General features: G+C 62.9%; 55 protein-coding genes and 1 pseudogene (2 of these 56 cut by a window edge). 30 read left to right on the top strand and 26 right to left on the bottom strand.

What is annotated here, in order from left to right; genetic code table 11:
* The 7 genes from mreC to tldD all read left to right on the top strand — a co-directional run.
* A protein-coding gene (gene mreC, locus ACIQUF_RS09830; RefSeq protein ID WP_403131393.1) for a rod shape-determining protein MreC crosses the window boundary here: on the top strand, positions 1-514 show its end. It extends 533 nt beyond the left edge of the window; only the last 514 of its 1,047 coding nucleotides appear in the window; the start codon falls outside the window, past its left edge; its stop codon occupies positions 512-514.
* A complete protein-coding gene (gene mreD, locus ACIQUF_RS09825; RefSeq protein ID WP_403131011.1) occupies positions 514-1,002 on the top strand; it encodes a rod shape-determining protein MreD in 489 nt (162 codons plus the stop codon). The genes mreC and mreD overlap by 1 nt, the downstream gene beginning before the upstream one ends.
* Before the next feature lie 33 nt (positions 1,003-1,035).
* A complete protein-coding gene (locus ACIQUF_RS09820; protein ID WP_403131009.1) occupies positions 1,036-1,647 on the top strand; it encodes a Maf family protein in 612 nt (203 codons plus the stop codon).
* A gap of 54 nt (positions 1,648-1,701) precedes the next feature.
* Positions 1,702-3,159 (top strand): ribonuclease G, encoded by a 1,458-nt coding sequence (gene rng, locus ACIQUF_RS09815; RefSeq protein WP_403131007.1) that lies wholly within the window; start codon positions 1,702-1,704, stop codon positions 3,157-3,159.
* Between the two features lie 82 nt (positions 3,160-3,241).
* Positions 3,242-7,057, top strand: coding sequence for a YhdP family protein (locus tag ACIQUF_RS09810; protein WP_403131005.1), 3,816 nt, complete (start codon positions 3,242-3,244; stop codon positions 7,055-7,057).
* 12 nt (positions 7,058-7,069) lie between these two features.
* The gene (locus ACIQUF_RS09805) at positions 7,070-7,921 is read left to right on the top strand and encodes a carbon-nitrogen hydrolase family protein (RefSeq protein WP_403131004.1); all 852 of its coding nucleotides are present in this window, start codon (positions 7,070-7,072) and stop codon (positions 7,919-7,921) included.
* A 2-nt stretch (positions 7,922-7,923) separates the two neighbouring features.
* A complete protein-coding gene (tldD, locus tag ACIQUF_RS09800; protein ID WP_403131003.1) occupies positions 7,924-9,363 on the top strand; it encodes a metalloprotease TldD in 1,440 nt (479 codons plus the stop codon).
* 41 nt (positions 9,364-9,404) lie between these two features.
* Here the strand turns inward: tldD and yjgA are convergent, their stop codons facing one another.
* The gene (yjgA, locus tag ACIQUF_RS09795) at positions 9,405-9,926 is read right to left on the bottom strand and encodes a ribosome biogenesis factor YjgA (RefSeq protein ID WP_400797340.1); all 522 of its coding nucleotides are present in this window, start codon (positions 9,924-9,926) and stop codon (positions 9,405-9,407) included.
* Between the two features lie 109 nt (positions 9,927-10,035).
* Here yjgA and pmbA point away from each other — a divergent pair, with 109 nt between their 5' ends.
* The 6 genes from pmbA to ACIQUF_RS09765 all read left to right on the top strand — a co-directional run bounded on the left by pmbA (position 10,036) and on the right by ACIQUF_RS09765 (position 15,290).
* Positions 10,036-11,382 (top strand): metalloprotease PmbA, encoded by a 1,347-nt coding sequence (pmbA, locus tag ACIQUF_RS09790; RefSeq protein WP_403131002.1) that lies wholly within the window; start codon positions 10,036-10,038, stop codon positions 11,380-11,382.
* A 129-nt stretch (positions 11,383-11,511) separates the two neighbouring features.
* Positions 11,512-11,913, top strand: coding sequence for a FagA protein (locus ACIQUF_RS09785; protein ID WP_400797335.1), 402 nt, complete (start codon positions 11,512-11,514; stop codon positions 11,911-11,913).
* Positions 11,906-13,282 carry a class II fumarate hydratase gene (locus ACIQUF_RS09780; protein WP_403131000.1) on the top strand — a complete coding sequence of 459 codons (1,377 nt, stop codon included), beginning with the start codon at positions 11,906-11,908 and terminating at the stop codon, positions 13,280-13,282. The genes ACIQUF_RS09785 and ACIQUF_RS09780 overlap by 8 nt, the downstream gene beginning before the upstream one ends.
* Before the next feature lie 28 nt (positions 13,283-13,310).
* On the top strand, positions 13,311-13,772 hold the full coding sequence (locus ACIQUF_RS09775; RefSeq protein WP_403130999.1) for a hypothetical protein: 462 nt from the start codon (positions 13,311-13,313) through the stop codon (positions 13,770-13,772).
* Between the two features lies 1 nt (position 13,773).
* Complete coding sequence (locus ACIQUF_RS09770) at positions 13,774-14,385, top strand: superoxide dismutase (protein WP_403130997.1); 612 nt, start codon at positions 13,774-13,776, stop codon at positions 14,383-14,385.
* An 11-nt stretch (positions 14,386-14,396) separates the two neighbouring features.
* Positions 14,397-15,290 carry a ZIP family metal transporter gene (locus ACIQUF_RS09765; RefSeq protein WP_403131391.1) on the top strand — a complete coding sequence of 298 codons (894 nt, stop codon included), beginning with the start codon at positions 14,397-14,399 and terminating at the stop codon, positions 15,288-15,290.
* A 106-nt stretch (positions 15,291-15,396) separates the two neighbouring features.
* On the opposite strand, the gene ACIQUF_RS09760 is transcribed toward ACIQUF_RS09765, so the two are convergent.
* From ACIQUF_RS09760 to ACIQUF_RS09715, 10 genes are all read right to left on the bottom strand, one after another.
* A complete protein-coding gene (locus ACIQUF_RS09760; RefSeq protein WP_403130996.1) occupies positions 15,397-15,669 on the bottom strand; it encodes an HPr family phosphocarrier protein in 273 nt (90 codons plus the stop codon).
* A 20-nt stretch (positions 15,670-15,689) separates the two neighbouring features.
* Entirely contained in the window at positions 15,690-16,544 is an 855-nt protein-coding gene (gene rapZ, locus ACIQUF_RS09755) for an RNase adapter RapZ (RefSeq protein ID WP_403130994.1), read from the bottom strand.
* A gap of 2 nt (positions 16,545-16,546) precedes the next feature.
* Entirely contained in the window at positions 16,547-17,011 is a 465-nt protein-coding gene (gene ptsN / locus ACIQUF_RS09750) for a PTS IIA-like nitrogen regulatory protein PtsN (protein ID WP_403130993.1), read from the bottom strand.
* Positions 17,012-17,023: 12 nt separating this feature from the next.
* Entirely contained in the window at positions 17,024-17,332 is a 309-nt protein-coding gene (gene hpf, locus ACIQUF_RS09745; RefSeq protein WP_003255135.1) for a ribosome hibernation-promoting factor, HPF/YfiA family, read from the bottom strand.
* A 79-nt stretch (positions 17,333-17,411) separates the two neighbouring features.
* Positions 17,412-18,905: an RNA polymerase factor sigma-54 gene (locus ACIQUF_RS09740; RefSeq protein WP_403130992.1), complete on the bottom strand. Its 1,494-nt coding sequence runs from the start codon at positions 18,903-18,905 to the stop codon at positions 17,412-17,414.
* Between the two features lie 175 nt (positions 18,906-19,080).
* On the bottom strand, positions 19,081-19,806 hold the full coding sequence (gene lptB / locus ACIQUF_RS09735; protein WP_400797316.1) for an LPS export ABC transporter ATP-binding protein: 726 nt from the start codon (positions 19,804-19,806) through the stop codon (positions 19,081-19,083).
* Complete coding sequence (lptA, locus tag ACIQUF_RS09730; protein ID WP_400797314.1) at positions 19,807-20,331, bottom strand: lipopolysaccharide transport periplasmic protein LptA; 525 nt, start codon at positions 20,329-20,331, stop codon at positions 19,807-19,809.
* Positions 20,318-20,890, bottom strand: coding sequence for an LPS export ABC transporter periplasmic protein LptC (gene lptC, locus ACIQUF_RS09725; RefSeq protein WP_403130990.1), 573 nt, complete (start codon positions 20,888-20,890; stop codon positions 20,318-20,320). The genes lptA and lptC overlap by 14 nt, the downstream gene beginning before the upstream one ends.
* Positions 20,891-20,898: 8 nt before the next feature.
* Positions 20,899-21,423: a KdsC family phosphatase gene (locus ACIQUF_RS09720; protein WP_400797309.1), complete on the bottom strand. Its 525-nt coding sequence runs from the start codon at positions 21,421-21,423 to the stop codon at positions 20,899-20,901.
* A 14-nt stretch (positions 21,424-21,437) separates the two neighbouring features.
* On the bottom strand, positions 21,438-22,412 hold the full coding sequence (locus ACIQUF_RS09715; RefSeq protein WP_403130989.1) for an SIS domain-containing protein: 975 nt from the start codon (positions 22,410-22,412) through the stop codon (positions 21,438-21,440).
* A 247-nt stretch (positions 22,413-22,659) separates the two neighbouring features.
* Between ACIQUF_RS09715 and ACIQUF_RS09710 the strand changes: the two genes are divergently transcribed.
* From ACIQUF_RS09710 to hisC, 10 genes are all read left to right on the top strand, one after another.
* The gene (locus tag ACIQUF_RS09710; RefSeq protein WP_043213285.1) at positions 22,660-23,469 is read left to right on the top strand and encodes an ATP-binding cassette domain-containing protein; all 810 of its coding nucleotides are present in this window, start codon (positions 22,660-22,662) and stop codon (positions 23,467-23,469) included.
* Positions 23,469-24,266 (top strand): lipid asymmetry maintenance ABC transporter permease subunit MlaE, encoded by a 798-nt coding sequence (gene mlaE, locus ACIQUF_RS09705; RefSeq protein WP_403130988.1) that lies wholly within the window; start codon positions 23,469-23,471, stop codon positions 24,264-24,266. The genes ACIQUF_RS09710 and mlaE overlap by 1 nt, the downstream gene beginning before the upstream one ends.
* Positions 24,266-24,751: an outer membrane lipid asymmetry maintenance protein MlaD gene (mlaD, locus tag ACIQUF_RS09700; RefSeq protein ID WP_403130987.1), complete on the top strand. Its 486-nt coding sequence runs from the start codon at positions 24,266-24,268 to the stop codon at positions 24,749-24,751. Before mlaE ends, mlaD begins: the two co-directional genes overlap by 1 nt.
* Positions 24,752-24,760: 9 nt before the next feature.
* Positions 24,761-25,408 (top strand): phospholipid-binding protein MlaC, encoded by a 648-nt coding sequence (locus ACIQUF_RS09695; RefSeq protein ID WP_403130986.1) that lies wholly within the window; start codon positions 24,761-24,763, stop codon positions 25,406-25,408.
* Complete coding sequence (locus ACIQUF_RS09690) at positions 25,405-25,707, top strand: lipid asymmetry maintenance protein MlaB (protein WP_403130984.1); 303 nt, start codon at positions 25,405-25,407, stop codon at positions 25,705-25,707. The genes ACIQUF_RS09695 and ACIQUF_RS09690 overlap by 4 nt, the downstream gene beginning before the upstream one ends.
* A gap of 118 nt (positions 25,708-25,825) precedes the next feature.
* Positions 25,826-26,065 carry a BolA family protein gene (locus tag ACIQUF_RS09685; protein ID WP_003255121.1) on the top strand — a complete coding sequence of 80 codons (240 nt, stop codon included), beginning with the start codon at positions 25,826-25,828 and terminating at the stop codon, positions 26,063-26,065.
* A gap of 23 nt (positions 26,066-26,088) precedes the next feature.
* Positions 26,089-27,354: a UDP-N-acetylglucosamine 1-carboxyvinyltransferase gene (gene murA / locus ACIQUF_RS09680; protein WP_346611949.1), complete on the top strand. Its 1,266-nt coding sequence runs from the start codon at positions 26,089-26,091 to the stop codon at positions 27,352-27,354.
* 93 nt (positions 27,355-27,447) lie between these two features.
* Complete coding sequence (hisG, locus tag ACIQUF_RS09675) at positions 27,448-28,083, top strand: ATP phosphoribosyltransferase (protein ID WP_400797293.1); 636 nt, start codon at positions 27,448-27,450, stop codon at positions 28,081-28,083.
* Positions 28,084-28,209: 126 nt separating this feature from the next.
* The gene (gene hisD, locus ACIQUF_RS09670; RefSeq protein ID WP_403130981.1) at positions 28,210-29,535 is read left to right on the top strand and encodes a histidinol dehydrogenase; all 1,326 of its coding nucleotides are present in this window, start codon (positions 28,210-28,212) and stop codon (positions 29,533-29,535) included.
* Positions 29,536-29,537: 2 nt separating this feature from the next.
* Complete coding sequence (hisC, locus tag ACIQUF_RS09665; RefSeq protein WP_403130979.1) at positions 29,538-30,587, top strand: histidinol-phosphate transaminase; 1,050 nt, start codon at positions 29,538-29,540, stop codon at positions 30,585-30,587.
* Between the two features lie 37 nt (positions 30,588-30,624).
* Here the strand turns inward: hisC and ACIQUF_RS09660 are convergent.
* Positions 30,625-31,452: pseudogene (locus tag ACIQUF_RS09660) on the bottom strand (alkaline phosphatase family protein); the annotation flags it as partial.
* A gap of 141 nt (positions 31,453-31,593) precedes the next feature.
* On the opposite strand from ACIQUF_RS09660, the gene ACIQUF_RS09655 reads away from it, so the two are divergent.
* From ACIQUF_RS09655 to ACIQUF_RS09640, 4 genes are all read left to right on the top strand, one after another.
* A complete protein-coding gene (locus ACIQUF_RS09655) occupies positions 31,594-32,244 on the top strand; it encodes a FadR/GntR family transcriptional regulator (RefSeq protein ID WP_403130977.1) in 651 nt (216 codons plus the stop codon).
* 13 nt (positions 32,245-32,257) lie between these two features.
* Entirely contained in the window at positions 32,258-33,538 is a 1,281-nt protein-coding gene (locus ACIQUF_RS09650) for a CynX/NimT family MFS transporter (protein WP_403130975.1), read from the top strand.
* A gap of 65 nt (positions 33,539-33,603) precedes the next feature.
* Positions 33,604-34,074 carry a nuclear transport factor 2 family protein gene (locus ACIQUF_RS09645; RefSeq protein WP_403130974.1) on the top strand — a complete coding sequence of 157 codons (471 nt, stop codon included), beginning with the start codon at positions 33,604-33,606 and terminating at the stop codon, positions 34,072-34,074.
* A gap of 5 nt (positions 34,075-34,079) precedes the next feature.
* Positions 34,080-34,364, top strand: coding sequence for a GIY-YIG nuclease family protein (locus ACIQUF_RS09640; protein WP_403130972.1), 285 nt, complete (start codon positions 34,080-34,082; stop codon positions 34,362-34,364).
* Here ACIQUF_RS09640 and yejK read toward each other — a convergent pair whose 3' ends face one another.
* Positions 34,365-35,372, bottom strand: coding sequence for a nucleoid-associated protein YejK (yejK, locus tag ACIQUF_RS09635; RefSeq protein ID WP_403130971.1), 1,008 nt, complete (start codon positions 35,370-35,372; stop codon positions 34,365-34,367).
* A 392-nt stretch (positions 35,373-35,764) separates the two neighbouring features.
* On the opposite strand from yejK, the gene ACIQUF_RS09630 reads away from it, so the two are divergent.
* Positions 35,765-36,046, top strand: a complete 282-nt coding sequence (locus ACIQUF_RS09630) for an HU family DNA-binding protein (protein WP_403130969.1) — start codon at positions 35,765-35,767, stop codon at positions 36,044-36,046.
* A 51-nt stretch (positions 36,047-36,097) separates the two neighbouring features.
* Here ACIQUF_RS09630 and rlmF read toward each other — a convergent pair whose 3' ends face one another.
* The 5 genes from rlmF to ACIQUF_RS09605 all read right to left on the bottom strand — a co-directional run bounded on the left by rlmF (position 36,098) and on the right by ACIQUF_RS09605 (position 42,500).
* Positions 36,098-37,048: a 23S rRNA (adenine(1618)-N(6))-methyltransferase RlmF gene (rlmF, locus tag ACIQUF_RS09625; RefSeq protein WP_403130967.1), complete on the bottom strand. Its 951-nt coding sequence runs from the start codon at positions 37,046-37,048 to the stop codon at positions 36,098-36,100.
* Positions 37,049-37,135: 87 nt separating this feature from the next.
* The gene (locus tag ACIQUF_RS09620; RefSeq protein WP_403130966.1) at positions 37,136-39,979 is read right to left on the bottom strand and encodes a valine--tRNA ligase; all 2,844 of its coding nucleotides are present in this window, start codon (positions 39,977-39,979) and stop codon (positions 37,136-37,138) included.
* A 183-nt stretch (positions 39,980-40,162) separates the two neighbouring features.
* Positions 40,163-40,522, bottom strand: coding sequence for a DNA polymerase III subunit chi (locus ACIQUF_RS09615; RefSeq protein WP_403130965.1), 360 nt, complete (start codon positions 40,520-40,522; stop codon positions 40,163-40,165).
* A gap of 5 nt (positions 40,523-40,527) precedes the next feature.
* Positions 40,528-40,956 carry a DNA polymerase III subunit chi gene (locus ACIQUF_RS09610; protein ID WP_403130962.1) on the bottom strand — a complete coding sequence of 143 codons (429 nt, stop codon included), beginning with the start codon at positions 40,954-40,956 and terminating at the stop codon, positions 40,528-40,530.
* A 50-nt stretch (positions 40,957-41,006) separates the two neighbouring features.
* Positions 41,007-42,500, bottom strand: coding sequence for a leucyl aminopeptidase (locus tag ACIQUF_RS09605; protein ID WP_403130959.1), 1,494 nt, complete (start codon positions 42,498-42,500; stop codon positions 41,007-41,009).
* 289 nt (positions 42,501-42,789) lie between these two features.
* Here ACIQUF_RS09605 and lptF point away from each other — a divergent pair, with 289 nt between their 5' ends.
* Together lptF and lptG are read left to right on the top strand one after the other, a co-directional pair.
* Complete coding sequence (lptF, locus tag ACIQUF_RS09600) at positions 42,790-43,905, top strand: LPS export ABC transporter permease LptF (RefSeq protein WP_403130956.1); 1,116 nt, start codon at positions 42,790-42,792, stop codon at positions 43,903-43,905.
* Positions 43,898-44,959 (top strand): LPS export ABC transporter permease LptG, encoded by a 1,062-nt coding sequence (lptG, locus tag ACIQUF_RS09595; RefSeq protein ID WP_403130954.1) that lies wholly within the window; start codon positions 43,898-43,900, stop codon positions 44,957-44,959. Before lptF ends, lptG begins: the two co-directional genes overlap by 8 nt.
* A 52-nt stretch (positions 44,960-45,011) precedes the next feature.
* Here lptG and ACIQUF_RS09590 read toward each other — a convergent pair whose 3' ends face one another.
* The 8 genes from ACIQUF_RS09590 to ACIQUF_RS09555 all read right to left on the bottom strand — a co-directional run.
* Entirely contained in the window at positions 45,012-45,500 is a 489-nt protein-coding gene (locus ACIQUF_RS09590; protein ID WP_403130952.1) for an RDD family protein, read from the bottom strand.
* A gap of 97 nt (positions 45,501-45,597) precedes the next feature.
* On the bottom strand, positions 45,598-45,810 hold the full coding sequence (locus tag ACIQUF_RS09585; protein WP_046854299.1) for a cold-shock protein: 213 nt from the start codon (positions 45,808-45,810) through the stop codon (positions 45,598-45,600).
* Between the two features lie 356 nt (positions 45,811-46,166).
* Positions 46,167-47,288, bottom strand: a complete 1,122-nt coding sequence (gcvT, locus tag ACIQUF_RS09580; RefSeq protein WP_403130951.1) for a glycine cleavage system aminomethyltransferase GcvT — start codon at positions 47,286-47,288, stop codon at positions 46,167-46,169.
* Positions 47,289-47,315: 27 nt separating this feature from the next.
* The gene (locus ACIQUF_RS09575; protein ID WP_403130950.1) at positions 47,316-48,692 is read right to left on the bottom strand and encodes an L-serine ammonia-lyase; all 1,377 of its coding nucleotides are present in this window, start codon (positions 48,690-48,692) and stop codon (positions 47,316-47,318) included.
* Positions 48,693-48,842: 150 nt separating this feature from the next.
* A complete protein-coding gene (gene gcvP / locus ACIQUF_RS09570; protein ID WP_403130947.1) occupies positions 48,843-51,698 on the bottom strand; it encodes an aminomethyl-transferring glycine dehydrogenase in 2,856 nt (951 codons plus the stop codon).
* An 11-nt stretch (positions 51,699-51,709) separates the two neighbouring features.
* Positions 51,710-52,093 (bottom strand): glycine cleavage system protein GcvH, encoded by a 384-nt coding sequence (gcvH, locus tag ACIQUF_RS09565; protein ID WP_403130946.1) that lies wholly within the window; start codon positions 52,091-52,093, stop codon positions 51,710-51,712.
* A gap of 278 nt (positions 52,094-52,371) precedes the next feature.
* On the bottom strand, positions 52,372-53,577 hold the full coding sequence (gene gltS, locus ACIQUF_RS09560) for a sodium/glutamate symporter (RefSeq protein WP_403130943.1): 1,206 nt from the start codon (positions 53,575-53,577) through the stop codon (positions 52,372-52,374).
* Positions 53,578-53,708: 131 nt separating this feature from the next.
* Positions 53,709-54,435: the final stretch of a sigma-54-dependent transcriptional regulator gene (locus tag ACIQUF_RS09555; RefSeq protein ID WP_403130942.1), read on the bottom strand. 782 nt of this gene lie beyond the right edge of the window; only the last 727 of its 1,509 coding nucleotides appear in the window; the start codon falls outside the window, past its right edge; it ends in the stop codon at positions 53,709-53,711.

The raw sequence follows: 54,435 nt of genomic DNA, 5'->3' as shown, positions 1-54,435 counted from the left end.
TCACAGCATCCCGGTGCAGGTCAACCGTAACGGCCTGCGCGCGATCGCCAGCGGCACCGGTAACCCGGAACGCCTGGAACTGCGTCATGTGGCCGATACCGCTGACATCAAGGAAGGCGACTTGCTGGTGAGTTCCGGCATGGGCCAGCGTTTTCCGGCCGGCTACCCGGTGGCCACGGTCAATGAAGTGATTCACGATTCAGGCCAGCCGTTCGCCATTGTCCGCGCCATCCCGACCGCCGCGCTCAATCGCAGCCGCTACATGTTGCTGGTGTTCAGCGACCGGCGTACACCCGAGCAGCGTGCCACCGACGCGGCGCTCGCCCAGGAAGAGGCCGACCGCAAAGGCGCTGCCAGCCCTGAGCAGCCTGCCATCAATGCTGAGCACGCCGCCCCTGCCGTCACGCCTGCGCCAGCGCCTGCCACACCGGCGCCCGCCGCTGCAGCACCGGCGCCAGCACCCGCAAGCCCCGCCGCAGCGCCTGCGGCCCCCGCGCAACCCCGGAGGCAATGATGCCCAAAGCGCGCCGTAACCACGGTTGGGTCATCTGGCTGACATTCGCCATCGGCCTGCTGCTCAGCGTTTCGCCCATGCCGCAGTTCCTTGAAGTGTTCCGGCCCATGTGGCTGGCGATGCTGGTGGCGTTCTGGACGCTTGCGGTGCCAGGCAAGGTGGGCATGACCACCGCGTTCGTGCTGGGCCTTGCCGAAGACGTGCTGTATGGCACGCTGCTGGGGCAGAACGCGTTGATCCTCACCCTGATCACCTTCCTGGTGCTGTCCCTGCAGCAGCGCCTGCGCATGTTCCCCATGTGGCAGCAAAGCCTGGTGATCCTGGTGATCTTCGGTATCGCCCAGCTGATCCAGCTGTGGCTGAGCGCGCTCACCGGCAACCGTCTGCCGACCCTGGCCCTGGTCTGGTCGGCGGTCATCAGCGCCTTGCTCTGGCCATGGATCAGTTTTGCCCTGCGCGACCTGCGTCGGCGCTTGCACATCAACTGACGGCGCTGCCATCACTGACAGGGAGATGTCTGCATGAAACCACTTTACCTGGCCTCCGGCTCGCCCCGTCGTCGTGAACTGCTGACCCAGATCGGCGTGCCGTTCACCGTCACCAGCGCCCCCATCGATGAAACCCCGTTGCCCGATGAAAGCGCCGTGGCGTATGTCGAGCGCCTGGCCAAAGCCAAGGCCGAAGCGGGCCTTGCCAGCTTGAACGGCCCGGCCGTGGTGCTTGGCGCAGACACGGCGGTGGTGCTCGATGGTCGTATTCTCGGCAAGCCGGAAAACCGCGAAGATGCCCTGGCCATGCTGGCCGACCTGGCGGGCCGTGAGCACCAGGTGCTCACCGCAGTCGCGCTGAGCGATGGTCAGTGCTGCTTGAGTGTCAGCGTTACTAGCAACGTGCGTTTTCGCGCGATTACCGCTGAAGAGGCCGAGCGCTACTGGGCCAGTGGCGAACCGGCGGACAAAGCCGGCGGCTATGCCATCCAGGGCCTGGGCGCGGTATTCGTGACCGGCCTTCAAGGCAGTTATTCGGCAGTGGTCGGCTTGCCCCTGAGCGAAACGGCCGACATGCTCAGTCAATTCGGTATCGCCTGCTGGCAGATACCGGCGCTTTCGCCAGAGGTAACAAAGCAGCAGTAGCCAGCCCGGCACCCGCGATCCATCATTACCGAAGACATTTGACGAGAGCCTGCCATGAGTGAAGAGATCCTGATCAACATCACCCCGATGGAGTCACGTGTGGCGGTGGTGGAAAACGGGGTGCTGCAGGAAGTGCACGTCGAGCGCACCCAGCGCCGTGGCATCGTCGGCAATATCTACAAAGGCAAGGTGGTGCGGGTGCTGCCGGGCATGCAGGCGGCCTTCGTCGATATCGGCCTGGAGCGCGCCGCGTTCATCCATGCTTCGGAAATCTCCCAGCGCGAAGGCTCGGCCGTGGAAACCATCACCGCACTGGTGCACGAGGGCCAGGCCCTGGTAGTGCAGGTGACCAAGGACCCGATCGGCACCAAAGGCGCGCGCCTGACCACCCAGCTGTCGATCCCCTCGCGCTACCTGGTGTACATGCCGCGCAGCAGCCACGTTGGTATTTCCCTGAAGATCGAAGACGAAGCCGAGCGTGAGCGCCTCAAGCAGGTGGTCAGCGACTGCATGGACAGCGAAGACATCAAGAATGCCGGTGGCTTCATCCTGCGCACCGCCGCCGAAGGCGCACGTGCCGAAGAGATCCTCCAGGACATCCGCTACCTGCGCCGCCTGTGGGAGCAGATCGGCAGCCAGATCCAGACCTGCGGCGCGCCAACGGTCATCTACGAAGACCTCGGCCTGGCCCTGCGTACCCTGCGTGACCTGGTCAACCCGAAGATCGAGAAGATCCGCATCGACTCGCGGGAAACTTTCCAGAAAACCACGCAGTTCGTCGCCGAACTGATGCCGGAGATCGCCGACCGCCTCGAACACTACCCGGGCGAGCGGCCGATCTTCGATTTGTATGGCGTCGAAGATGAAATCCAGCGGGCGCTGGAGCGCAAGGTACCGCTCAAGTCCGGCGGCTACCTGGTGGTCGACCCGGCTGAAGCGATGACCACCATCGACGTCAATACCGGCGCCTTCGTCGGCCACCGCAACCTTGAAGAGACCATCTTCAAGACCAACCTCGAAGCGGCCACAGCGATTGCCCGGCAGCTGCGCCTGCGCAACATCGGCGGGATCATCATCATCGACTTCATCGACATGGAGGACGAAGAGCATCAGCGCCAGGTGCTACGTACCCTGGAGAAGCAGCTGGAGCGTGATCACGCCAAGACCAACATCATCGGCATCACCGAGCTGGGCCTGGTGCAGATGACCCGCAAGCGCACGCGTGAGAGCCTCGAACAGGTGTTGTGCGAGCCGTGCCTTGCCTGCCAGGGCAGGGGCAAGCTGAAAACCCCGGAAACCATCTGTTATGAAATTTTCCGCGAGATTCTCCGCGAAGCCCGCGCCTACCAGGCTGAAGGCTACCGGGTACTGGCCAACCAAAAGGTGGTCGACCGCTTGCTCGATGAGGAATCCGGCAATGTCGCCGAGCTTGAGGCATTTATCGGCCGAACCATTCGCTTCCAGGTCGAGTCGATGTATTCGCAGGAACAGTACGATGTGGTGTTGCTCTGAGGCATTCTTACGCGCGCCATAGGCTGCTCGGGCTGGCAAAACCGGCGCTAACAGCCATCATGGATAAACGACCTGGAGGGCAATGGCCATGGGACGTCTGACCCGCGTTCTTGTCGCCTTGACCCGTTGGGGGCTGGGCATCTGCGCCTTGCTGGCGGTGTTGGTGGCGCTGTATGTGAGCCTCGGTCGCGAGCTGGTGCCACTGGTGGCCGAGTACCGCGCCGACCTTGAAACCAAGGCCGAACAGGCATTGGGGCTACCGGTGCATGTGGGCGCGCTCGAAGGGCGCTGGAGTGGCCTGGCGCCGGTGCTGCGGGTTCGAGACCTGCAGCTGGGCGAGGGCACCTCGGCCTTGCGCCTGGATGACGTCAAGCTGGTGCCCGACCTGTGGGCCAGCCTGACCTCCCGTGAAGTGCGCCTGGCGCATATTCAATTGGGTGGCCTGCAACTGATCCTGCGTGAAGACGAGCAGGGTGCCTGGGCTTTGGAAGGCCTGCCGAAAAAAGACGACGCGCCACTGGACCCAGAAGAGTTACTGCAGCGCTTGCGCCAGTTGGGGCGCATCGATGTGTTCGACAGCCAGGTCACCCTGCAGCCCTGGCAGCGTGATCCATTGACCCTCACCTATGTCAGCCTTGGCCTGCAGGCCGGTGCCTCGCGTCAGTCGCTGGACCTGCGCGCCACCTTGCCGGACGGCCAGCCACTGGCACTGGACCTGCGCAGCCGCGCCACGGCCAAGGCCTGGCGCGATGGCCAGGTCGAGGCTTACCTGAGCCTGCCGCAGAGCGACTGGTCAAGCTGGTTGCCGCCACGGCTACTGGGCCAGTGGCAGGCCGAGACGCTGCGGGCCGGTGGCGAATTCTGGGTCGACTGGCGCAAAGGGCAACTGCAGCAGGCCGTGGTCCGGCTCAATGCCCCTCAGCTGCGCGGTGCCTATGCCGAGCGCAAGGCTGTCAGCCTGGACAACCTGGCGCTGGAAGCGTGGTTCCAGCGCCGCGAGCAAGGCTTCGATGTGGTTGTCGACTCGCTGGCGGCAAGCGTTGGCAAGACCCGTTGGGAGTCGCACGTGCAAGTGCGTCAGCGCCCTGGCGAGGGGCCGGCCGGGGAAACCTGGCAGGTGCAGGCAGACCGCCTTGACCTCACTCCGTTGACGCCTGTGATCAATGCCCTGGCGCCGTTGCCGGAGAAATTGATGGAAGTGGTCGATGCCCTGAACGTGACCGGTGCCTTACGCAACGTCCGCCTGGATATCCGACCCAAGGCCGAAGGTAATGACCGCCTGCAGTTCGCCGCCAATCTGGAGAAGGTTGGTTTCGACGCCTATCACGGCGCACCCGCGGCCGGTAATGTCAGCGGCAGCATCAGTGGCGACCTCGGGCACGGTGAGTTACGCCTGGATACCGATGCGTTCATGTTGCATTTGTACCCGATCTTCGCCAAACCCTGGCAATACCAGAAAGCCAATGCGCGCTTGACCTACGCCCTCGACAAAGACGGTTTCACGCTCACCGCACCCTACCTCAAGGTGCTGGGCGAGGAGGGCAAGATCGCAGGAGATTTCCTGATCCGCCTGCTGTTCAAAGAAGGCAGCGAAAGCTACATGGACTTGCGCGTCGGCCTGACCGAGGGCGACGGCCGCTACACTGCCAAATACCTGCCGGAGGTGCTCAGCCCGGCGTTGGACGAGTGGCTGCGCAGCGCCATCGTCAAAGGCAATGTCGACCAAGGCTATTTCCAGTACCAGGGCTCGCTCAATCACAACGCCAGCCCCGAGTCACGCAGCATCAGCCTGTTCTTCAAGGTGCACGACGCCGCACTGGACTTCCAACCCGGCTGGCCACAGGTGCAGCACGTCGATGGCGATGTGTTCATCGAGGACAGCGGTGTGCGCATCAACGCCAGTAAAGGCGTGTTGCTGGATACCAAGGTCAGCGATGTGAGCGTCAATATTCCCCATGTAGATGGCAACCAGCACAGCCATCTTTACCTCGATGGTGATTTCGACGGCAGCCTGGGCGATGGCCTGAAGATTCTCAAGGAAGCGCCGATCGGCACCGGCGAGATCTTTGCTGGTTGGGAGGGCGAGGGGCCGCTCAAGGGCAAGGTCAAACTCGACATTCCGCTGGCCAAAGGGGAGCGGCCGAAGGTGCAGGTCGACTTCGCCACTGCCGATGCGCGCCTCAAGGTGGCGCCGCCGAGCCTGGAGCTGAGCCGCCTGAAAGGCGATTTCAGCTTCGATTTCGATAAGGGCCTGAGCGGCAAGAATATTGCGCTGCAAGCGTTCGGCAAGCCGGTCACCGCGCAGATCACTGCCGAAGGGCAGCCTGGGCAGATGCAGACGCGCATCAACGCCAACGGCCAGGTATCGCTCAAAGCGCTGACTGACTGGCTGCAGTTCAAACAGACCTTGCCCGCCTCCGGCGAGCTGCCTTATCAACTGCAGGTCAATCTCGGCAGCCGCGACAACAGCCTGAGCGTCAACTCGTCGCTCAAAGGCCTGGCCATCGACCTGCCGGCACCGTTCGGCAAGGCGGCGGCCGACAGCCGTGACACCCGTTTCAGCATGAATTTGCAAGGCGCGGAGCGGCGCTTCGATGCCGCTTACGACGGCCTTGCGCGCTTTGCCTACGCCGCTCCAAGCGACAAGCTGGGCGAGGGGCGTGGAGAGTTGCTGCTGGGTACCGGTGAGGCGCAAGTGCCTGCTGGCCAGGGCCTGCGCGTACGTGGGCGCCTTGAGAGCCTGGACCTGGCGCCGTGGCAAGCGCAGATGGACCGTTTCGCCGGTGATGACCCCGGCGGCAATGCCCGGCAGAACCTGCAGAGTGTCGACCTGAGCATCGGCCAGCTGAAGGCCTTCGGCATGGACCTCAATCAGGCCGTGGTACGCCTGAGCCGGGGTGGCCCGGCCTGGGACCTGCGCCTGGACAGCAAGGAAGTCATCGGCAACGCACGGCTGCCCGACGCCAAGGGCGCTGCAATGACCGTGCGCCTGCAAACCCTGCGTCTGCCTGCGGCCGACCCGGCTGAAGTGCAGACCGAAGAAGGCCCCGACCCCTTGGCTTCGTTCGACCCGCGCAAGGTGCCGGCGTTGGACCTGACCATCGACAAGCTGTACCGCGGCGACGACCTGTACGGCAACGTCGCGTTGAAACTGCGGCCGACCACGCGCGGTGTGGCTGCGCAGGATATCGACCTCGATTTCAAAGGCCTGCACATCGACGGCAGTGGCGGCTGGGAGGGCGAAGCCGGGGCCACCAGCAGTTGGTACAAGGGCCGCCTGGACGGCAAGAACCTCGCCGACGTGCTCAAGGCCTGGGGCTTTGCGCCCACCGTGACCAGCCGCGACTTCCGCCTGGACGTGGACGGGCGCTGGCCAGGTTCGCCGGCCTGGGTCGGCCTCAAGCGTTTCTCCGGGAGCATGGATGCCGCCTTGCGCACCGGCCAGTTCGTCGAAGTGGAGGGCGGCGCCCAGGCCTTGCGGGTATTCGGCCTGCTCAACTTCAACTCCATTGGCCGGCGCCTGCGCCTGGACTTCTCCGACCTGTTCGACAAAGGCCTGGCCTATGATCGGGTCAAGGGACTACTGGTGGCCAGCGATGGTGTCTACGTGACCCGCGAACCGATCAGCGTCACCGGGCCTTCCAGCAATTTCGAACTCGACGGTACCCTCGACCTGGTCCGTGACCGGGTGGATGCCAACCTTCAGGTGTCGTTGCCTGTGACCAACAACCTGCCGCTGGCTGCGTTGATCGTCGGTGCGCCAGCGGTCGGTGGCGCGCTGTTCCTGGTCGATCGGTTGATCGGAGACCGGGTTTCGCGCTTCGCCAGCGTGCACTATCGCGTCGAAGGGCCGTGGAAAGAGCCTAGAATCACTTTTGTGAAACCCTTCAACAAGTAGTCAGGAGTGCCCATGAAGGTAGCGGTCATCCAGATGGTCAGCCAGGAAGATGTGCTGGCCAACCTGCAGCGTGCGGGCGCTCTGCTGGAGCACGCGGCGCTTGGCGGCGCGCGGCTGGCGGTATTGCCGGAGAACTTCGCGGCCATGGGCCGCAAGGACGCTGCTGCGATTGGTCTAGCCGAGGCGTTGGGCGATGGTCCGATCCTGCCATGGTTGAAACGCACCGCTCGTGACCTCAGATTATGGATTGTCGCCGGTACCTTGCCGCTGCCGCCCGTTGGGCAGCCCAATGCCAAAGCCCATGCCTGTTCGCTGTTGATCGACGAGCACGGCGAGGTGGTGGCGCGCTATGACAAGCTGCACCTGTTCGACGTGGACGTAGCCGATAACCGTGGCCGCTACCGCGAGTCCGACGACTATGCCCACGGCGCCCAGGTGGTGGTGGCCGATACCCCGGTGGGCCGCGTGGGCCTGAGCGTTTGCTACGACCTGCGCTTCCCCGAACTTTACAGCGCCCTGCGCGCTGCCGGCGCGGAGTTGATCACGGCACCTGCCGCGTTTACCGCGGTCACAGGGGCAGCGCATTGGGAAGTGCTGATTCGCGCCCGGGCCATCGAAACCCAGTGCTATGTGCTGGCCGCAGCCCAGGGCGGCACCCATCCAGGCCCGCGAGAAACCCACGGGCAAGCGGCGATCGTCGACCCCTGGGGGCGGATCGTCGCGCAACAGGCGCAAGGTGAAGCGGTATTGCTCGCCGAGCGCGACATCGATGAACAAGCGTCCATTCGGGCGCGCATGCCGGTTGCCTCGCACCGGCGCTTTTTCTCGCAGGGTGCCTTGCGGCCTGCGCACACCTCGGAGTGACTATGAGCCAGATGTTATCCACCGTCAGCGAGCAGCTCCTGGCCCCAGGGGGGCTGACCCTGGACAGCCTGCAGGCTGTGCTGGGCGAGTTGGCGGGGCCGGGCATCGACGCCGCCGACCTGTACTTCCAGGGCCAGATCTCGGAAACCTGGGCGCTTGAGGACGGCATCGTCAAAGAAGGCAGCTTCAACCTTGACCAGGGCGTGGGCGTGCGTGCCCAGTCGGGTGAGAAAACCGGTTTTGCCTACAGCAACGCGATCAACCTTGAAGCGCTGACCTCGGCGGCGCGTGCTGCCCGTTCGATTTCCCGCGCCGGCCAGAATGGCACGGTCCAGGCCTTCCGCAGCCAGGATGTCACGGCGCTATATGCCCCCGACAACCCGCTGGATGTGCTCAGCCGCGCCGAAAAAGTCGAGCTGCTCAAGCGTGTGGATGTCGCCACGCGGGCGCTGGACCCGCGCATCCAGCAAGTCAGCGTGAGTATGGCCGGGGTCTGGGAGCGCATTCTGATTGCCGCCGCTGATGGTAGCCTGGCTGCCGACGTGCGGCCGCTGGTGCGGTTCAACGTCAGTGTCATCGTCGAGCAGAACGGCCGTCGCGAACGCGGCGGGCAGGGCGGCGGCGGGCGTACCGACTACCGCTTCTTCACTGAAGATCGGGTTATGGGCTATGCCCGTGAAGCGCTGCGTCAGGCGTTGGTGAATCTTGAAGCGGTTCCTGCGCCTGCCGGCACGTTGCCGGTGGTGCTGGGCTCGGGTTGGTCGGGCGTGCTGTTGCACGAAGCTGTCGGCCATGGCCTGGAAGGCGACTTCAACCGCAAGGGCAGTTCGGCGTTCAGCGGCCGCATCGGCGAGAAGGTTGCGTCGAGCCTGTGCACCATCGTCGACGACGGCACCCTCGAAGGCCGCCGTGGCTCGTTGAGCGTCGACGACGAAGGCACCCCAACCGAATGCACCACGCTGATCGAGAACGGTGTACTCAAGGGCTACATGCAGGACAAGCTCAACGCCCGCCTGATGGGCATGGCCGTGACCGGCAACGGCCGCCGCGAATCGTACGCCCACCTGCCGATGCCACGCATGACCAATACCTACATGCGCGCCGGTGACAGTGACCCACAGGAAATCATTGCCTCGGTGAAGAAGGGTATCTATTGCGCCAACCTCGGCGGTGGGCAAGTGGACATCACCAGCGGCAAGTTCGTGTTCTCGACCAGCGAAGCTTATTTGATCGAAGACGGCAAGATCACTGCGCCGGTCAAAGGTGCGACGCTGATCGGCAATGGGCCAGAAGCCATGAGCCGGGTGTCGATGGTAGGTAATGACCTGGCGCTGGACAGTGGCGTGGGCACCTGTGGCAAGGATGGGCAGTCGGTGCCGGTGGGCGTTGGCCAGCCGACCTTGAAGCTGGATGCGATCACCGTCGGCGGTACCGGCGCGTGATGCGTGCCCCGGGGCTGCAAGGCAGCCCCAGGTGGCGGGACTCAGCGCAGGCCGCGCTGAAGCTCGTCGAGGTCGCGAATGTACTTGAAGACCTTGCGCGCAGCGGCAGGCGGCTTGTTCCGCGCCTTTTCGTGCTGGGCGTGACGGATCAGCGAACGCAGTTGCTGACGGTCGGTGTCGGGGTACTCGTTGACGAAGCGTTCAAGGTCTTCGTCGTTACCGTCGATCAGGCGGTCGCGCCATTTTTCCAGGGCGTGGAAGCGCTCGTTGTACTGGCGGCTGGAGCTGTCGATCTGTTCGAGCACCGCGTGGATGGCGTCCAGGTCCTGGTCGCGCATCAGCTTGCCGACGAACGACATGTGCCGTTTGCGGGCGCCGTGGGCGGTGTGCTTGCAGGCTTCGGCCAGGGCCTTGCGCAGCTCGTCGGTCAACGGCAGGCGTGCCAGGGTGTCGGCCTTGACCGTGGTCAGGCGCTCGCCGAGTTCGACCAGCGCATGCAGCTCGCGCTTGATCTGGGTTTTGCTTTTTTCGCCGTCGAAGGCGTCGTCGTATGAATCAACCATGGTGGCAGTCCGCTAGAAATCGTCGCCATGATAACGAGTCGGGGGCCGCTTGTCCGGCCCGGTCGTAGAATGACCACCCGCCGAATGCAGAATTTGAGTGGAGAAAACCATGAGTGCAGTCCAGAGCGTAGGCCCAAAGGACCTGCCGGCATTGCAAGAGCAGGTCGAAGCAATCATCAAAGAGGCGCGCAACCAGGGCGCCAGTGCCTGCGAAGTGGCGGTGTCGCTGGAGCAGGGCCTGTCCACCAGTGTGCGCCAGCGTGAGGTCGAGACAGTCGAATTCAACCGCGACCAGGGCTTTGGTATCACCCTTTATGTCGGCCAGCGCAAAGGCTCGGCCAGCACCTCGGCCAGTGGCCCGGAGGCCATCCGCGAAACCGTTGCCGCCGCCCTGGCGATTGCCAAGCACACTTCCGAAGACGAATGCTCGGGCCTGGCTGATGCGGCGCTGATGGCGCGCGATATCCCGGACCTGGACCTTTACCATGACTGGGACATCGAGCCCGAGCAGGCCATCGAGATGGCGTTGGCCTGCGAGGCCGCGGCCTTCGACGCCGATCCGCGCATTCTCAACGCCGATGGCACCACCCTCAATACCCACCAGGGCTGCCGCGTGTACGGCAACAGCCATGGCTTCATCGGTGGTTACGCGTCGACCCGGCATAGCCTGAGCTGCGTGATGATCGCCGAAGGCGAAGGGCAGATGCAGCGTGATTACTGGTACGACGTGAATCGTCAAGGCAACCTCCTAGCCGATCCGCACAGCATTGGCCAGCGGGCCGCCCAGCGCGCCGCCAGCCGCCTCGGTGCGCGCCCGGTGAAAACCTGTGAAGTGCCGGTGCTGTTCTCCGCAGAGTTGGCCGGTGGCCTGTTCGGCAGCTTCCTGTCGGCGATTTCCGGCGGCAACCTGTACCGCAAGTCGTCGTTCCTCGATGGTGCCATTGGCCAGCGCCTGTTCCCTACCTGGCTGACCCTCGATGAGCGCCCGCATATTCCGCGCGCCTTGGGCAGTGCGGCGTTCGACGGTGATGGCCTGGCCACCTACGCCAAGCCGTTCGTCGACAAAGGCGAGCTGGTTTCATACCTGCTGGGCACCTATTCCGGTCGCAAACTTGGCCTGCCGAGCACGGCGAACTCGGGTGGGGTGCACAATCTTTACGTCACCCACGGCGTCGAGGATCAAGCGGCGCTAATCCGGCGCATGGGCCGTGGCTTACTGGTCACTGAGCTGATGGGACACGGTCTGAACATGGTGACCGGCGACTACTCACGGGGTGCGGCGGGCTTCTGGGTCGAGAATGGCGAAATTCAGCACGCGGTGCAGGAAGTGACCATCGCCGGCAACATGAAAGACATGTTCCAACAAATTGTCGCGATCGGCAGCGATCTGGAGACCCGCAGCAACATCCATACCGGCTCTGTGCTGATTGAAAAGATGACGGTTGCAGGAAGCTGATGAGCTAGCGTTTCCAGCAAATACAAGAGACCCGGCCATCGCGCCGGGTTTTTTCTTTCATCACGCCGCACTTGAAGTGATTCTGTTTATCACTTAATAATGAATATCATTACCCAGCAACTCCGGTCGATGATGTTCATGAAAACCGTCCTCCACGAACTGCCCTACCTGGAAAACTGGCGATGGCTCAGCCGGCGCATTCGCTGTGCTCTGGAGCCCGATGAGCCGCGCCTGATCGAGCACTACCTGGCCGAAGGCCGCTACCTGGTGTGCTGCACCGAAACCTCGCCATGGACGGTGGCGCTGACCTCCTTCCGCCTCCTGCTGGATACCGCCTGCGACCGCATGCTGCCGTGGCACTGGCGCTGCCTGTGCCTGGACCAGGCCTGGCGCCCGTTGCTCGACCTGCGCAACCTCGACCGCCAGGAACACAACCAGCGCTGGCAGCCCTATGCCCTGCAACTGGCCAATTGCCGGTTGCTGCCGTCGATTTCTCCCGATGAACTGATGCAAGGATTTGATGATGAGTGATACCCGTATCGAGCGTGACAGCATGGGTGAACTGCAGGTGCCGGCCCAGGCACTGTACGGCGCCCAGACCCAGCGCGCGGTCGACAACTTCCCGATCAGCGGCCAACGCATGCCAGCCCAGTTCATTCGCGCCCTGCTGCTGGCCAAGGCCGCCGCCGCCAAGGCCAACATCGAGCTGAAGCAGATTTCTGCAGAGCAGGGCGAGGCCATCGTCAAGGCGGTCGAGCAACTGCTGACCGATGACTTCATCCAGCACTTCCCGGTGGACGTATACCAGACCGGTTCCGGCACCAGTTCGAACATGAACGCCAACGAGGTCATCGCCACCTTGGCCAGCCGCCTGCACAGCGAGCCGGTCAATGCCAACGACCACGTCAACTGCGGCCAGAGCAGCAACGACATCATCCCGACCACCATACACGTCAGTGCCGCACTGGCACTGCATGAGCAATTGCTGCCCGCGCTGGGGCACCTGGTGCAGGTAATCGAGACCAAGTCGTTGCAGGTGCATCAGTACGTGAAGACTGGCCGTACCCACCTGATGGATGCCATGCCGGTGCGCATGAGCCAGGTACTCGATGGCTGGGCCGCCCAGATCAACGCTGCCAAGGCGCATATCGAAGCGACGCTGCCGAGTCTGCAGGCGCTGGCCCAGGGCGGCACTGCCGTAGGCACCGGTATCAATGCTCACCCACAGTTTGCTGCCGGTTTCGCCCGTCAGCTGAGCGCCCTGACCCAGGTCGAATTCACCCCGGGGCAGAACCTGTTCGCCCTGATCGGCTCGCAGGACACCGCCGTTGCGCTGTCCGGCCAGCTCAAGACCACTGCCGTGGCGTTGATGAAGATCGCCAACGACCTGCGCTGGATGAACTCCGGCCCGCTCGCCGGCCTGGGCGAAATCGAACTGCAAGGCCTGCAGCCAGGCTCCTCGATCATGCCGGGCAAGGTCAACCCGGTGATTCCGGAAGCCACCGCCATGGTCGCTGCCCAGGTGATCGGCAACGACGCGACCATCGCCGTGGCCGGCCAGTCGGGCAATTTCGAGCTCAACGTGATGCTGCCGGTGATCGCCCGCAACCTGCTGGAAAGCATCGAGCTGATGGCCAATGCCAGCCGCCTGCTCGCCGACAAGGCCATCGCTACCTTCAAGGTCAACGAGCGCAAGCTCAAGGAAGCCCTGGCACGCAACCCGATCCTGGTCACCGCGCTGAACCCGATCATCGGCTACCTCAAGGCTGCCGAAATCGCCAAGACCGCCTACAAGGAAGGCCGGCCGATCATTGATGTGGCGCTGGAGCACACCGACCTGTCGCGCGATCAGCTCGAAGCGCTGCTGAACCCGGAAAAACTCACCGCTGGCGGCATCTGACTCGCGTCAGCGCTCAGGAGTAAACGTCATGCAGCACTGGAAACGCACCACCGAGGCAGCCAACCGCCTGTTCGAACAAGGCGAGCTGGTCGATGCCCGGGAACATTACCTGCAAGCCCTGGCACTGGCCCAGGTGCTGTTCGAGCGCTGGCATGACGTCGACGAAGCGGTGGCGGCGTTCGTCGTCGCCCACCACAACCTGGCCGACCTGCATTTGCGGCTGAACCAGCCGCAGGAGAGCGCCGACTACCTGTGCGCCGCTCACCAGCGCCTGCTCCAGGCCAGCCAAGAGGCGCGCCTGCCCCAGGCGCTGCGTGATGCGGCGCTGCGCCACAGCGGGCGCACCTACACCGAGTTGCTGAGTTTCATTGCCGAGTACGGCCAGTACCCACGCACCGAGCGCCTGCTCAATCGCCAGGCGCCCGCTACCAGCGAACTGGCCACCCAGCCGGACTTGACGTCCAGAACCCAAGCCTACGGAATCCACTGACATGCCCCATACCTTGCCTGCACTGCCTTATGCCTACGATGCGCTGGAACCGCACATCGATACCCAGACCATGGAGATCCACCACACCAAGCACCATCAGACCTACGTCAACGGCCTCAATGCGGCTATCGAAGGCAGCGAATGGGCCGAATGGCCGGTTGAAAAGCTCGTCGGCGCGGTCAAGCAGTTGCCTGAGAACCTGCGCGGTGCGGTCACCAACCATGGTGGTGGGCATGCCAATCACTCGCTGTTCTGGACCGTGATGTCGCCCAAGGGCGGTGGTCAGCCACAGGGTCAGGTGGCCAAGGCGATCGAGGCCGAGCTGGGTGGTTTCGAGGCGTTCAAGGACGCTTTCACCAAAGCTGCGTTGACCCGCTTCGGCAGCGGTTGGGCCTGGCTCAGCGTCACCCCGGAGAAGAAACTGGTGGTTGAGAGCAGTGGCAACCAGGACAGCCCGCTGATGCACGGCAACACGCCGATCCTCGGTCTCGACGTTTGGGAGCACGCGTATTACCTGAAGTATCAGAACCGTCGTCCGGAATACATCGGTGCCTTCTACAACGTCATCGACTGGGCGGAAGTGGAACGTCGTTATCTCGAAGCCATTCAGTGAGTCGAACCGGTATGCGCTCTGAGGTGATGTCTGTCAGCAGTGTTCGCCTGTTCCGACTGGCGGTAGGCACTTTGCTGCTTTTGGTCGGCACGGCCCTGCTGGTGGCGAAGGGTATCGCCTGGCTGGACCTGGAACCGCGCATGTTGCGCGCCCTCGAGGGCGGCGCACTGTGCGCACTGGGTACGGCGCTGGGCGCGGTACCGGTGTTGGTGATTCGTAATATGCCGGTAGCCTTGGCCGATACCCTGTTGGGCTTCGGCGCCGGGGTTATGCTGGCAGCCACCGCTTTCTCGTTGATCATACCGGGGCTGGATGCCGCGCAATCCATTGGCTTCAGGCCATGGGGAGCGGGCGGCCTGATCAGCTTTGGCCTGTTGTTCGGTGCGCTGTGTCTGTTCGTCGTCGACCTGAAGGTATCTGGCGCTTCGCCCGAAGCCTTGGTCGGCAATGGCAATCAGCCAGTGATCGCGGCGCGGATCTGGCTCTTCGTGATCGCCATCATCGCTCACAACATTCCCGAGGGCATGGCCATCGGTGTGTCGGCCGGTGGTGGCATGGCCGATGCCGACAGCCTGGCTATGGGCATTGTCTTGCAGGACGTGCCCGAAGGCCTGGTCATTGCGCTGGTGCTGGCAGGGGCGGGGATGCCGCGCTTCAAGGCATTCCTGATCGGTGCGGCATCGGGGCTGGTGGAGCCGCTGGCAGCGGTGATCTGCGCATGGTTGGTTAATGTCGCCGAATTGCTGCTACCGCTGGGTCTGGCCTGCGCGGCAGGCGCGATGTTGCTGGTGGTGACCCAAGAAATCATTCCCGAGTCGCGTAGCAATGGGCATCACCGCTTGGCCAGTCTGGGGCTGTGTGTTGGCTTCTGCTTGATGATGGTGATGGATACGGCGATGTCGTAAGTGCCGCACACCCTGTAGGAGCGGCTTCAGCCGCGATCACCGGCAAAGCCGGTGCCATCCACCGCGCCGCTCTCATCGCGGCTGAAGCCGCTCCTACAGGGGCTTTTCATTCGCCTTCGTCGAAATAGTTGTCGATCAACGCCACCAACGCATCCATCGCATCGCTATCCTGCTCACCCTCGGTGTGCAGGTGCACCTGGGTGCCTTTACCTGCCGCAAGCATCATCACCGCCATGATGCTCTTGCCGTCCACCAGCTTGTCTGGCGCGCGGCCCACGCGCACCTGGCAGGGGAAGCGCCCGGCCACGCCAACGAACTTGGCGGCCGCCCGGGCATGCAGGCCCAGCTTGTTGATGATGGTGATTTCGCGGGCGGGCATCGTGGTGCGGATCCTGTGGGCTAGAGGTCGCGGTGGCGGACCTGGACGTTTTTCAGTGACTGTTGCAGCAATTGGCCGAGCCGTTCGGTGATATAGACCGAGCGGTGGTGGCCGCCGGTGCAGCCAATCGCGATGGTGACATAGGCGCGGTTGCTGGCGGCGAAGCGTGGCAGCCATTTGAGCAGGTAACTGGAAATATCGGAAAACATTTCTTCGACGTCCGGCTGGGCGGCCAGGTAATCGATGACCGGTTGCTCCAGGCCGGAATGCTCACGCAATTCGGGCTTCCAGTAGGGGTTGGGCAAGCAGCGCACGTCGAACACCAGGTCGGCATCGACCGGCATGCCGCGCTTGAAACCGAACGATTCGACCAGAAATGCGGTGCCGGGCTCAGGCTGATTGAGCAGGCGCAACTTGATCGAGTCGCGCAGTTGGTACAGGTTCAGGTTTGTCGTGTCGATCTTGAGGTCGGCAAGGTCGGTGATCGGCCCGAGCAGCTCGCTTTCCACGCGGATTGCCTCGGCCAGCGAGCGGTCCGCGTTGGTCAGTGGGTGGCGTCGTCGGGTTTCCGAGAATCGCTTGAGCAGCGTGTCTTCGTCGGCGTCGAGAAACAGCACATCACACTGGATATGCCGACTACGGGCTTCGGCGAGCAGGTCAGGGAAGCGCGACAGATGACTGGGCAGGTTGCGCGCATCGATGGACACCGCCACCTTCGGCTGCTGCAGCTCGGTGTTGATCAGCGCGTTTTCTGCCAACTGCGGTAGCAAGCCGGCAGGAAGGTTGTCGATACAGTAATAGCCGTTGTCTTCCAACACATCGAGGGCGGTACTTTTGCCGGAGCCGGACCGGCCGCTAACGATGATCAGGCGCATATTCAGGCCTCGTTCTGTACGTCCAGGACTACCTGGTAGAGGGCGTCGCTGCTGGCGGCACTGCGCAGGCGATCGCGCACATCCTTGCGATCGAGCATGCTGGCGATCTGGCGAAGCAGTTCGAGGTGCGCGTCAGTGGCTGCTTCTGGCACCAGCAGGACGAACAGCAAATCGACTGGTGCGCCATCTATGGCGTCGTAATCGATCGGAGCGTCCAGGTGCAGCAGGGCGCTAACCGGCCCAGTGCAATCTTTGATGCGGCAGTGGGGGATGGCGATGCCATTGCCGAAGCCGGTGGAGCCGAGCTTTTCGCGAGCAACCAGCTTTTCGAAGACGTCTTGCATCTCCAGCTCAGGCACTTCTTTGGCAATCAGGTTGGCGACCGTTTCCAGGGCGCGCTTCTTACTGCCGCCCGGCACGTTCACCAGGGAACGGCCGGGGGTCAGGATGGTTTCAAGTCGGATCATGGATGAGGGGGATCAGCGGGCAGCTGCACCTTGCAGCAGGCTTTGCTGTTTTTCCTTGTGTTTTTTCAGTTGACGGTCGAGCTTGTCGGCCAGGGCATCGATCGCTGCATACATGTCTTCGTGTTCGGCGTTGGCAACCACTTCTCCACCGGGAATCTGCAAGGTCGCTTCGACCTTCTGCTGCAGCTTCTCGACTTTCATGATGACCTGCACGTTGGTGATCTTGTCGAAGTGACTCTCCACGCGGGCGAGCTTTTCAAGCACATAATCGCGCAGCGGCTGGGTGACTTCTACATGCTGTCCACTGATATTGACTTGCATACAGCTTCTCCTTTGTTGCCCGTGCATAAAGAGGCAGGTGTTGCACCTGCCCCACAAACGCTGTGGCACATCTCAGGCGCTACATCAGTCGCTTGCGCTCGCTCGACGGTGCGATGCCGAGGGACTCGCGGTACTTGGCGACGGTGCGACGGGCTACCTGGATGCCTTGTGCTTCCAGTAAACCAGCGATCTTGCTGTCACTCAATGGCTTTTTCTGATTTTCCGCCGCAACCAGTTTCTTGATGATCGCGCGGATTGCCGTGGACGAGCATTCTCCGCCTTCGGCGGTGCTGACGTGGCTCGAGAAAAAGTATTTCAATTCATAGATGCCGCGCGGCGTATGCATGAATTTCTGCGTCGTCACCCGCGAAATGGTCGACTCGTGCATGCCTACCGCCTCGGCGATGTCGTGCAGCACCAGGGGCTTCATCGCCTCGTCTCCGTGGTCGAGGAAGCCGCGCTGGTGCTCGACGATCTGGGTGGCCACCTTCATCAGCGTTTCGTTGCGGCTCTGCAGGCTCTTGATGAACCAGCGCGCCTCCTGCAACTGGTTGCGCATGAAGGTGTTATCGGCGCTGGTATCGGCGCGGCGCACGAACCCTGCGTACTGCGGGTTGACGCGCAGGCGCGGGATCGCTTCCTGGTTCAGCTCGACCAACCAGCGCTCGCTGTCCTTGCGCACGATGACGTCTGGCACCACGTATTCCGGCTCGCTGGACTCGATCTGCGAGCCGGGGCGCGGGTTGAGGCTCTGCACCAGTTCGATGACCTGACGCAGTTCGTCTTCCTTGAGCTTCATGCGGCGCATCAGCTGGCTGTAGTCGCGCCCACCCAGCAAGTCGATGAAGTCGCTGACCAGACGCTTGGCCTCGGCCATCCACGGCGTGTTGGCCGGCAGTTGGCGCAGTTGAAGCAACAGGCATTCGCCCAGGTTGCGCGCGGCAATGCCGGCAGGTTCGAACTGCTGGATGCGGTGCAGTACCGCCTCGACCTCGTCGAGCTCGATGTCCAGCTCCGGGTCGAAGCCAGCGCAGATTTCTTCGAGGGTGTCTTCCAGGTAGCCCTGGCCGTTGATGCTGTCGATCAGGGTGACGGCGATCAGGCGGTCGGTGTCGGACATCGGCGCCAGGTTCAGCTGCCACAGCAAGTGGCTTTGCAGGCTCTCGCCGGCCGATGTGCGGGTGGTGAAATCCCACTCGTCGTCATCGTTGCTCGGCAGGCTGCTGGCGCTGGTCTGGTAAATGTCTTCCCAGGCTGTATCGACCGGAAGCTCATTGGGGATTCGCTCGCTCCACTCGCCGTCTTCCAGGTTTTCGGTACTGGCGGTGCTTTCCTGGAAACTGTTGTCCTGGACTTCGGCGACCGGTTTGTTTTCGGCGTTGTCCGCCATCGGGTCGCTGTTGTCGAAGTCGTCGCCGTCTTCCTGACGTTCGAGCATCGGATTGGACTCCAGCGCTTCCTGGATTTCCTGCTGAAGGTCCAGGGTGGAGAGCTGAAGTAGGCGGATGGCCTGTTGCAACTGCGGGGTCATCGTCAGTTGCTGGCCCATTTTTAGGACGAGCGATGGTTTCATGGCTGGGGCTAAATACCTTGTTCGCCGGCGCGCATGCGCCATCCACTACACGAGGGCGCCGGAGCGCCAAATTCAAGCAAGTTTTATGCCTTAAATTGTAGCGTTTGCCTAGAGCACAGTAACAACTTAAGCCCCATCAAGGCGGCAAAGCGCGTGCTCCAGGCGCGTCCTGGGATCAGAGTCGGAACTCGTGGCCCAGGTAAACTTCCTTGACCAGCTCATTGGCCAGGATAGTCTGCGCATCGCCTTCGGCAATCAACTGGCCGTCGTTGACGATGTAGGCGGTTTCGCAGATATCCAGGGTCTCGCGGACGTTGTGGTCGGTGATCAATACACCGATGCCCTTCGCTTTGAGGTGGTGGATGATCTGCTTGATGTCGCCAACCGAAATCGGGTCGACACCGGCAAAGGGTTCATCCAGCAGGATGAACTTCGGTGCGGTCGCCAGGGCGCGCGCGATCTCGACACGGCGGCGCTCGCCACCGGACAGGCTCATGCCGAGGTTGTCGCGGATGTGGCTGATGTGGAATTCCTGCAGCAGGCTTTCCAGTTCCTTGCGGCGGCCCTCGCGGTCGAGCTCCTTGCGGGTCTCGAGGATGGCCATGATGTTGTCGGCCACCGACAGCTTGCGGAAGATCGAGGCTTCCTGCGGCAGGTAGCCAATGCCGGCGCGGGCGCGGCCGTGCATGGGCTGGTGGCTGACATCGAGGTTGTCGATGCGCACGCGGCCCTGATCGGCCTGGACCAGGCCGACGATCATGTAGAAGCAGGTGGTCTTGCCGGCGCCGTTGGGGCCGAGCAGGCCGACGATCTGGCCACTGTCGATCGACAGGCTGACGTCGCGCACGACCTGCCGACCTTTGTAGCTCTTGGCCAGGTGCTGGGCTTTGAGGGTTGCCATTTACTCGGCCTTCTTCTTCGGCTGGATCACCATGTCGATGCGCTGGCGCGGGGCGGTGACGTTGCCGCCACGACCGGCGGTCGCCACCTGGGACTTGGTGTTGTAGACGATTTTCTCGCCTTCGGTGGTGTTGCCTTCGTTCTCGACCTTGGCGCGATCGGTGAGGATCACCGTGTCTTTCTGCGCCTGGTACTGGATGGTCACGGCCCAGCCCTTCATTTTGTCGGGCTTGGCAGTGCTCTGCTGTTGCTCGAAATAGGCCAGGTTGCCCACCGAGGTGACCACGTCGATGTCGCCGTTGGCGGCGCGGGTCATGGTCACGGTGTTGCCTTTGATCATCATCGAACCTTGGGTGATGATCACGTCACCGGTATAGGTGGCCACGCCTTGCTTGTCGTCCAGGTGCGCGTTGTCGGCCTGGATGCGGATCGGCTGGTCACGGTCGGTCGGCAGGGCGAAGGCGCTCGCGCTTCCCAGTGCTGCGCTCAGGCTGAGCAAAAGGGGGAGGGTTTTAACGAGCCTCATACTGTCCTCTTACGTTAGAGAGCAGGTCCATCCTGCCTTCTTTCAAATACGCTTTCATTCCTTTGCCCGTAGTTGTGCCACCGGCGCCGTCGATTCTAACGGCTTGCTCGGTCTGCGCATATTGCTTCTGCGGGAACACAGTCATGCGTGAGCTGGTAATGATGGTTTCACGCTGCTTTTCGTCGGTACGGGCAACGCGAACCTTGTCGATCAACTCGACTTCGGTGCCATCGGGGTTGACCTCGGCGCGCACGCTCTGCACGTGCCAAGGGTATTCGGTGCCCCTGTACATGTGCAGGTCAGGCGTGGTCACCAGTGTGACCTCGGTGGCTTTGAGGTGTTCGACCTTGTCGGCGGTCATCTCGTACTGCAGCTTGCCGTCTGGCAGAAACTGCACGCTGTGGGCGTTGATGGCGTAGTAATCGATGGCGCTTTCGTCGATCTGCGCCGTCGGCTTGTCCATGAAGCTCTCGGGGCTGACATTCCAATAGCCGATGGCCACCAGCAGGGCGGCGATAACCGCGAGCAGCGCAAAATTGCGGGCTTTCTTGCTGAACATGGGTAGCCTTACAGGTAGTTGGCGTTGGCAGCGTCCAGGGTGCCCTGGGCCTGCATGATAAGTTCACAAAACTCGCGTGCGGCACCTTCGCCGCCACGTGCCTGGGTCACGCCGTGGGCGTGCTGGCGTACGAACGGCGCGGCGCTGGCCACGGCCATGCCCAGGCCGACCCGGCGAATCACCGGCAGGTCGGGCAGGTCGTCGCCAAGATAAGCGACTTGCTCATAGCTTAGGCCCAGTTCGGCGAGCAGGCCGTCGAGGACCACCAATTTGTCCTCGCGGCCCTGGAACAGGTGCGGGATACCGAGGTTTTTCGCCCGGCGCTCGACCACCGGGGTCTTGCGCCCGCTGATGATCGCCGTGGTCACGCCCGAGGCCATGAGCATCTTGATGCCCTGGCCGTCGAGGGTGTTGAAGGTCTTGAATTCGCTGCCGTCCTCGAGAAAGTACAGGCGGCCGTCGGTGAGTACGCCGTCGACGTCGAATACGGCCAGCTTGATGGCTTGGCCGCGTTGCATCAGGTCGTGGGTCATTTGCACTGTCTCCTCTACATCACGCCGGCGCGCAGCAGGTCATGCATGTTCAGGGCGCCGGTCGGGCGCTCGTCCTTGTCGACCACCACCAGCGCGCTGATCTTGTGGTCTTCCATGATCTTCAGGGCCTCGGCGGCGAGCATCTCGGCGCGGGCGGTCTTGCCGTGCACGGTCATGACCTGGTCGATCAGGGTGGTGTGCACGTCGATGCTGCGATCCAGGGCGCGGCGCAGGTCGCCGTCGGTGAAGATCCCGGCCAGCTTGCCGTCCGCTTCGACCACCACGGTCATGCCCAGGCCCTTGCGGGACATTTCAAGCAGCGCGTCCTTGAGCAAGGTGCCGCGCTGAACTTGCGGCAGTTCGTCGCCGGCATGCATGACGTTCTCGACCTTGAGCAGCAAGCGCCGACCCAGTGCACCGCCCGGGTGCGAGAAGGCGAAGTCTTCAGCGGTGAAACCACGTGCTTCGAGCAGGGCGATGGCCAGGGCGTCGCCCAGTACCAGGGCCGCGGTGGTCGAGGAGGTGGGCGCCAGGTTGAGCGGGCATGCCTCTTGCGCGACGCGGGCGTCAAGGTTGGCTTCGGCGGCTTGGGCCAGGGGCGAGTCGGGGTTGCCGGTCAGGCTGATCAGCTGGATGCCGAGGCGCTTGATCAGCGGTAGCAAGGTGACGATCTCGGCGGTGCTGCCAGAGTTGGACAAGGCCAGGATGACATCGCCTCGGGTGATCATGCCCATGTCGCCGTGGCTGGCTTCGGCCGGGTGCACGAAAAACGCCGGCGTGCCGGTGCTGGCCAGGGTTGCGGCGATCTTGTTGCCGATATGCCCCGACTTGCCCATGCCGACCACCACGACCCGCCCCTTGCTCGCCAGGATCAGCTCGCAGGCTTTGACGAAGTTGGCATCGATACTGGTCGCCAGGCCCTGTACGGCCTCGATTTCCAGGCGCAGGGTGCGCTGGGCGGACTGGATCAGCTCACTGGATTGGCTCATGTCGAAAAGCAATGCCTGATGAAAAGGCGGCGATTATAGCCGCATTGGAAGAAAGCCTCATCCTTTCGATTGCTGTAATAAATGTCACCAAAGCCTGTCGTTGGCCTGAACGACGCGTTTCATGGCCTTGGGGGCACCCGCTCAGCGGTGCTATAGTTCGCCGCAATTCGGCCCACCAGGGGCGCGTGTGCCTTCAAGAAGAGGGCCAGCGTCCACTAGGACGAGGCTGCACTAGCAAGGAGTCTAGATGAGTGTGGATAGCGCCTACGCGGTCGAGTTGAAGGGCGTCACCTTCAAGCGCGGTTCGCGCAGCATTTTCAGCAATGTCGACATCCGCATACCCCGCGGCAAGGTCACTGGCATCATGGGGCCTTCGGGGTGCGGCAAGACTACGCTGCTGCGCCTGATGGGCGCGCAACTGCGCCCGTCCAGCGGCGAGGTCTGGGTGGCGGGGCAAAACCTGCCAAGCCTGTCGCGCAGCGACCTGTTCGACGCGCGCAAGCAGATGGGCGTGCTGTTCCAGAGCGGCGCACTGTTCACCGACCTTGATGTGTTCGAGAACGTGGCCTTCCCGCTGCGCGTGCACACCCAGTTGTCGGACGAAATGATCCGCGACATCGTCTTGATGAAACTGCAGGCCGTGGGCCTGCGCGGCGCCATCGACCTGATGCCCGACGAGCTGTCCGGTGGCATGAAGCGCCGCGTGGCTTTGGCGCGGGCGATTGCGCTTGACCCGCAAATTCTCATGTATGACGAGCCGTTCGTCGGCCAGGACCCAATCGCCATGGGCGTTTTGGTGCGTCTGATCCGCCTGCTTAACGATGCCTTGGGCATCACCAGCATCGTGGTGTCCCATGACCTGGCGGAAACCGCCAGCATCGCCGACTACATCTACGTGGTCGGTGACGGCCAGGTGCTCGGCCAGGGCACGCCCGACGAGCTGATGGGCTCGGACAATCCGCGTATTCGTCAGTTCATGAAAGGCGATCCGGACGGCCCGGTGCCCTTCCACTTTCCTGCGCCTGACTACCGCGCCGACCTGCTGGGGGCGCGTTGATGCGCAGAAAATCCTTACTCGAACGTATCCGCCTGTTCGGCCGCTCGGCGATCGACGTGCTGGCTGTGCTTGGGCGTTCCTGCCTGTTCCTGTTCCATGCGCTGGTCGGCCGTGGTGGCATCGGCGGCGGCTTCCAGCTGCTGACTAAACAGCTGTATTCGGTGGGCGTACTGTCGCTGGCGATCGTTACCGTGTCTGGTGTGTTCATTGGCATGGTGCTGGCGCTGCAGGGCTACAGCATCCTGACCAAGTACGGCTCCGAACAGGCGGTCGGGCAGATGGTCGCCCTGACCCTGCTGCGTGAACTCGGCCCGGTGGTCACCGCATTGCTGTTCGCCGGTCGCGCAGGTTCGGCGCTGACCGCCGAGATCGGCAACATGAAGTCTACCGAGCAGCTGTCGAGCCTGGAGATGATCGGCGTCGACCCGCTCAAGTACATCGTCGCGCCGCGTCTGTGGGCCGGTTTCATTTCGCTGCCGCTGCTGGCGCTGATCTTCAGCGTGGTCGGCATCTGGGGTGGCTCGTGGGTCGCGGTCGACTGGTTGGGCGTCTACGAAGGCTCGTTCTGGGCCAACATGCAGAACAGTGTTTCCTTTACCGACGACGTGCTCAACGGCCTGGTCAAGAGCCTGGTGTTCGCCTTCGTCACCACCTGGATCGCCGTATTCCAGGGGTATGACTGCGAGCCCACCTCAGAGGGGATCAGCCGTGCCACCACCAAGACCGTGGTCTACGCCTCGTTGGCAGTACTGGGTCTGGACTTTATTCTGACCGCCTTGATGTTTGGAGATTTCTGATGCAAAACCGCACCCTGGAAATCGGTGTCGGCCTGTTCCTCCTGGCCGGGATCCTGGCGTTGCTGCTGCTGGCCCTGCGTGTCAGCGGGCTGTCGGCCAGCCCGAGCAGCGATACCTATAAAGTTTATGCGTACTTCGACAATATCGCCGGTTTGACGGTCAGAGCTAAAGTGACCATGGCCGGTGTGACGATCGGCAAGGTCACCGCCATCGATCTGGACCGTGATTCCTACACCGGTCGGGTGACGCTGCAGCTGGATGGCAAGGTCGACAATCTGCCGACCGATTCCACTGCTTCGATCCTGACCGCCGGCTTGCTTGGCGAGAAGTACATCGGCATCAGCGTGGGCGGCGAAGAGCAGGTGCTCAAGGATGGCGCGACCATCCATGACACCCAGTCGGCGCTGGTGCTGGAAGATCTTATTGGCAAGTTCCTGCTCAATACCGTGGGCAAGGAACCGAAAGAAGCGCAACCGGCTAATTAAGGAGTTTCCATGATTTCGATCCTGCGACGTGGCCTGCTGGTCCTGCTGGCGGCCTTTCCCCTGCTGACGATGGCTGCGCAGTCCCCCCACGATGTGGTGCAGGGCACCACCACCGAATTGCTGGGTGAGCTCAAGGCCAACAAGGAACAGTACAAAGCCAACCCGCAAGCCTTCTACGACACCCTCAACCGTATCCTTGGGCCGGTGGTCGATGCCGACGGTATTTCCAAGAGCATCATGACCGTCAAGTATTCGCGCAAGGCCACGCCGGCGCAGATGCAGCGCTTCCAGGAAAACTTCAAGCGCAGCCTGTTCCAGTTCTACGGTAACGCGTTGCTGGAGTACAACAACCAGGGCATCGTCGTCGACCCGGCCAAGGCCGATGATGGCAAGCGCGCCAGTGTCGGCATGAAGGTTACCGGCAACAATGGTGCCGTCTATCCGGTGCAGTACACCCTGGAAAACCTCGGCGGCGAGTGGAAGGTGCGTAACGTCATCGTCAACGGCATCAACATCGGCAAGCTGTTCCGTGACCAGTTCGCCGATGCCATGCAGCGCAATGGCAACGACCTGGACAAGACCATCGACGGCTGGGCCGGTGAAGTGGCCAAGGCCAAGCAGGCCGCCGACCAGTCGCCAGAGAAGACCGTCAAATGAGTGAGGCTGTCGTGAGCATGGCCGAGCCTGGCGTGCTGCGCCTGGCCGGCGTGCTGGATTACCGCAGCGGCCCGGCCTTGCGCAAGCAGGGCAAGGCGCTGATCGATGCCTCACGCGAATCACGCCTGGTGCTCGATTGCTCGGCCGTCGAGAAGTCGTCGAGCGTCGGCCTGTCGCTGTTGCTGGCGTTCATTCGCGATGGCCAGGCCAGCGGCAAGGCCTTCGAGGTACGCGGCATGCCCGACGACATGCGGGAAATCGCCGAGGTCTATGATCTCGATGAGGTACTGGCGAGCTGATGGCTTGCCATTGATGGAGGCCCCTCGGTCAGCGCGCGCCCTCGGTGGGCTTCGCAGGCGAGGGGCTTTTTTGTATGATGGCCGACCCGTGCGCATCGGGCGCCGATTGAGGTTGAGCATGCAGGCCGTAGAAGTTAAGAGCTTCCTTGAAGAAAAATTGCCGGGATCCCGGGTCGAAGTTGAAGGCGAAGGCTGCAACTTCCAGTTGAACGTGATCAGCGACGAGTTGGCTGGCCTGAGCCCGGTCAAGCGTCAGCAGGCGATCTATGCTCACCTTAATCCCTGGATCGCCAATGGCAGCATCCATGCGGTAACCATGAAATTTTTCAGCAGCGCAGCCTGGGCTGAGCGCACCTGAGCCTACTTGGCGGCGAGACTCCAATGGACAAACTGATTATTACTGGCGGCGCTCGTCTCGACGGCGAGATCCGCATTTCGGGCGCGAAGAACGCGGCCCTGCCAATTCTGGCGGCGACCCTGCTGGCTGATGGCCCGGTCACCGTGGGCAACCTGCCACACCTGCATGACATCACCACCATGATCGAGCTGTTCGGGCGCATGGGCATCGAGCCTGTGATCGACGAGAAGCTGGCCGTGGAGATTGACCCGCGCACCATCAAGACCCTGGTTGCGCCATACGAGCTGGTCAAGACCATGCGCGCCTCGATCCTGGTGCTCGGCCCGATGGTCGCCCGTTTCGGTGAGGCTGAAGTGGCCCTGCCAGGCGGCTGCGCGATCGGTTCGCGTCCGGTCGACCTGCACATCCGCGGCCTCGAAGCCATGGGTGCGAAGATCGAAGTCGAAGGCGGCTACATCAAGGCCAAGGCCCCTGAAGGCGGCCTGCGTGGCGCGCACTTCTTCTTCGATACCGTCAGCGTCACCGGTACCGAGAACATCATGATGGCCGCTGCCTTGGCCAAGGGCCGCAGCGTGCTGCAAAACGCTGCGCGCGAGCCTGAGGTGGTCGACCTGGCCAACTTCATCAATGCCATGGGCGGCAAGGTTCAAGGCGCCGGCACCGACACCATCACCATCGATGGCGTCGAGCGTCTGCACTCGGCCAGCTACCGGGTCATGCCTGACCGAATCGAGACCGGCACCTACCTGGTCGCCGCTGCAGTGACCGGCGGCCGCGTCAAGGTCAAGGACACCGACCCGACCATCCTTGAAGCCGTCCTGGAGAAGCTCAAGGAAGCCGGTGCCGACCTGACCACCGGTGAAGACTGGATCGAGCTGGACATGCACGGCAAGCGGCCGAAAGCCGTCAACCTGCGTACCGCCCCGTACCCGGCGTTCCCGACCGACATGCAGGCGCAGTTCATCTCGCTCAACGCCATTGCCGAAGGCACCGGCGCGGTGATCGAGACAATCTTCGAGAACCGCTTCATGCACGTGTACGAAATGCACCGCATGGGCGCTCAGATCCAGGTCGAAGGCAACACTGCCATCGTCACTGGCGTACCAGCGCTCAAAGGCGCCCCAGTGATGGCCACCGACCTGCGTGCTTCCGCCAGCCTGGTGCTGTCGGCGCTGGTCGCTGAAGGCGATACCCTGATCGATCGCATCTACCACATCGACCGTGGTTACGAGTGCATCGAAGAGAAGCTGCAGATGCTCGGCGCGAAGATCCGCCGCGTACCGGGTTAATCACCCGATGGTGCAGGGATGCACCTTTCGAATTGAATGCGGTCGGGCGACACGCGCCCGGCCGGCAGTAGCCGCTTAAGGACCGACGTTCCAATGTTGACCATCGCGCTTTCCAAAGGCCGCATCCTCGACGATACCCTGCCATTGCTGGCCGAGGCCGGTATCGTGCCGACCGAGAATCCGGACAAGAGCCGCAAGCTGATCATCCCCACCACCCAGGACGACGTGCGCCTGCTGATCGTGCGCGCCACCGACGTGCCGACCTATGTCGAGCATGGCGCCGCTGACCTCGGCGTGGCGGGCAAGGACGTGCTGATGGAGTACGGCGGCCAGGGCCTGTACGAGCCACTGGACCTGCAGATCGCCCAGTGCAAGCTGATGACTGCGGGCGTCACCGGTGCGCCAGAGCCCAAGGGCCGCCTGCGCGTCGCCACCAAGTTCGTCAATGTAGCCAAGCGCTATTACGCCGAGCAGGGCCGCCAGGTCGACATCATCAAGCTGTACGGCTCGATGGAGCTGGCGCCGCTGATCAACCTCGCCGACAAGATCATCGACGTCGTCGACACCGGCAATACGCTGCGCGCCAACGGCCTTGAGCCCCAGGACCTGATCGCCACGATCAGTTCGCGCCTGGTGGTCAACAAGGCCTCCATGAAGATGCAGCACGCCCGTATCCAGAGCCTGATCGACACGCTTCGTCAAGCGGTCGAATCGCGACACCGCGGCTGACCTCTGCGCGCGGCCTTCGCTGCCGCGCCCGTCTATCCGCGTCATAGCCACTTTTCTCGGGTGCCCGCGCGGATGGACTGGTAGCCTAGGGCGCCTGAGCATTCGCTAATAACCGAGGCCCTCGCCATGACCGTGTCCACTGCAATTGCCCGTCTCAACGCCGCTGATCAGGATTTCGCCCGACATCTGGATCATCTGCTGAGCTGGGAAAGTGTGTCCGATGACGCGGTCAACCAGCGCGTGCTCGACATCATCAAGGCCGTGCGCGAACGCGGCGATGCGGCGCTGGTGGAATTCACCCAGCGTTTCGATGGCGTCGATGCCACGTCCATCGATGACCTGATTCTGGGCCGTGAGCGCCTGGAGCTGGCCCTGACCCGCATTACCGATGCCCAGCGTGCAGCCCTGGAAAAAGCTGCCGAACGTGTGCGCATCTACCACGAACGGCAGAAGCAGGGCTCCTGGCAGTACACCGAAGCCGACGGCACGGTGCTCGGCCAGAAGGTCACGCCGCTGGACCGCGCCGGCCTGTATGTCCCGGGTGGCAAGGCGTCGTACCCGTCTTCGGTATTGATGAACGCCATCCCGGCCAAGGTTGCCGGTGTCGCCGAAGTGGTCATGGTCGTGCCGACCCCGCGTGGCGAGGTCAACGAACTGGTGCTGGCGGCGGCCTGCATCGCCGGTGTCGACCGCGTGTTCACCGTGGGCGGCGCTCAGGCGGTCGCGGCCCTGGCCTATGGCACCGAAAGCGTACCGCAGGTCGACAAGATCGTCGGCCCGGGCAACATTTACGTGGCTACCGCCAAGCGCCATGTGTTCGGCCAGGTCGGTATCGACATGATCGCCGGCCCGTCGGAAATCCTCGTGGTCTGCGACGGCCAGACCGACCCGGACTGGATTGCAATGGACCTGTTCTCCCAGGCCGAGCATGACGAAGATGCCCAGGCCATCCTGGTCAGCCCGGACGCCGAGTTCCTCGACCGCGTTGCCGCCAGCATCGACAAGCTGATGCCGACCATGGAGCGTGCCGAGATCATCGAGAAGTCCATCAATGGCCGTGGCGCGCTGATCCAGGTGCGCGACATGCAGCAAGCCATCGAGGTGGCCAACCGCATCGCGCCCGAGCACCTTGAGCTGTCGGTTGCCGACCCTCAGGCCTGGCTGCCGCAGATCCGCCACGCCGGCGCGATCTTCATGGGCCGACACACCAGCGAAGCGCTCGGCGACTACTGCGCCGGCCCCAATCACGTGCTGCCGACTTCTGGCACCGCGCGTTTCTCCTCGCCGCTGGGGGTGTATGACTTCCAGAAGCGTTCGTCGATCATCTTCTGCTCCGAGCAGGGCGCTTCCGAGCTGGGTCACACCGCTTCGGTCCTGGCCCGTGGCGAATCGTTGACCGCCCACGCCCGCAGCGCTGAATACCGTATCCTGACCCAAGACAAGGGGAACTGAGCATGAGTCGATTCTGGAGCCCCTTCGTCAAGGACCTGGTGCCTTACGTGCCGGGTGAGCAGCCCAAGCTGGCGCGGCTGGTCAAGCTGAACACCAACGAGAACCCCTACGGCCCGTCCCCCAAGGCGCTGGAGGCCATGCGTGGTGAGCTCAACGACAACCTGCGGCTGTACCCGGACCCGAACGGTGACCGGCTCAAGCAGGCGGTGGCCGAGTATTACGGGGTAACGCCCGGCCAGGTATTCGTCGGTAACGGTTCGGACGAGGTGCTGGCACACATCTTCCACGGCCTGTTCCAACACGACCGTGGCCCGCTGCTGTTCCCGGATGTCAGCTATAGCTTCTACCCGGTGTATTGCGGCCTGTATGGCATCCCGTTCGAGCAGGTGGCACTGGACGCACAGTTCCAGATCCGTGTCGGTGATTACGCCAAACCCAACGCCGGGATCATCTTCCCCAACCCGAATGCGCCGACCGGCTGCCTGTTGCCGCTGCAGGCGATCGAGCAGTTGCTGCAAGCCAACCGCGATTCGGTGGTGGTGGTGGATGAAGCCTATATCGACTTCGGTGGCGAAACCGCCATCAGCTTGGTAGACCGCTACGACAATTTGCTGGTCACCCAGACCCTGTCCAAGTCACGTTCGCTGGCCGGGTTGCGCGTTGGCTTGGCGGTGGGGCATCCGGACTTGATCGAGGCGTTGGAGCGGATCAAGAACAGCTTCAACTCCTATCCGCTGGACCGCATGGCGATCGTCGGCGCAGCAGTCGCCTTCGAAGATCAAGCTTACTTCGAAGAAACCTGCCGCAAAGTGATCGACAGCCGCGAGGCATTGGTCGAGCACCTGACCGCCAAAGGCTTTGAAGTGCTGCCTTCGGCAGCCAACTTCATCTTCGCCCGCCATCCGCAGGAAGATGCGGCGCAGCTGGCGGCGCGTCTGCGTGAACAGGGTGTGATCGTGCGCCACTTCAAGCAGCAGCGCATCGCCCAATTCCTGCGCATCACCATCGGCACGCCAGAAATGAACCAGGCCTTGATCGAAGCGCTGGGTTGATGGCAATCGGGGCCGCAGTGCGGCCCCGATACTAAGGTTCTATGCCCATGTGGCGAAGCACGATCGCAGCGACTGCTGTCTGAGCCGGCATCACGTCGGTCAGCGGTTTGTTGCTGGCAATGAAGATACTCCTTTCTCCTTCCGTCTGGCCTCCATGGCCCTTGCCCGATGCGTCGCGGCCGTGGTCGGTCGTGACGATCACCAGCCAGTCCTCCAACGGTCGGCTTTCACTGCGTTCCGCGACCTTGTCCAGCAGCTCTCCCAGCCGCGCGTCGACCTCACGCAGGGCTTGCTGATACTCGGGACCGAAGCCATGGTTGTGTCCTGCGACGTCGGGGTCATCCAGTTGAATGAAGGTGAAGTCGGCGGATTTCTCGGTGAGGATTTCCAGGGCGCGCGCAGTGACGCGCTCGTCCGGCAAGCCGCTTTCACGTACGTCGCTGCCCTGGGCGTCCTCCAGCAGGAAGGCCGTATTGATGGGCGACCAGTTCACCACGCTGGAAAGGTAGGCGTTGGGCATAGCATCGCGCAGGCGTTTGAACAAGCTCGGGTAGTGCGGATCGACTCGCAGATGAAGTTCGTTGGATACAACGCTGTGCTTGTTGGCCCACACACCCGTGAGCAGTGTTATCCACCCGGGGCCGCTCACCGTCTGTTGCTGGCTTTCACTGCCGATGATGCCGCCGGTGAAGGCCTTATTGATATACAGCCGCTTCAGCGCTGTCGATTCACCGAGCTTTTCGTATTCACTTAACTGAACGCCGTCCATCCCAACGATTAACGTTTTGGGTTGCAATGCCTGTGGAGTGGGGTCGCAACCTGCCAGCAGCACACAGAACAGCAGAACCAATTTATAGAGGGGCATTGCTCGGTGTCTCTTGATATGAGAGCAAAGCGTTGCAGCAAGCCGTCGCGTGTTCAACTGGTAGAACTACCAGGTGATTTACTCCGCTCACTGTGCTGGCTTAAGCTAGGCCAAATTCATCGGATGATTGGTTGAATTGACATGAGCACTGAGTTGTCCAGGCGATCTCTGGTCGAGCTCGCCGTCGAGCGCATGCGTGAACGCATCCTTCAAGGCGACTGGCAAGTAGGGCAGCGCATGCCAACCGAGCCGGAGCTGGCTCTTGAATTGGGCATCAGCCGCAACACCGTGCGCGAAGCCATGCGCGTGCTGGCCTTCAGTGGCCTGGTGGAAATCCGCCAGGGCGACGGTAGTTACCTGCGCACCTGCCAGGACCCGTTGCAAGCCGTGCAGGCGATGTCACGTTGCAGCTTGGAACAGGCGCGGGAAACGCGGCACATCCTCGAAACCGAGGCCATCGGCCTGGCCGCATTACGGCGTACCGATGCCGACCTGCAAGGCCTGCGCGCGGCGCTCACGGGCAGCGCCGAACATTTTCATGGGGATGTCGATGCGTATATCAGCTGCGACATGGTGTTTCACCAACGCTTGATCGACGCCGCGCACAACCCCGCGCTGAGCGAGTTGTACCGTTATTTCTCAGGCGTCGTGGCAGCGGCACTGCAGCACAACATGGCCAGCGCCCCACGCTGCCAGGCGACCTTCGACCTGCATGGGCAGATCCTCGACGCCATCGAACAACGTGATCCGGAGCGGGCCAAGCGTCTGAGCCGGACCCTTATCGAATCCTGAAAACGAGTAGGCCATGGCTGAACCAATGACCCGCGACACCCCCGCCCGCGAGCGGGAGCTCGAAGAACTGCTGATCGATGCCGAAGCCGACGATGCTCAGGTGCAGCAACAGCCGGTGCTGTTGAAGCGGCCCTGGTTGCTGCTGCTGGGCCTGGTGCTGGTGGCGCTCAACTTGCGTCCGGCGTTGTCGAGCATGGCCCCAGTGCTCGGCCTGGTAAGTGAAGGCCTGGGCCTGAGTGCTTCGCAGGCGGGGCTGCTGACAACACTGCCGGTGCTGTGCCTGGGCCTGTTCGCGCCGCTGGCGCCAATCCTTGCCCGCCGCTTCGGCAGCGAGCGGGTAATCCTCGGTATTCTGCTGACCCTGGCGCTAGGCATCGTGGTACGCAGCGCATTTGGCCAGGCCGGAGTGTTTCTTGGCAGTGTGATGGCCGGAGCCAGCATCGGCATCATCGGCGTGCTGTTGCCGGGCATCGTCAAACGCGACTTCCCTAAACATGCCGGCACCTTGACCGGTGTCTACACCATGGCTCTGTGCCTGGGCGCGGCCATGGCAGCCGGCGCCACGGTGCCGCTGACCGAACGCTTCGAGGGCAGTTGGGCGCTGGGCCTGGGCTTCTGGATGATCCCGGCATTGCTGGCCATGCTGGTCTGGCTGCCCCAGGCCCGCCAGGGTCATGGCCTGCACAAGGCCGCCTACCGAGTGCGCGGCCTGTGGCGTGACCCGCTGGCCTGGCAGGTGACCTTGTACATGGGTTTGCAGTCGTCGCTGGCGTATATCGTCTTCGGCTGGCTGCCGTCGATTCTGATTGGCCGTGGCTTGAGCCCTACCGAAGCGGGCCTGGTGCTTTCCGGTTCGGTGATCGTGCAACTGGTCAGCTCGCTGAGCGCACCCTGGTTGGCGACCCGGGGCAAGGACCAACGATTGGCGATCGTAGTGGTCATGCTGATCACCTTGGCCGGCCTGTTCGGTTGCCTGTACGCGCCACTTTCCGGGCTATGGGGCTGGGCCGTGCTGCTCGGGTTGGGGCAGGGCGGGACCTTTGCCCTGGCCCTGACGCTGATCGTACTGCGCTCCAAGGACGCCCATGTGGCGGCCAACCTGTCGAGCATGGCCCAGGGCGTGGGATACACCTTGGCCTCCATGGGGCCGTTCGCGGTGGGGCTGGTGCATGATCTGACTGGCGGCTGGGCGGCGGTGGGGTGGATTTTCGCTGTATTGGGTTTGGGTGCCATCGTGTTCGGGCTCGGCGCTGGGCGGGCATTGCATGTGCAGGTGAGCAGCGAAAAAGTCTGAGACTGGCGCAAGCATCTCGGGCAGATTATTGTGCAGCTTCCCAATCCCAGGACGGACCAGCCCCCATGAGCGACGCCAACCGCGACCTGATCACCCGCTTCTATCAAGCCTTCCAGCGCCTGGACGCCGAGGCGATGGTGGCCTGCTACAGCGACGACATCGTGTTCAGCGACCCGGTGTTCGGTACCCTGCGCGGTCGTGATGCGGGTGATATGTGGCGCATGCTGACCACCCGCGCCAAGGACTTTTCCCTGACGTTCGACCAGGTCCGCGCAGACGAGCGCAGCGCCAGTGCCCATTGGGTGGCGACCTACCTGTTCAGCCAGACCGGCCGCACCGTGGTCAACGACATCCAGGCGCGCTTCGTCATCCGCGACGGGCTGATCTGCCAGCATGACGACAGTTTCGACCTGTGGCGCTGGTCGCGGCAGGCGTTGGGTGCGCCGGGGGTGTTCTTGGGCTGGTCACCGATGCTGCAGAACAAGGTGCGTCAGCAGGCGTTCAAAGGCCTGCGTACGTTCCAGCAGGCGCGTTGAACACTGTGAGCGAAGTTGCCGTAAGCCCCACTTGCAAGCCTTGGTACCTGTACCTGGTGCGGGCCGCCAATGGCTCGCTGTACTGCGGTATCAGCGACGACCCGCAGCGGCGCTTCGCCGCGCATCAGAAGGGGCAGGGCGCGCGCTACTTCAAGACCAGCCCGGCGCAGGCGCTGGTCTATGTCGAGCAGTGGCCGGACAAGGGCGAGGCGCTGCGTCAGGAGCGCCTGGTGAAGAAGTTGCGCAAGTCGGCGAAGGAGGCGTTGGTCGCCTCCTATGCAGGCGGCTGATCAGTCCTTGCGGCGCTTGAGCTGATCCACCAGCTGGGTCGGCAGGCCTTTGATGATCAGGGTGCCGGCCACCTCGTCATACTCAACCTTATCCCCCAGCAGGTGCGCCTCGAAGCTGATCGACAGGCCTTCGGCGCGCCCGGTGAAGCGGCGGAACTGGTTGAGGGTGCGTTTGTCCGCCGGGATCTCCGGTGACAGGCCGTAATCCTTGTTGCGGATATGGTCGTAGAACGCTTTCGGGCGGTCCTCGTCGATCAGGCTCGACAGCTCTTCCAAGGTCACTGGCTCGCCCAGCTTGGTCTGGGTGGTGGCGTACTCGACCAGGGTCTGGGTCTTCTCGCGGGCGGCCTCTTCGGGCAGGTCCTCGCTTTCGACGAAATCGCTGAAGGCCTTGAGCAAGGTGCGGGTTTCGCCTGGGCCGTCGACGCCTTCCTGGCAGCCGATGAAGTCGCGGAAGTAGTCCGAGACCTTCTTGCCGTTCTTGCCCTTGATGAACGAGATGTACTGCTTGGAGTTCTGGTTGTTCTTCCACTCCGACAGGTTGATCCGCGCGGCCAGGTGCAACTGGCCCAGGTCCAGATGGCGTGACGGCGTCACATCCAGCTCGGCGTTCACTGCCACACCTTCACTGTGGTGCAGCAGGGCGATGGCCAGGTAGTCGGTCATGCCTTGTTGATAGTGGGCGAACAGGATGTGGCCGCCGGTGGAGAGGTTGGATTCTTCCATCAGCTTTTGCAGGTGTTCGACGGCCACACGGCTGAATGCGGCGAAGTCCTTCTCGTCATCCAGGTACTGTTTCAGCCAGCCGCTCAACGGGTAGGCGCCGGACTCGCCGTGGAAAAAGCCCCAGGCTTTGCCTTGTTTGGCGTTGTAGCTGTCGTTGAGGTCGGCCAGCAGGTTTTCGATCGCGTCCGACGCGCCCAGTTCGGTATCCCGTGCATGGAGCACGGCGGGGCTGCCATCGGGCTTCTTGTCGATCAGGTGAACGATGCAGTGACGGATTGGCATGGAATTCTCGGTGAGTCGGGGGCGGCCAGGCGCCGCGTGCAAAAGTGGGCCAGTTTACCGCAGACCGCAGGTGATGCAGTGGCCGGATGTTGGCAGAAATGCCTGTTGTTGATTTTTTGTTCAATTTTTTGCGTTTTCGGCTGAAACCCCCGAAAAACCTGCACTAAATTGAAGCGGGCAGCGGAAATTTATCCTTTCCTGTGGTAGCTTTGCGCGGTCTTGCGCACCTCGGGTGGCGCATTGCTGGCAGCGCGCTTGAGCCGTGTCGAACCAAACGCCGATTTACGCATCTACATGCCCGATTGGCGCGGCCCTCCAGCATTCAGGGGCTGGCCCGATAACGTCGTAGCGCGCTGCATAACCACTGAATTTGATAGGGAAGGAACACCACCATGGCATTGACCAAAGACCAACTGATTGCCGATATCGCCGAGTCGATCGCTCAGCCAAAAGCCACCGCTAAAAACGCTCTGGAGCAACTGGGCCAGATCGTTGCCGACCAACTGGAAAACGGCGCTGAAATCACTCTGCCAGGCATCGGCAAGCTGAAAGTCTCCGAGCGTCCTGCCCGTACTGGCCGCAACCCATCGACTGGCGCTGCCATCGAAATCGCTGCCAAGAAAGTCGTCAAGTTCGTTCCAGCCAAGTCGCTGACCGACACCATCAACAAGTAATGTGTTGATGCGTTGACGAAACCGCGCCCGGCTTGCCCGGGCGCGGTTTTTTCATGCCTGCGATTTGCGTGAGGCGTGCCAGGCCTGGCGTGCGCTGTCGTCATGGAAGCTCCAGGCGACCATGCGGCTCTGCTTTTGCCCTTGGCCCATTTCGACGATGCGCACGGCCTTGGCGCCAGCCTTTCTCAACGCCGCTTCGATGCCGGGCAGGTTGCTGGCTTTGGACACCAGGCTGGTGAACCACAGCACCTGCTGCGCGTATTGCACGCTTTCTGCGACCAGTTGGCTGACGAAGCGAATCTCGCCCCCCTCACACCACAGCTCATTGTTCTGCCCGCCGAAATTGAGCACGGGCAGCTTGCGCTTGGGGTCCTGCTTGCCGAGGTTTTTCCACTTGCGCTGGCTGCCACGGGTGGCTTCCTCGCGTGAGGCGTGGAAGGGCGGGTTGCACAGGGTCAGGTCGAAGGGCTCGTCCGCCTGCAGCAGGCCGGTGAGAATGTGCTTGGCATTGGCTTGCTGGCGCAGGGCAATGCCTTTGACCAGGCCGTTGGCCTGGACGATGGCCTTGGCCGATGCCAGTGCCACCGGGTCGATGTCCGAGCCGAGGAAGCGCCAGCGGTAATCGCTGTGGCCGAGCAGGGGGTAGATGCAATTGGCACCCACGCCGATGTCCAGCGCCCTCACCTGGGCGCCCTTGGGCACTTCGCCGGCATTGTCTTCGGCAAGCAGGTCGGCGGCCACATGCAGGTAGTCGGCGCGGCCGGGGATGGGCGGGCACAGGTAGTCGGCGGGGATGTCCCAGTGCTGGATGCCGTACTGGGCCTTGAGCAGCGCACGGTTGAACACCCGCACGGCTTCGGGGTTGGCGAAGTCGATGCTGGGTTTGCCGTGGGGGTTGGTGATGGTGAAGCGAGCCAGATCAGGGTGGGCCTTGATCAGGCTGGGGAAATCGTAACGGCCCTGGTGGCGGTTGCGCGGGTGCAGGGTGGGTTTCTGGATCATGCTAGAGTCCTGAAAAGCATCGCGGGGCAAGCCCGATCCCACGACTTGTGTGGGAGAAGGCTTGCCCCGCGATGGCTTCACTAAGGGTTACAGCGCCGCGATGCGCGCATGCTGCTCGGTGAAGTTGGCCAGGGCCTGCTCGGACTCGGCCAGCTTGGCGCGCTCCTTCTCGATCACCGCAGGCGGTGCCTTGTCGACGAAGGCGGCGTTGGACAGCTTGCCGCCGACGCGTTGCACTTCACCTTGCAGGCGCTGGATTTCCTTGTTCAGGCGCGCCAGTTCGGCGTCCTTGTCGATCAGCCCGGCCATTGGCACCAGCACCTGCAGGTCGCCTACCAACGCAGTGGCCGACAGCGGCGCTTCGTCGGCTTCGCCGAGCACGGTGAACGACTCGACCTTGGCCAGCTTCTTCAGCAGGGCTTCGTTTTCCTGCAGGCGACGCTGGTCATCGGCGTTGGCATTCTTCAGGAACAGCGGCAGCGGCTTGCCTGGGCCGATGTTCATCTCGGCGCGGATGTTGCGCAGGCCGACCATCAGTTCCTTGAGCCATTCGATGTCGCCTTCGGCGGCGGCATCAATGCGTGCTTCGTTAGCCACCGGCCACGGCTGCAGCATGATGGTCTTGCCGTCGATGCCGGCCAGCGGCGCGATGCGCTGCCAGATTTCTTCGGTGATGAACGGCATGAACGGATGGGCCAGGCGCAGCGCCACTTCCAGCACGCGCACCAGGGTACGACGGGTGCCGCGGGCGCGCTCGACCGGGGCGTTTTCGTCCCACAGCACCGGCTTGGACAGCTCCAGGTACCAGTCGCAATACTGGTTCCAGATGAACTCGTACAGGGCCTGGCTGGCAAGGTCGAAGCGGAACTGCTCAAGCTGGCGGGTCACTTCGGATTCGGTGCGCTGCAACTGCGAGATGATCCAGCGGTCGGCAAGCGACAGCTCGTAGGCTTCGCCGTTCTGGCCGCAGTCCTCGCCCTTGTCCAGCACGTAGCGGGCGGCGTTCCAGATCTTGTTGCAGAAGTTGCGGTAGCCTTCGACGCGGCCCATGTCGAACTTGATGTCGCGGCCGGTGGAGGCCAGCGAGCAGAAGGTGAAGCGCAGGGCGTCGGTGCCGTAGCTGGCGATGCCTTCCGGGAATTCGGCCTTGGTCTGCTTGGCGATCTTCTCGGCAAGTTTAGGCTGCATCATGCCGCTGGTGCGTTTTTCCAGCAGGGCGTCCAGGGTGATGCCGTCGACGATGTCCAGCGGGTCCAGGACGTTGCCCTTGGACTTGGACATCTTCTGGCCCTGGCCATCACGCACCAGGCCGTGCACGTACACGGTCTTGAACGGCACCTGCGGGGTGCCATCTTCGTTCTTGATCAGGTGCATGGTCAGCATGATCATCCGGGCAACCCAGAAGAAGATGATGTCGAAGCCCGTGACCAGTACGTCGGTGGAGTGGAATTTCTTGAGGAATTCGGTCTGCTCCGGCCAGCCGAGGGTGGAGAAGGTCCACAGACCCGAGCTGAACCAGGTGTCCAGCACGTCGTCGTCCTGGCGCAGCACCACGTCACCGAGGTTGTGCTTGGCACGTACTTCTTCCTCGTTGCGGCCGACATAGACCTGGCCGGCCTCGTCGTACCACGCCGGGATGCGGTGGCCCCACCACAGCTGACGGCTGATGCACCAGTCCTGGATGTCACGCATCCACGAGAAGTACATGTTCTCGTACTGCTTGGGCACGAACTGGATGCGGCCATCTTCCACGGCGGCGATGGCAGGCTCTGCCAGCGGCTTGGTAGAGACGTACCACTGGTCGGTCAGCCACGGCTCGATGATGGTGCCGGAGCGGTCGCCCTTCGGCACTTTCAGCGCGTGGTCGTCGATGCTGACCAGCAGGCCCTGGGCGTCCAGGTCGGCGACGATCTGCTTGCGTGCGACGAAGCGGTCGAGGCCGGCATATTGGGCGGGCAGGGCGGTGTCGGCCTGCTCGTTGACGCTGCCGTCGAGGTTGAAGGCCTGGGCGGCGGACAGCACCAAAGCGTTCTTGTCGAAGATGTTGAGCAGCGGCAGGTTGTGGCGCTTGCCGACTTCATAGTCGTTGAAGTCGTGGGCCGGGGTGATCTTCACGCAGCCGGTGCCGAACTCGGGGTCGCAGTAATCATCGGCGATGATCGGGATGCGACGGCCGACCAGCGGCAGCTCGACGAACTTGCCGATCAGTGCCTGGTAGCGCTCGTCATTCGGGTTGACCGCGACGGCGGCGTCACCCAGCAGGGTTTCCGGACGGGTGGTGGCAACCACCAGGTGGTCTTTGCCATCGGCGGTCTTGGCGCCGTCGGCCAGCGGGTAGCGCAGGTTCCACAGGTGGCCTTTCTCGTCGTGGTTTTCCACTTCGAGATCGGAAATCGCCGTGTGCAGCTTGGTGTCCCAGTTGACCAGGCGCTTGCCGCGGTAGATCAGGCCGTCTTCATGCAGGCGTACGAAGGCTTCCTTGACCGCTTCGGACAGGCCGTCGTCCATGGTGAAGCGCTCACGGCTCCAGTCTACCGAAGAACCCAGGCGACGAATCTGACGGCTGATGTTGCCACCGGACTGCTCTTTCCATTCCCAGACCTTGTCGAGGAAGGCTTCACGGCCCAGGTCGTGGCGGTTCTGGCCCTTGGCTTCGAGCTGGCGCTCGACCAGCATCTGGGTGGCGATACCGGCGTGGTCGGTACCGGGCTGCCACAGGGTGTCGCGGCCTTGCATGCGGCGGAAACGAATCAACGCATCCATGATGGCGTTGTTGAAACCGTGGCCCATGTGCAGGCTGCCCGTCACGTTCGGTGGCGGGATCATGATGGTGTAGGACTCGCCTGCACCTTGTGGAGCGAAATAGTTCTCGGACTCCCAGGTGTTGTACCAGGAAGTTTCGATGGCGTGCGGCTGGTAGGTCTTATCCATGCGCGGCGGGACCCTGTGCATTTATTCGGGAAAGCCGGGAAGTATAACGGAGGTGGGAGTTTCAGGCGACAAGACCTGCAGCGAACCCTTCGCGGCTAAAGCCGCTCCCACAGGTGGCCCGCAATCATCAGTTCAGCGGTGGTCCCGTGGGAGCGGCTTTAGCCGCGAAGCAGGCTGTCAGTGTTACTCGGAACGCTTGATCAACCGCTCGATGCGGGCATCGAGCCGGCGCTTGATCTCGGTCTCGATATGCGGGGTGAAGTCGTTGATCACGTCCTGCATGATCAACTGCGCCGCAGCGCGCAGCTCGCTTTCCAGATGTAGCAGGGTATCCTGCCGGCGAGTCTGGGGGTCGTCTTCGACTTCTGGTTCAACAGGCACTGGCGCAGCATTGCCAGCCGGGGTGTCGAGCAACAGCGGAATCTGCTCCACTGTCTCGGTAAGCAGCGGCGGTTGCAGGTCGGCATCACCCAACAGCTGGCGAATTGACTCCAGGTCGTCGAGCAGGTGGGCGGAATCGGGTAGGGCGGAAGGCTTGTCCATCGTCGTCAAAGTCGCTGTAAGCGGTGGTCTTGCAGAGCATAGCCCTGTTCGCGGTAGAAACGGAATCGTTCGCGGGCGGATTGGCGGATAGCGGCCTCTTCGACAACGATCTCGGCGACCCGCTCGAACTGCCCGACGAACCCCGGCACATCCGCGCCCAGGTTGATCAAAAGGTCGCGGTGCTCGCCGGCACTGTCGCCCAGGCCCAAGGCCACGGTGGCATCGGCATGCGCCTCGGCCAGATCATGCGGCACGAAGGCTTCACCCTTGAAACGCCACAGGCGCTGATTCAGTTCACTGCGCTGCTCGGCGTCCTGGCAATGCAGGTAGACCCGGTGCCCGAGGCGCCAGGCCTTCTCGCACAGCTTGCAGGCGAAATCCAGCCGCGCCGACAGCGAGTCGGTGGGCAGAATGTAGAAATCGACTTTGCTCATGGTTGGCTCTGCCGACCGGTGGCGCCTGGGGCACCACCGGCCTCATGGCATCAGGCGCTGGCGCGGTCGAGCAGGTACTGGGTCAGCAGCGGCACCGGGCGGCCAGTGGCGCCCTTGTCCTTGCCGCCGCTGATCCAGGCGGTGCCCGCGATGTCCAGGTGTGCCCAGTTGTAGGCCTTGGCAAAGCGCGACAGGAAGCAGCCTGCGGTGATGGTGCCGGCTTTCGGGCCACCGATGTTGCCCATGTCGGCGAACGGGCTGTCCAGCTGTTCCTGGTACTCGTCGAACAGCGGCAGCTGCCAGGCACGGTCGTCGGCGCGCTTGCCGGCGTCGAGCAGTTGGCTGACCAGATCGTCATTGTTGCCCATCAGGCCCGAGGTGTGGCTGCCCAGGGCGACGATGCAGGCGCCGGTCAGGGTGGCGATGTCGATGACCGCCTGCGGCTTGAAGCGCTCGGCGTAGGTGAGGGTGTCGCACAGCACCAGGCGGCCTTCGGCGTCGGTGTTGAGGATCTCGACGGTCTGCCCGCTCATGGTGGTGACGATGTCGCCCGGGCGCGTGGCGCCGCCGCTTGGCATGTTCTCGGCGCAGGCCAGCAGGCACACCAGGTTGATCGGCAGCTGCAGTTCGAGGACCGCACGCAGGGTACCGAACACGCTGGCGGCGCCGCACATGTCGTACTTCATTTCATCCATGCCGGCACCTGGCTTGAGGCTGATGCCGCCGGTGTCGAAGGTGATGCCCTTGCCGACCAGTACGAACGGCTTGTCGGCCTTCTTGCCGCCCTGATAGTTGAGCACGATCAGGCGTGGCGGCTGGTCGCTGCCCTGGCCCACGGCGTAGAACGCGCCCATGCCCAGTTCCTTGATCTTCTTGTCCTCCAGTACTTCGACCTTGAGGCCTTTGTGGGCCTTGCCCAGGTCCTTGGCCTGCTCGGCGAGGAAGCTTGGGTGGCACAGGTTCGGCGGCAGGTTGCCCAGGTCGCGGGTGAAGGCCATGCCGGTGGCGATGGCGCTGGCATGCTTGACCGCACGCTCGACTTCGGCCAAGCCGGCTTTTTCAGCCAGCAGGGTGACCTTTTTCAGGGCACGGGGCTCGGCCTTCTGGCTCTTGAAACGGTCGAACACGTATTCGCCGTCGAGCAGGGTCTCGGCCAGCAGGCGATATTTGCCGTAGTGGGCGTCGCGGTTGTTGATGGCGATGTCGTCCAGCGCCAGCACCGCATCGCTGCCGTTCAGGCCTTTGAGCACACCGGCGACGCTGGCCACCAGCTTGCGCCAGGTACGGTCACCGAGCGCTTCATCCTTGCCGCTGCCAACCAGCAATACACGCTCGGCCTTGAGGCCCGGCACGTTTTGCAGCAGCAGGGTCTGGCCAGGCTTGCCGGCCAGGTCGCCACGCTTGAGGACGGCGCTGATGGCACCGTCGGCAGCCTGGTCGACCGCTTTGGCGACGGCACCGAGCTTGCGTCCTTCACCCACCGCTACGACCAGCGTGGCGGTTTTTACCGATGCAGCAGCTACGCTTTTTACAACCAGTTCCATGTCAGGGTCCCCGAATGATCTGTGCAGGTGGCGCGTTGAATGTTCGCGCTCTGGGCGGGCCTGGCCGCGTGGTCGCGGGCCAGTGGAAAAGTTGCCAGTTTGAGCCTCGGGCAAGCGTGCTGACAACCCCGTTGTCCGCCTTCATGCGCGGCCAAGTGACAGGCGAGGGCAATCACAGGATAATGCGCGCACTTTACAAGGAGGTTCGCCCCCGGCGAACCGGCATTGGTCTTGGCTGTCGTAAGCCTTTGTTTGGCAGTCCGCCCCTGACAACCCAGGAGTGTCTGGTTTGATCGTCTTTCGTTATCTGTCCCGCGAGGTCCTGGTGACCTTGAGCGCCGTCAGCGCCGTGCTGTTGGTGATCATCATGAGCGGGCGCTTCATCAAGTACCTGGCCCAGGCGGCCCAGGGCGTGCTCGACCCGAGCGTGCTGTTCCTGATCATGGGCTTCCGCCTGCCTGGTTTCTTGCAACTGATCCTGCCGTTAGGGCTGTTCCTGGGCATTCTGCTGGCTTACGGCCGGTTGTACCTGGAAAGCGAAATGACCGTGCTCTCGGCCACTGGCATGAGCCAGCAACGCCTGCTCGGCATGACCATGGCCCCTGCGGCGCTGGTCGCGCTGCTGGTGGCCTGGCTGAGCCTGAGCCTGGCGCCCCTGGGCGTCGGCCAGGTGCAGCAGATCATTGGCCAGCAGGATGCCCTGACCGAGTTCGACACCCTGGTGCCGGGCCGCTTCCAGACCCTGCGCGACGGCTCGCGGGTGACCTACACCGAAGAGCTGACCGATGACCGCAGCAACCTCACCGGTGTGTTCATCTCCGAAAAACGCTTCAACCAGGACAAGACCAAGGACCGCGCACCGTCCGTGCTGGTCGCAGAAAAGGGCCACCAGGAAGTGCAGGCCGATGGCAACCGCTACCTGGTCTTGCAGAACGGCTACCGCTATGACGGCAACCCCGGCCAGGCTGATTACCGCGCGATCAAGTACGACACCTATGGCGTGCTGCTGCCAAAGCCTGAAGTTAGCGAGGAAGTGACCGAGCGCGAGGCCATTCCGACGTCGCAACTGATCGGTCAGGACGGCCTGCGCGAACGCGCCGAGCTGCAATGGCGCATCTCGCTGCCGATCCTGGTGTTCATCGTGACCCTGCTGGCGGTGCCGCTGGCCCGGGTCAACCCGCGCCAGGGCCGCTTCCTCAAGCTGCTGCCGGCGATTCTTCTGTACATGGCCTACCTGACGATGTTGATTTCCGTGCGTGGCGCCCTGGAGAAAGGCAAATTGCCGATCGCCCTGGGCATGTGGTGGGTCCATGGGCTGTTCCTGCTCATCGGCCTTGGGTTGATGTACTGGGAGCCGCTGCGCCTCAAACGCGCTGCCCGTCGTGCGGAGGTGGCCCATGGCTAAACTTGACCGTTACATCGGCATGAGCGTGCTGATGGCGATCCTGGCCGTGCTGGGCATCATCCTGGGCCTGGCTTCGCTGTTCGCCTTCATCGACGAGATGAGCGACCTGAGCGATACCTACACGGTCCTGGATGCTGGCTGGTTCACCCTGCTGACCGCACCGCGTCGGCTCTACGACATGCTGCCGATGGCCGCCTTGATCGGCTGCCTGATCGGCCTTGGCAGCCTGGCCAGCAGCAGCGAACTGACCATCATGCGTGCCGCCGGGGTTTCCATCGGCCGTATCGTCTGGGCAGTCATGAAACCAATGCTGGTGCTCATGCTGGTCGGCCTGTTGATTGGCGAGTACGTAGCCCCTGTCAGCGAGAACAAGGCCCAGGCCGACCGTTCCCTGGCTCAGGGCGGAGGCGAGGCGCAGAGTTCCAAGCGCGGCATGTGGCACCGCCAGGGCGACGAGTTCGTGCACATCAACTCGGTGCAGCCCAACGGTCTGCTGTTGGGTGTGACCCGCTACCGCTTTGACGACGAGCGCAAGATCGTCACCTCGAGCTTTGCCCGCCGGGCGCGCTACCAGGATGATCACTGGGTGCTCAGCGATGTCAGCACCACCTACTTCCGTGGCGACCACACCGAAGTGGTCAAGAGCCCGGAAGAGCAGTGGGACGTTTCCGTGACGCCACAGCTGCTCAACACCGTGGTGCTGGCGCCGGAGTCGCTGTCGATCACCGGCCTGTGGGACTACATCCACTACCTGTCGGACCAGGGCCTGAACAATGCCCGCTACTGGCTGGCGTTCTGGACCAAGGTGCTGCAACCGGCGGTGACCGCTGCCCTGGTGCTGATGGCGATTTCCTTCATCTTTGGCCCACTGCGTTCGGTAACGCTTGGCCAGCGGGTGTTCACCGGTGTGCTGGTGGGCTTCGTGTTCCGCATTGCCGGCGACCTGCTTGGTCCTTCGAGCCAGGTGTTTGGCTTCCCACCGCTGCTGGCGGTGGTGATCCCGGCAGGTGTGTGTGCCCTGGCAGGCTTGTGGTTGATGCGCAGGGCGGGATGACCGCCTGAGCGCTACAAAAAAGCCGACCCTGAGGTTGGCTTTTTTGTGCGTGTCATTTCTTCTGCTTCGGCACCCGCACAAGCTGCGTTTCTGAATAGATGTCGTGCCAGCCGCGCTTGCGCTTGTCGATCAACGACCAGAAGAACCCCAGGCCCAGGCACAGCCACGAAGCGATGGATACTACAAAGCGCAACAGCGCCTGCCAAAGGCTGATCGCACTGCCATCGGCATTTTGCACGCGTACGCCCCAGACCTGCATGCCCAGGGTCTGCCCGCCGTGGGTCCAGAACTTGGCAAAGAAGCCGAACAGCGCGAACAGCAGGATCGTCGACAGCAGCGGGTCGCCATCCAGCGCGCCAGCGTCGGTCAGTTCACGCATGCGCGCCTCACCGATGATCACCATCTGGATCATCTTGTAGGCGCCTGCGGTGACGATCAGCAGCGCCGTGCACAGCAGGAAGTCATAGAACATCGCCGCCAGGCGCCGGCCGAGACCGACCGGTGGGAAATCACCCTGGGGAAAGAGGGGGCGCGTGGACATCGCTCGACAACTCCATGTGGCAAAGGCCCATTCTATGGAATTGCGGGCACAAAAAAGCCCCTGCGCGTCAACGCAGGGGCTTATTTTTTTGCGATTATCAGCCTTCAGCCTGGACTTCGTCAGCCTGCATGCCTTTTTGGCCTTGCACTGCCACGAAAGTCACTTTCTGGCCTTCTTTCAGGCTCTTGAAACCATTGCCCTGGATAGCGCGGAAGTGCACGAACAGGTCCGGGCCGCTTTCTGGGGTGATGAAACCGTAACCTTTCTCGTCATTGAACCACTTGACGGTACCGTTCTGACGCTCAGCCATTGTCTTATTTCCTAAAAATCTTAAATTTTGGTGACAGTTACTTTCACGTTATTAAAAGTGAAAGATCACTGGGCTGGGTTGCTGGAAAGTAAGTCACGTCGAACGGGTTGTAGCAGATCGCGGCTACTGGCCCAGGTCACGAACTGTTGCGACCCATGCAAACACAGTGCAGAGACTCTACGCCAACTCTCAAGAAAAAAACAAGCCCTTGGTCTAATGGAAAACGGCGCTTTTTCGATAATCGCACATTTCCTTGGAAACGGCATGGCGCCTGGCCTGGCGCCATGTTCATAAAGTTATTGGGCAGGTTCGAAAACGAATAAGTCGAACCCGCTCGCAAACCTCATGTTCCGTCTTCAACCGCGATAGTAACGTTGCGCCACGAAAGGCATTTTGCTGACTTTAAGGGCAACCTTTTTACCGCGCACCAGCGCAAACAAGGGTGTATCGATTGCGGCATGTTCGATATCGACATAACCCATTGCAACCGGTGCGCCGAGTGTCGGGCCGAAACCGCCGCTGCAGACTTTGCCCACTGGTTTATCAGATGCGTCGACGATCTCTGCACCTTCACGCACTGGGGTGCGTTCCTGTGGCAGCAGGCCAACACGTTTGCGCGCCACACCCGATTGCTGCTGTTCGAAGATCGCTTCGGCGCCAGGGAAGCCGCCAGCGCGGGCTCCCTCGGCTCGTCGCACTTTGGACACCGCCCAGAGCAGGCTGGCCTCGACCGGCGTGGTGGCGGTGTTCATGTCATGGCCATACAGGCACAAGCCTGCTTCCAGGCGCAGCGAGTCGCGCGCGCCCAGGCCGATCGGTTGCACTTCTGGCTCGGCCAGCAGGCGGCGGGCCAGGGCTTCGGCGGCCTCGGTCGGTACCGAGATCTCGTAGCCGTCTTCACCGGTATAGCCCGAACGGCTGACGAAGCAGTCTTCACCCAGCAGGGTAATCGGGCGGAACTGCATGAAGGTCATGCCAGCGACTTCCGGGGCCAGGCGCTCGAGCACCTTGACCGCTGCAGGGCCTTGCAGGGCGAGCAGGGCACGTTCCTCGAACAACGGTTGAATCTCGCAACGGCCACCGATGTGTTGCTGCAGGTGAGCCAGATCCTGATCCTTGCAAGCGGCGTTGACCACCAGGAACAGCGTGTCGTCACCCAGGTTGGCGACCATCAGGTCGTCGAGGATGCCACCCTGTTCGTTGGTGAACATGGCATAGCGCTGCATCCCCACCGGCAAGTCGATGATGTCGACCGGCACCAGGCTTTCCAGGGCTGCAGCCGCCTCGGCGCCGCGCAGAATGATCTGCCCCATGTGCGAGACGTCGAACAGGCCGGCCTGCTCGCGGGTGTGCAGGTGTTCCTTCATCACGCCCAGCGGGTACTGCACCGGCATGTCGAAGCCGGCGAATGGCACCATGCGCGCGCCCAGCTCCGAATGCAGGGCGTGCAGTGGGGTCTTTTGCAGTGTTTCGGACATCGATGAATCCTCAGGTTTGTTGTCGGGTCAACATTCGATGATGTTGACGGCCAGACCGCCGCGGGCGGTCTCCTTGTATTTGCTTTTCATGTCGGCGCCGGTCTGGCGCATGGTGCGGATGACCTTGTCGAGCGACACGTAGTGCTGCCCGTCGCCGCGCAAGGCCATGCGCACGGCGTTGATGGCCTTCACCGAGCCCATGGCGTTGCGCTCGATGCAGGGCACTTGGACCAGCCCGCCGATTGGGTCGCAAGTCAGGCCCAGGTTGTGTTCCATGCCGATCTCGGCGGCGTTTTCCACCTGTTGCACGCTGCCGCCCATGACCTCGCACAAGGCCCCGGCGGCCATCGAGCAGGCCACGCCGACCTCGCCCTGGCAACCGACCTCGGCACCGGAGATCGAGGCGTTTTCCTTGTACAGGATGCCGATGGCCGCGGCGGTGAGCAGAAAGCGCACCACGCCGTCTTCACTGGCGCCCGGGACGAAGCGCATGTAGTAGTGCAGCACCGCCGGGACGATGCCCGCCGCGCCGTTGGTGGGCGCAGTGACCACGCGCCCGCCATAGGCGTTTTCTTCGTTGACCGACAGGGCGTACAGGTTGACCCAGTCGAGTACCGACAGCGCATCGCGCAGGTTGGCTTCCGGGTGCTGGCTGAGTTGGCGGTACAGCGCCGGCGCGCGGCGCTTGACCTTCAGTCCACCCGGCAAGATGCCTTCATGCCGGTAGCCGGCCTCGACGCAATCCTGCATCACCTGCCAGATGCGCAGCAGTCCGGCACGCGTCTCGGCCTCCGGCCGCCAGGCTGCCTCGTTGGCAAGCATCACTTGGCTCACCGACAGGTGTTGCGTGGTGCAATGAGCGAGCAGCTGCTTGGCGGTCGTGAATGGGTAGGCCAGAACGGTGCTGTCTTCGACGATGCGGTCCTGGCCAGCGGCATCTTCATCGACCACGAAACCGCCGCCGACCGAGTAGTACTCGCGGCTGCGGATTTGCAATCCGGCGGTGTCGAAGGCGCGGAAGATCATGCCGTTGGGGTGATAGGCCAGCGGCTTGCGGATCATCGCCAGGTGCTGCTTTTCATCGAAGGCGATGTCGTGCTCGCCGAGCAGGCGCAGGTGGCCGCTGCTGCGGATCGCCTGCAGGCGGGCGGGGATGGCTTCGGTGTCGACGGTGTCGGGGTGCTCGCCTTCGAGGCCGAGTAACACCGCTTTGTCGCTGCCGTGGCCCTTGCCGGTGGCCCCGAGCGAGCCATACAGCTCGGCCTTGACGCTGGCCGTGCTGGCCAGCAAGCCGTCGCGGCGCAGGCCTTCGGCAAAACGTGCGGCGGCGCGCATCGGGCCGACCGTATGGGAACTGGAGGGGCCGATGCCGATCTTGAACAGGTCGAAGACGCTCAATGACATGGTGGACCTCCTGCCAGTCTGGTCAGCTTGAAGGTGAACCTGTAGGAGCGGCTTCAGCCGCGAACACCGGCGAAGCCGGTGCCATCCACCGCGTCGCTTGCTTCGCGGCTAAAGCCGCTCCTACAGGTAACGAGCAGCCTCTAAAAGCTATCAGGCGTCCTGATAGCTCTCGATCGACGGGCAGGCGCAGACCAGGTTGCGGTCGCCGAACACGTTGTCGACCCGGCCCACCGGCGGCCAGTACTTGCTCTCAACCAGGCTCGGCAGCGGATAAACCGCCTGCTCGCGGCTGTAGCCGTGGGCCCATTCGCCAACCAGCTCGGCCGCAGTGTGCGGAGCGTTTTTCAGCGGGTTGTCGTCCTTGTCCAGGCTGCCATTTTCCACGGCGCGAATCTCTTCGCGAATCTGGATCATCGCGTCGCAGAAGCGGTCCAGCTCTTCCTTGGACTCGCTTTCGGTCGGTTCGATCATCAGCGTACCGGCCACCGGGAAGGACATGGTCGGGGCGTGGAAGCCGAAGTCGATCAGGCGCTTGGCCACGTCGTCGACGCTGATGCCGCTGGTGTCCTTGAGCGGGCGCAGGTCGAGGATGCACTCGTGGGCGACCAGGCCATTGCCGCCGGTATACAGAACAGGATAGTGCTCTTCCAGGCGACGGGCGATGTAGTTGGCGTTGAGGATCGCCATCTGCGAGGCGCGCTTGAGGCCCGCGCCACCCATCATGCGGATATACATCCAGGTGATCGGCAGGATGCTGGCGCTGCCGAACGGGGCAGCGCACACCGCGCCTTCGCGGTTTTCCAGTTGGGCGTGGCCAGGCAGGAACGGCGCCAGGTGCGATTTGACGCCAATCGGGCCGACGCCAGGGCCGCCACCGCCGTGCGGAATGCAGAAGGTCTTGTGCAGGTTCAGGTGCGAGACGTCGCCGCCGAACTTGCCCGGGGCGCACAGGCCGACCATGGCGTTCATGTTGGCGCCGTCGATATACACCTGGCCACCGTTGTCGTGAATGATCGCGCAGATCTCGCCGATCGCTTCCTCGAACACGCCGTGGGTCGACGGGTAGGTGATCATGATCGCGGCCAGGCGCTCGCGGTGCTCGATGGCCTTGGCGCGCAGGTCCTCGACATCGACGTTGCCGCGGGCGTCGCAGGCGGTGACCACCACGCGCATGCCAGCCATGTGCGCGGTCGCCGGGTTGGTGCCGTGGGCCGAGGAGGGGATCAGGCAGATGTCGCGATGGCTTTCGCCGCGGCTGCGGTGGTAGGCGCGGATGGCCAAGAGGCCTGCGTACTCGCCCTGGGAACCGGCGTTGGGTTGCAGCGACACGGCATCATAACCAGTGGCGGCGCAGAGCATGGCTTCCAGTTCGCTGGTGAGCTGCTGGTAGCCCTGGCTCTGTTCGGCCGGGGCGAACGGGTGCAGGCTGCCGAACTCGGCCCAGGTCACCGGGATCATTTCGCTGGCGGCATTGAGTTTCATGGTGCACGAACCCAGCGGGATCATGCTGCGGTCCAGCGCCAGGTCCTTGTCGGCCAGGCGGCGCAGGTAACGCATCAGCTCGGTTTCGCTGTGGTAGCGGTTGAACACCGGGTGTTCGAGGATGGCCGACTGGCGCAGCAGGGCGGCCGGCAGGCGTGAGCCGGTGCTGGCGGCCAGGGCGGCGAAGTCCGGTTGCAGCTGCTCGCCAGCGAACAGTAGCCACAGTGCCTCGACGTCCGCCTGAGTGCTGGTTTCGTCGAGCGACAGGCCCAGGTGGTCGGCATCGATCTGGCGCAAGTTGATGCGCTGGCTGCGGGCTTTATCGTGCAGGGCTGCGGTGGTGCTGCCGGTGGCCAGGGTCAGGGTATCGAAGGCGGTCTCGCCGACGATTTCCAGGCCCAGGCCCTTCAGGCCAGCGGCGAGGATCGCGGTCAGCGCATGGGTGCGCTCGGCGATGCGCTTGAGGCCAGCCGGGCCGTGGTAGACGGCGTACATGCTGGCGATGTTGGCCAGCAGCACCTGGGCGGTGCAGATGTTGCTGGTGGCCTTCTCGCGGCGGATGTGCTGTTCGCGGGTCTGCATGGCCAGGCGCAGGGCAGTCTTGCCGAAGCGGTCGATCGACACGCCGACCAGACGGCCCGGCATGTCGCGCTTGAACGCATCTCGGGTGGCGAAGTAGGCCGCGTGCGGGCCGCCAAAGCCCAGGGGCACGCCGAAGCGCTGGGCGCTGCCGATGGCCACGTCGGCCTCGAACTCGCCCGGCGGGGTCAGCAGGGTCAGGGCCAGCAGGTCGGCAGCCACGGCGACCAGGGCGTTGGCCGCATGCAGGCGCTGCACCAGCTCACGGTAGTCGAACACCTCGCCATTGCTGGCCGGGTATTGCAGCAGTGCGCCGAAGAAGGCGCTGACGTCAGCCAGTTCACGCTCGTCGCCGACCACGATCTCGATGCCCAAGGGTTCGGCACGGGTGCGCAGCACGTCGAGGGTTTGCGGGTGGCAGTGCACGGAAGCGAAGAAGGCATGGCTGGCCTTGTTCTTCGACAGGCGCTTGCAGAAGGTCATGGCCTCGGCCGCAGCAGTGGCTTCGTCGAGCAAGGAGGCGTTGGCGATCGGCAGGCCGGTGAGGTCGCTGATCAGGGTCTGGAAGTTAAGCAGGGCTTCCAGGCGGCCTTGGGAAATTTCGGGTTGATACGGGGTGTAGGCGGTGTACCACGCCGGGTTTTCCAGCAGGTTACGCAGGATCGGTGCCGGGGTATGGGTGTTGTAGTAACCCTGGCCGATGAAATTCTTGAACAACTCATTATTGCTGGCGATGGCCTTGAGCGAGGCGAGGGCGTCAGCTTCGCTCTGGCCGTCTGCCGAGCCGAGTACGCTGGTGCCCTTGATGCTGTCCGGGATGACGGCGGCGCTCATCGCCTCCAGCGAGTCGAAGCCCAGGGTAGCCAGCATGGCCTGCTCGTCAGCGGCGCGTGGGCCGATGTGGCGGGCGATGAATTCGTTGGCCGTGCCGAGGTTGATGGTCATGGTCAGGTTCCTCAGGCGTCGTCGTTGGCTTTGATCAGGCGGTCGTATGCGTCCTGGTCGAGCAGGGCGTTTACTTCATTCATGTTGGCGGGGATGAAGCGGAAGAACCAGCCTTCGCCCAGCGGATCTTCGTTGACCAGTTCGGGGCTGTCGTTGAGGCCATCGTTGACGGCGACCACTTCACCGGCCAGGGGCATGTACACGCCGCTGGCGGCCTTGACCGATTCAACGGTGGAGGCTTCGGCCCCCTTCTCGTATTGCTGCAGTTCCGGCAGTTGCACATAGACCACATCGCCGAGAGCGTTCTGGGCGTAGGCGGTGATACCTACAGTGACGCTGCCGTCAGCTTCGGCACGCAGCCATTCGTGATCTTCGGTGAAACGCAACTCGCTCATGGGGAATCCTCGGGAAGCAGGGCGTTGGGCGCGGTGGGTCCGCGCTCTTGGGTTGAGAATTCCTAAGCAAAATTGTGGCCATTCATAAAAAATCTATGAGAATCAGATGGTTAGCTGATTTGTCTGGCGCGCTGGCGAATGCTTTGGAATGAAAACGCTACAGTCTCATCGGTTCGTAAAAGGTCCACAGGATCAAACCCTTGCAGAGCCGGGTTGGAGTAGGCTTGTATCGAAATCAGTACGCCGTATTGATTTCGATACAATCCATCATCTGATGGTTACAGCGGAGCGAAAAACGGCAACACCAGATACAGTTTGATCACGATGACGTTGATGATGTCGATGAAGAACGCCCCCACCATCGGCACCACAAGAAAGGCGATCTGCGAAGGCCCGAAACGCTGCGTCACCGCCTGCATGTTGGCAATGGCCGTTGGCGTTGCGCCCAGGCCAAAACCGCAATGCCCCGCTGCCAGCACGGCGGCATCGTAGTTGCTGCCCATGATCCGGAACGTCACGAATATCGCAAACAGCGCCATGAGCAATGTCTGCGCCGCCAGCAGGATGAAGAACGGCAGCGCCAGTGCCGCCAGGTCCCACAGTTTGAGCGACATCAGTGCAATCGCCAGGAACAGCGACAGGCTGACATTGCCCAGTACCGAAACTTCACGCTCGAACACCTGATAGCGGCCAAATGCCGAAAGCCCGTTGCGCAGTACGACACCCACGAACAAGACACAGACGAATGTCGGCAACTCGAATGCGGTGCCAAGAAGCATTTTGTTCAGCAAGGTGCCCGCCATGAGGCTCACGGCGATCAGCGCGAGGGTTTCGATCATGGAGAATGGTGTGATCAAGCGTTCTTTGTTCGGTTGTTCAAAGCCCCTTGGCACTCGGGGTTGGTCCTGTTCAAGACCTGGCGTTTGCACGCGCTTGATGAGCAGGCGGGCGACTGGCCCGCCAATCAGCCCGCCCAGTACCAGGCCGAAGGTGGCGGCCGCCAGCGCCAGTTCGGTGGCGGAGGCCAGGCCGTACTTCTCACTGAAGGTGGCACCCCAGGCAGCGCCGGTGCCGTGGCCGCCCGAAAGGGCAATCGAACCAGACAGCAAGCCCATCAATGGGTCGAGCCCCAACGCCGTGGCCAGGCCGATGCCCATGGCATTCTGAACCAGCAGCAACCCGGTGACCGCAAGCAGAAACACACCGACGATACGGCCGCCTTTTTTCAGGCTGGCGAGGTCGGCACTCAGGCCAATCGTGGCAAAGAAGGCCAGCATCAAAGGCGTTTGCAGAGAAGTATCGAACTGCACGTGAACGTCGAGGGCGCGCAACCCCAGAAGCAGCAGCGCCACTACCAGGCCGCCGGCTACTGGTTCGGGAATATTGTACGCACGCAGAAATCCAACGCGTGTGACCAGGCCGCGACCCAGTAGAAGCACCAGGGAGGCGGCCACCAAAGTGCCGTAGAAATCGAGTGCAAGCATGCAAAATACCCTCTGCTCTGTTAGCGGCGAACAGTCCTTGGTGCGCCTGTGGGGCAGCGAGTGTAGGTGCAAGGCAAGCGATTTACGTTTAGGAAAAAACTGATAAACGTTCGGATATTACGCTGTGAGTTTCAGGCCTTGCCTGGAATGCCGTACTTGCGCAACCGTTGGGCAATGGCGGTGTGGGAGGTCTGCAGCCGACCTGCCAGCTGCCGGGTAGACGGGTAACTGGCATACAACCGCTGCAATAGCTCTCGTTCGAAGTCTCCCACCGCCTGCTCCAGGCTTGCCACCTCGCCATCCTGCCCGCGCGCCACCGAGGTGCCGGCGATGTCCAGGTCGCCGATGTCCACCAGGTTGCTTTCACAGATCGCCGCGGCGCGGAAGATCACGTTTTGCAGTTGGCGTACATTGCCCGGCCAGGGGTTGGCCAGCAGGGCCGAGTGGGTGGCCGGGGTCAGGCGGCAGGCCGGGCGCTGGATCTGCGTGCAAGCCTGCTGCATGAAGTAGTGCGCGAGCATGAGGATGTCCTGGCCACGGTCACGCAGCGGGGGCACCTGCAGGTTGAGCACGTTGAGGCGGTAGAACAGGTCTTCGCGGAAGGTGCCTTCGGCGACCATGCGTTCGAGGTCACGGTGGGTGGCGCTGATGATGCGCACATCGACCTTCACCTCACGGTCGCCGCCTACGCGGCGGAAGCTGCCGTCGCTGAGAAAACGCAGCAGTTTGGCCTGCAGGTACGGCGACATTTCGCCGATCTCGTCGAGAAACACCGTGCCCTGGTTGGCCAGCTCCATCAACCCTGGCTTACCGCCGCGCTGGGCGCCGGTGAAGGCGCCGGGCGCGTAGCCGAACAGC

It is taken from the genome of Pseudomonas sp. NPDC090233, assembly GCF_044772285.1.
Taxonomy (GTDB): Bacteria; Pseudomonadota; Gammaproteobacteria; order Pseudomonadales; family Pseudomonadaceae; genus Aquipseudomonas.
This window is presented reverse-complemented; position numbering and strand designations above follow the sequence as displayed.

What these genes read in the sequence shown, in the direction of transcription:
- ACIQUF_RS09805 (WP_403131004.1), top strand. Translation starts at nt 7,070, where the DNA reads ATGAAGGTAGCGGTCATCCAGATGGTCAGCCAGGAAGATGTGCTGGCC.
- murA (WP_346611949.1), top strand. Translation starts at nt 26,089, where the DNA reads ATGGACAAACTGATTATTACTGGCGGCGCTCGTCTCGACGGCGAGATC.
- gcvT (WP_403130951.1), bottom strand. Translation starts at nt 47,288, where the DNA reads ATGTCCGAAACACTGCAAAAGACCCCACTGCACGCCCTGCATTCGGAG.
- ACIQUF_RS09605 (WP_403130959.1), bottom strand. Translation starts at nt 42,500, where the DNA reads ATGGAACTGGTTGTAAAAAGCGTAGCTGCTGCATCGGTAAAAACCGCC.
- hisG (WP_400797293.1), top strand. Translation starts at nt 27,448, where the DNA reads ATGTTGACCATCGCGCTTTCCAAAGGCCGCATCCTCGACGATACCCTG.
- yjgA (WP_400797340.1), bottom strand. Translation starts at nt 9,926, where the DNA reads ATGGTTGATTCATACGACGACGCCTTCGACGGCGAAAAAAGCAAAACC.
- ACIQUF_RS09780 (WP_403131000.1), top strand. Translation starts at nt 11,906, where the DNA reads ATGAGTGATACCCGTATCGAGCGTGACAGCATGGGTGAACTGCAGGTG.
- ACIQUF_RS09720 (WP_400797309.1), bottom strand. Translation starts at nt 21,423, where the DNA reads ATGACCCACGACCTGATGCAACGCGGCCAAGCCATCAAGCTGGCCGTA.
- hisC (WP_403130979.1), top strand. Translation starts at nt 29,538, where the DNA reads ATGAGTCGATTCTGGAGCCCCTTCGTCAAGGACCTGGTGCCTTACGTG.
- ACIQUF_RS09685 (WP_003255121.1), top strand. Translation starts at nt 25,826, where the DNA reads ATGCAGGCCGTAGAAGTTAAGAGCTTCCTTGAAGAAAAATTGCCGGGA.
- rapZ (WP_403130994.1), bottom strand. Translation starts at nt 16,544, where the DNA reads ATGCGCCTGATCATCGTTAGCGGCCGGTCCGGCTCCGGCAAAAGTACC.
- mreD (WP_403131011.1), top strand. Translation starts at nt 514, where the DNA reads ATGCCCAAAGCGCGCCGTAACCACGGTTGGGTCATCTGGCTGACATTC.
- lptA (WP_400797314.1), bottom strand. Translation starts at nt 20,331, where the DNA reads ATGAGGCTCGTTAAAACCCTCCCCCTTTTGCTCAGCCTGAGCGCAGCA.
- ACIQUF_RS09715 (WP_403130989.1), bottom strand. Translation starts at nt 22,412, where the DNA reads ATGAGCCAATCCAGTGAGCTGATCCAGTCCGCCCAGCGCACCCTGCGC.
- ACIQUF_RS09655 (WP_403130977.1), top strand. Translation starts at nt 31,594, where the DNA reads ATGAGCACTGAGTTGTCCAGGCGATCTCTGGTCGAGCTCGCCGTCGAG.
- ACIQUF_RS09710 (WP_043213285.1), top strand. Translation starts at nt 22,660, where the DNA reads ATGAGTGTGGATAGCGCCTACGCGGTCGAGTTGAAGGGCGTCACCTTC.
- ACIQUF_RS09620 (WP_403130966.1), bottom strand. Translation starts at nt 39,979, where the DNA reads ATGGATAAGACCTACCAGCCGCACGCCATCGAAACTTCCTGGTACAAC.
- ACIQUF_RS09785 (WP_400797335.1), top strand. Translation starts at nt 11,512, where the DNA reads ATGATGTTCATGAAAACCGTCCTCCACGAACTGCCCTACCTGGAAAAC.
- lptG (WP_403130954.1), top strand. Translation starts at nt 43,898, where the DNA reads ATGGCTAAACTTGACCGTTACATCGGCATGAGCGTGCTGATGGCGATC.
- ACIQUF_RS09760 (WP_403130996.1), bottom strand. Translation starts at nt 15,669, where the DNA reads ATGCCCGCCCGCGAAATCACCATCATCAACAAGCTGGGCCTGCATGCC.
- ACIQUF_RS09770 (WP_403130997.1), top strand. Translation starts at nt 13,774, where the DNA reads ATGCCCCATACCTTGCCTGCACTGCCTTATGCCTACGATGCGCTGGAA.
- mlaD (WP_403130987.1), top strand. Translation starts at nt 24,266, where the DNA reads ATGCAAAACCGCACCCTGGAAATCGGTGTCGGCCTGTTCCTCCTGGCC.
- ptsN (WP_403130993.1), bottom strand. Translation starts at nt 17,011, where the DNA reads ATGATCCGACTTGAAACCATCCTGACCCCCGGCCGTTCCCTGGTGAAC.
- ACIQUF_RS09585 (WP_046854299.1), bottom strand. Translation starts at nt 45,810, where the DNA reads ATGGCTGAGCGTCAGAACGGTACCGTCAAGTGGTTCAATGACGAGAAA.
- ACIQUF_RS09765 (WP_403131391.1), top strand. Translation starts at nt 14,397, where the DNA reads ATGCGCTCTGAGGTGATGTCTGTCAGCAGTGTTCGCCTGTTCCGACTG.
- gcvP (WP_403130947.1), bottom strand. Translation starts at nt 51,698, where the DNA reads ATGACCATCAACCTCGGCACGGCCAACGAATTCATCGCCCGCCACATC.
- rlmF (WP_403130967.1), bottom strand. Translation starts at nt 37,048, where the DNA reads ATGATCCAGAAACCCACCCTGCACCCGCGCAACCGCCACCAGGGCCGT.
- lptB (WP_400797316.1), bottom strand. Translation starts at nt 19,806, where the DNA reads ATGGCAACCCTCAAAGCCCAGCACCTGGCCAAGAGCTACAAAGGTCGG.
- ACIQUF_RS09610 (WP_403130962.1), bottom strand. Translation starts at nt 40,956, where the DNA reads ATGAGCAAAGTCGATTTCTACATTCTGCCCACCGACTCGCTGTCGGCG.
- ACIQUF_RS09575 (WP_403130950.1), bottom strand. Translation starts at nt 48,692, where the DNA reads ATGTCATTGAGCGTCTTCGACCTGTTCAAGATCGGCATCGGCCCCTCC.
- mlaE (WP_403130988.1), top strand. Translation starts at nt 23,469, where the DNA reads ATGCGCAGAAAATCCTTACTCGAACGTATCCGCCTGTTCGGCCGCTCG.
- ACIQUF_RS09650 (WP_403130975.1), top strand. Translation starts at nt 32,258, where the DNA reads ATGGCTGAACCAATGACCCGCGACACCCCCGCCCGCGAGCGGGAGCTC.
- yejK (WP_403130971.1), bottom strand. Translation starts at nt 35,372, where the DNA reads ATGCCAATCCGTCACTGCATCGTTCACCTGATCGACAAGAAGCCCGAT.
- hpf (WP_003255135.1), bottom strand. Translation starts at nt 17,332, where the DNA reads ATGCAAGTCAATATCAGTGGACAGCATGTAGAAGTCACCCAGCCGCTG.
- gcvH (WP_403130946.1), bottom strand. Translation starts at nt 52,093, where the DNA reads ATGAGCGAGTTGCGTTTCACCGAAGATCACGAATGGCTGCGTGCCGAA.
- pmbA (WP_403131002.1), top strand. Translation starts at nt 10,036, where the DNA reads ATGAGTGCAGTCCAGAGCGTAGGCCCAAAGGACCTGCCGGCATTGCAA.
- ACIQUF_RS09645 (WP_403130974.1), top strand. Translation starts at nt 33,604, where the DNA reads ATGAGCGACGCCAACCGCGACCTGATCACCCGCTTCTATCAAGCCTTC.
- ACIQUF_RS09810 (WP_403131005.1), top strand. Translation starts at nt 3,242, where the DNA reads ATGGCCATGGGACGTCTGACCCGCGTTCTTGTCGCCTTGACCCGTTGG.
- gltS (WP_403130943.1), bottom strand. Translation starts at nt 53,577, where the DNA reads ATGCTTGCACTCGATTTCTACGGCACTTTGGTGGCCGCCTCCCTGGTG.
- hisD (WP_403130981.1), top strand. Translation starts at nt 28,210, where the DNA reads ATGACCGTGTCCACTGCAATTGCCCGTCTCAACGCCGCTGATCAGGAT.
- lptC (WP_403130990.1), bottom strand. Translation starts at nt 20,890, where the DNA reads ATGTTCAGCAAGAAAGCCCGCAATTTTGCGCTGCTCGCGGTTATCGCC.
- ACIQUF_RS09820 (WP_403131009.1), top strand. Translation starts at nt 1,036, where the DNA reads ATGAAACCACTTTACCTGGCCTCCGGCTCGCCCCGTCGTCGTGAACTG.
- rng (WP_403131007.1), top strand. Translation starts at nt 1,702, where the DNA reads ATGAGTGAAGAGATCCTGATCAACATCACCCCGATGGAGTCACGTGTG.
- tldD (WP_403131003.1), top strand. Translation starts at nt 7,924, where the DNA reads ATGAGCCAGATGTTATCCACCGTCAGCGAGCAGCTCCTGGCCCCAGGG.
- ACIQUF_RS09690 (WP_403130984.1), top strand. Translation starts at nt 25,405, where the DNA reads ATGAGTGAGGCTGTCGTGAGCATGGCCGAGCCTGGCGTGCTGCGCCTG.
- ACIQUF_RS09590 (WP_403130952.1), bottom strand. Translation starts at nt 45,500, where the DNA reads ATGTCCACGCGCCCCCTCTTTCCCCAGGGTGATTTCCCACCGGTCGGT.
- ACIQUF_RS09740 (WP_403130992.1), bottom strand. Translation starts at nt 18,905, where the DNA reads ATGAAACCATCGCTCGTCCTAAAAATGGGCCAGCAACTGACGATGACC.
- ACIQUF_RS09630 (WP_403130969.1), top strand. Translation starts at nt 35,765, where the DNA reads ATGGCATTGACCAAAGACCAACTGATTGCCGATATCGCCGAGTCGATC.
- ACIQUF_RS09775 (WP_403130999.1), top strand. Translation starts at nt 13,311, where the DNA reads ATGCAGCACTGGAAACGCACCACCGAGGCAGCCAACCGCCTGTTCGAA.
- ACIQUF_RS09695 (WP_403130986.1), top strand. Translation starts at nt 24,761, where the DNA reads ATGATTTCGATCCTGCGACGTGGCCTGCTGGTCCTGCTGGCGGCCTTT.
- ACIQUF_RS09615 (WP_403130965.1), bottom strand. Translation starts at nt 40,522, where the DNA reads ATGGACAAGCCTTCCGCCCTACCCGATTCCGCCCACCTGCTCGACGAC.